Source organism: Methylocystis suflitae, assembly GCF_024448135.1.
Lineage (GTDB): Bacteria > Pseudomonadota > Alphaproteobacteria > Rhizobiales > Beijerinckiaceae > Methylocystis > Methylocystis suflitae.
The window spans coordinates 1-44386 of record NZ_JAMRYX010000042.1 but is presented as its reverse complement, the minus strand read 5'-3'; the positions used below and the strand labels follow the sequence as shown (position 1 = coordinate 44386).

The following is a 44386-nucleotide window of genomic DNA, read 5'->3' as shown; positions in this document are numbered from 1 at the left end:
GGCGCGGCGCGGCGAAATCGACGAACGCTCTCAGTTTGGCGGAGACCAAGCGGTTCTCAGGATAGACCAAGTGCACCGGAACGGGCGGCGGCGTGAAATTGTCGAGAACAGGCGCGAGCCGGCCGTCGCGGATCTTGTCGGCGACCATGTAGGACAGGGCCACCGTGATCCCGTCTCCCATTTCCGCCGCGGCGATGGAGGCAACCGCGTCGTTGATTTCGAAACGGGGGACAAAGGAAACGCTGTTCCCTCTTTTGCCGTCGAGAAAGCGCCACTCGCGGTTGGGCATGAGGCCGGTGAACGCGATCATTGAGTGGAGGCGCAGATCGGCTGGCGTCTGCGGAACGCCTCGCCTCGCGAGATAATCCGGGCTCGCAACCAGCATCCTTCGAACTGTTCCGATCTTCTTTGCGACCAAATTTGAATCCGGCAAAGGGCCGATACGGACAGCGAGATCGATCCCTTCCTCCACGAGGTTGGCGATGCGATCGAGCAGCAGCACCGACATGGTGACGCGTGGGTGCTGGTTGAGAAACGCGCACACCACTGGCGCGAGGGCTGACCGACCGAAAGTCACTGAGGCCGTGAGCGTGAGATGGCCAATTGGAACGGCCGTTTCGCCAACGGCCTCTTTCTCGGCGGAATCGAGATCGCTCAGAATGCGCCGTGCGCTTTCCAGAAAGCGCTGACCGACGTCCGTGATGGTCAGGCTGCGGGTCGTGCGGCTAAACACGCGGGCGCCCAGACGGTGTTCGAGCGCAGAGATCGCCCGGGTCACCGCCGGAGGGGACAGGCGCAGACGTGTTCCGGCCTTGGCGAAGCTGCCGGCGTCGGCGACCGCGACGAAGACCTCGAGTTCGTGGAGACGATCCATTTTATTCCTCTAGATGGAATAATGAATTCCATCTGCCGAATATTCTTACAAGAAAAATAATGAGCCATTGTCTGGACGAGCGACGCCGAAGCGCGCCGCGCCGTCAACGAAACGAGGATTGACCTCATGGCTCGCATTGCCGTCATCGACCCCACATCCGCCACTGGCGAGGCCAAGAAATTGCTGGACGCCGTCCAGGCCAGCCTTGGCGCTGTACCCAATTTCATCCGCGCGCTCGCCAATTCCCCGGCGGCGCTGAACGCGTTCCTCGGCCTTCACACGATCGCCGGCGCGGGTCTTCTCGACCCCAAAACGCACGAGCGCATCGCCTTGGCGGTCTCCGAACAGAACGCCTGCCAGTATTGCGTCTCGGCGCACACGGCGATCGGGCGCAAGGCCGGCCTCGACAATCAGGAAATGCTGGCGAACCGCATGGGGCGTTCATCTGACGCCAAGGCGGAAGCCGCGCTCGCTTTCGCCCGCGCGCTCGTCGAGCATGCCGGACAGGTGAGCAAGGCGGAGTTCGACGCCGTGCGCGCTGCCGGGCATTCGGATGGTGAAATCATCGAGATCATCACGCATGTCGCAATGAACATCTTCACCAATTTGCTGGGCAAGGCGACGCAGATCGAGATCGACTTCCCGGAGATCAAGCTGAACAAGGCCGCCTGACTTATCGCAGCTCCGGCGCAGAGGAGTCTGCGCCGGCCCCCTAACCGGGAGAGGAGCTTTCAATGACCGACACGACACAACATGCCGGCGTCCGCCCGCCGCTGCCGCCCTTCACGCGCGAAACCGCGATACAGAAAGTTCGAATGGCCGAAGACGCCTGGAACACCCGCGACCCCGAGCGCGTGTCGCTTGCGTATACGGAGGACAGCCGCTGGCGCAATCGCGCGGAGTTCCCAGTCGGCCGCGCCGAGATCGTCGTGTTCCTGAAGCGCAAATGGGCGCGTGAGCTCGACTATCGCCTGATCAAGGAACTCTGGGCCTTCGCCGAGAACCGGATCGCGGTGCGCTTTGTTTATGAGTCGCGCGATGACGCCGGCAACTGGTTCCGCAGCCACGGCAATGAGAACTGGGAGTTCGACGAGCGCGGACTGATGCGGCTGCGCTTTGCGAGCATCAACGATCAACCAATCCGCGAAAGCGAACGGAAGTTCCGCTGGCCGCAAGGCCCGCGGCCTTCGGATCATCCGGGTCTATCCGACCTCGGACTCTAAAGGCGCGCGCTTGAGCCTGCAGGAGGGCGCCATGCCGCATCGTTACGCCGAGATCGCCTTCACCCCGACGGTGAAGAAGGCGCAGGAGCAATTTGGCAGCCGGAATGCTTATGCGCGTATGGAAAGCGTTCCGGAGACCAGGAACCATCGCCTGAGCGAGGTGGAGGCGCAATTCATTAGCGCTCGAGATTCGTTCTACATGGCGACGGTCAGCGAGACCGGCTGGCCCTACATTCAGCATCGCGGCGGGCCGACGGGATTCGTGCGCGTGCTCGACGAGACCACGATCGGTTTCGCGGATTTCCGCGGCAACCGGCAATATATCAGCCTCGGGAATCTGATGAATGAAGACCGCGTGTCGCTCTTCTTCATGGACTATCCGAACAAGACTCGGCTGAAGCTCTTCGGGCGCGGGAAGATCGTCGGTCTTGACGACGCGGCGACCTTGTCTCGACTCGAAACCTCGGATTACCGCGCCCGCGTCGAACGCGGCTTTCTGATCAGGGTCGAGGGGTTCGACTGGAATTGTCCGCAGCACATTACCGAGCGCTATACGCTCGAAGAGGTGCGCGCAATGGCGGCGCCGCTCACCGCGCGGATCACCGAACTCGAGGCGGAACTCGCCCGGCTTCGAACTGCGACGTCTGTTGCGGGAGCATCGGATCACGCCGGCGCTTGATTTGACGTAACCTTGGGCCAAGTTCGCGCGAACTGGTGGCGTGATCGGCGTTTTGTCGTCCCCCAAGTGCGAAAGGCGCCGATCATCGCGAGGATAGCGCTGTCCTCGCGTTTCGTTCCCCTACTCAAGCGACGGAATCAAATAACCACAAGCCGTCAGAAGGGACCGTCATGAGTACGAAAAGGCAGACGTCTCACAACACCTGAAGTCACAAGCTCAAACTGAGGCGCTGCGAAACAGCTTCATTTTCGCGCGCTACGCCCTCAATTTAGCGGAGATTCGACATGGTCGCCGGAGCTGATCTTCACAGGCCTGCCCTTTCTTTAGAGGGCGCGACCGAAGCGCCCACACTTGTGAGCCCCCTCAAATTTTCTCCCCAGGCAACCGACTCGCCTGCCGGACCCAATCGGCGAGTTGCGCCTCGTCGATTGCGTCGCCCTCACGGATGTCAAGGTAGCGGACGTGCTTCTGCGTGGAGGCGCCTGGAGGTAGCGGCGTGAGATCCGCGCCGCGGAAGAACGCCACCCTCACGTATTTTGTGAAGCAGTGAAAGCTCAGGCGCCAGACATTGTCCTCGATGCCATAGAAGGGTGAATTCCATTTTACGGCCTTCTTCACCCCTGGGACGGCCGCGATGATGAGTCGATCGAGACGGCGGCCGACGTCCTGTTTCCAGCCCGGCATGGCGGCGATATAGGCTTGGACGGGAGCGTCCCCATAGCCCTTCGGGATCTGCGGATTGCCGCCCGCAAGGAGGGCGGGTTTCGCGGGTTTGGCGGAGTGCGCATTCGTGTGCGTTTTATCGGTTGTGGCCATCTTTCCTGCCGACGACTTGGTCGAATTCTTCATGCCCACTCCTTTCGATTTGCCGGAGGCCCTGTCGGCCATTCCCGCCACTTGGATGTAGTTTTCGACGGACTCGAATCCGACGTCGACGCACAGGCGCTTCGATTCGGACATGGGCATTTCGCTGGCTTCGCCCAGAGCGGGCCTTTGTCAGCCGGCCGAGGCGGCGGCGAAAACCGCCAATTGAGCGGCAAAAGCACGCTTGTATGGGGGCCGCGCTTCGCCGCGGGCGACATAGCCGGAAAGATTCGGATATTCGTCCAGCATACCCGATCCTTTTAACCTGAGCAGCACCGCTATCATCAGCAGGTCACCGGCGCTGAACGCGCCGTCGAGCCAGTCGGCATCGCCAAGGCGATCGGAGAGTTCGCCGAGCCGTATATGGATGCGCTCCTCGACAACAGGCAGACGCTGCTCGTACCAGGCCTCGTCGCGCTCCAGAAGCCTGGCGATTGCAAGATCAATGATTGGCGGCTCCATCGTGCTAAGCGCTGCAAACATCCATGTGATCGCGCGCGCCCGGGCATTCGCATCGTCTGGCAGCAGGCCAGCATGGCGCTCCGCGATATGGAACACGATCGCCCCCGACTCGAACAGGGCGAGATCGCCTTCTTCAAAGGTTGGAATCTGCCCGAATGGATGAAGCGCAAGATGCGCTGGTTCCTTCATTGCTTTGAACGAAAGAAGACGGACGTCGTAAGGCTGGCCAACTTCTTCGAGCGCCCAGCGAACGCGCATGTCACGCGCCAGACCCTTGCCGCCATCGGGCGAGCGTTCAAAGGCGGTAATAGTGGGAGTCATTGAAATGCTCCGAGCGATTGCATGACGCAACGGGGCTTCACATGGTTGATTGCGAGCATTTTTCTCATGGTGATGTCTCCTCTTGGTTTGCGTTCATGACTGACGTTCAAGTTTTTTGCGCTGAAAGCGGCCTCAGATGCTGGGCGAGATGCTCGATGCCGTCACCGACAATCTCCCCCCTTTTGCTTTGGCGCGAATGAAGGCGCCCGGAAGAACGGCTAGGTGCGGCGCGGCGCGCAAGCGACATGGCGGTCCAGTCGGCCGAAATGCGCCGATCCAGCATCGCCGCTTCGATACCAGCTTCCAGCGTCTCGACATGGCGCCCAAATGCTCCGGTCACAGACGCCGCGAATAAATTCGGAGCTTGACGTCGGCTATCACGCCATGTATTTAACCTATGCATTATATAACCGTATGGCAAATAATGTCCGACTCTCTGAGCGCTACACTCGCCGCTTTGGCGGACCCGACACGACGCGCCATCCTGGCCCGGCTGGCGCAAGGCGAGGCGTCCGTCAATGAACTCTCCACGCCCTTTTCCATCAGCCAGCCGGCGATTTCCAAACATCTCAAGGTGTTGGAGCAGGCTGGCCTTATCAGCCGCGGGCGGGTTGCGCAGTCTCGGCCGTGCCGGTTGGAGGCGGCGCCGCTGCGCGATCTGGTCGGCTGGCTGGAGACCTACCGCCGCTTCTGGGATCAAAGCTTCGACCGCCTCGATGCTTATCTGAAGGAACTGCAGAAGGGGAATCCCGATGAGCCTCGCAACTGACTTGTCTTACCCGACGCTTGTCGTTTCGCGTCATTTCGCGGCTTCGCCCGAGCGACTGTTCGACGCTTGGCTCGATCCGAAGGCCCTCGGCGTATGGCTCTTCGCTACGCCTGGCGGCGTCTCGAAACATGTCGAAATTGACGCGCGCGTCGGCGGCGGTTTCGCAATTCATGAGCAACGCGGCGAGATATTGGCGACGCATTTCGGCGAATACCGCGAAATCGTCCGTCCCCGTCGAATCGTTTTCACTTTCGGAAGTAGTAAGGATGGTCCGTTCAGTGTCGTGACCGTGGACATCAAACCGGACGGCGCAGGAAGCCTCCTCACGCTCACGCATCGCCTCTTGCCGGAATGGGCGTCGATGGACGTCAGCGTGCGCGCCGGATGGGAAAGCGCGCTCGAAGGATTGGCGCGCGCCATGGGAGAGGAAGGCGACGGCCATACGTTGGTCATGCATCGAACCTTCGACGCACCGCGCATTCTCGTGTGGAAGGCTTGGACGGAAGCCAACCATCTGCTGCGCTGGATGTGCCCTGCGGAGTTCAAGGTGCTGTTTGCCGAGAATGATCTGCGCATTGGCGGCAAATGGCGTTCGGGCATGCGTTCACCGGAAGGCGCGGATTTCATTCATTGCGGAGAATATCTGGAAATCGAGAAACCTTCGCGTCTTGTCTTCACCCACACATGGGAGAGCAACCGCCTCGAACCGCGAGCGAACACGAAAATCACCGTGGTTCTCAATGAAACTGGCGGCAAGACCCAGATGATCTTCATCCATGCAGGCCTCGCGACCGAAGAGTCCGCGTGCTCGCATCGACATGGCTGGACCGGCGCGTTCGAGAATCTCGCGCAACTTGCGAGCGAACTCGTCCAGCAAACGCACTGAAGGCGTCTCGACACGCCAAAATCATGTCCGGCACTTTATTGACCTTTCCTCGACAGTACGACCAAGCGCCTAATCGCCCTTCGATCGTCAACACAGGAATCGAACACGATGAAAATTACGGTTGAAGCGACTGTCGCGTCGCCGATCGAAGAAGTCTGGCGCGCCTATACGAGCCCTGACGACATCAAACGATGGAATGCCGCCTCCGATGATTGGCGCACGACGGCTGCGACGGTTGATTTGCGCGAGGGAGGAACGTTTTCTTCGCGCATGGAAGCCAAGGATGGCAGCATGGGTTTCGACTTTGCCGGGACCTACACGAAGATCGTTGCGCCAAGACTCATAGAATATATCTTCGGCGATCGAACGGCCTCGGTCGAATTCACTGACTCCGAAGCGGGCGTCAATGTGCGGGTGACATTTGACGCGGAGGCGACGCATTCGATCGAGCAGCAGCGCGGCGGTTGGCAGGCGATCCTCAACAACTTCGCTCGCTATGTCGAAAGGTCGCAATAAGGAGATTCGTTATGCTGATATTCCTCGCCTGCTTGGTCGGCCTTCTTGGCGCAGTGCTGTTTTATGCTTCGACAAAGCCGAACGAATGCAATTTTTCACGGTCGATCCACATCTTGGCGCCACCCGAGAAGATATTTCCGCTGATCGACGATCCGCGCGCCATGAACGAATGGAACCCTTTCGTGAAGGCCGATCCAAACATCAAGCTCTCCTATAGCGGCCCGCCAAACGGAGTCGGCGCCGCCAATGATTTCGACGGCAATAACAAGGTCGGCGCCGGCCGGGCGGAAATCATCGAGTCCGTCGATCCCTCGAAAGTCGTCGTGGCGCTGCGCATGGACCGTCCGATGAAATGTCAAAACCGCGTCGAGTTCACGATTGTCCCGAACGGGAACGGCTCTGACGTCACTTGGGCGATGAGTGGCAAGCAACCATTCATGGGGAAGTTGTTCAGCGTTTTCGTCAACACCGAGAAAATGGTCTCGAGCGCTTTTGAGACCGGTCTCGCCGATTTGAAGGCGAGAGCTGAAGCTTGAATCCAGAATTATTCAATTTGCACGTGACGCAAGCGCCCATGACTTGGAGGCTTCATTGGTCACTAGACCACAAAGAACTGGAGAGATCTCGGATGCACATCGTGCTGACGAGTATAAGCGCTTATTAGCCCTCGATGTCACGTCCACGCAGAAGCCAGTTTTGAGGGGACCGGTCGCTACTGTCGCATTCCACGACACTTGCGGCGAATTCATACAGATCGCACAACGGCTCTGATCATGATTCCCGGGTCCGTTAAACAGGCCATTGCCGACCTCGCTTCTGGAAAACGCGACACCCAAGAATCGGCCTATGAGACTTTGCTCGCTGCAACGGCGGACAAGGTGGCATGGGGGGACGACGCCTGGGACGAACTAACGTCGCTTCTCTCCCACAAGGACAACCGAGCGCGCTCCATAGCGGGCCAGACGCTCTGTAATCTCGCGCGCAGCGTTCCTCCGGAACGCATCCGTCGAGATTTCGAATTGATCCTTTCCACCACCTGGGACGAACGATTTGTCACTGCCCGGCATGTCTTGCTTTCGTCGTGGAAAATCGGCTTGGAGCATGCCGCTCTCAGAAAACAGCTGCTCGCTTGGTTCGCAAAGCGGTTCGAGACGAGCAAGACCGAGAAGAACGGCGCCCTCATTCGTTACGATATTCTCTGTGCGACGCGTTCTCTCTTCGAGGCGACGAAGGATCAGGCGATAAAATCGCACGCGTCTGCGCTCATCGCCTCCGAGACCGATGACAAATACCGGAAGAAATATGCCCGCGCGTGGCGCGGTTTACTGACGTAACTCGCAAATGGGTTTGCGTAACGAAATCGATGAATCGCAAAGTCGCGCGCCATCGCCGGAGCGATCGAATTTCGAAACGCGGCGTTGTGTCTCAAACGAAAGACGGCGTGAAAAGGTCAGGATTTGCGGCGCACCCTTGGCCAAAACGCGCGCCTTCGATTTCAAGCAGGCGCGCCTTCGCGCTCGTGCCGCCATGGGCGGAAAATCCGCCGATTTTTCCGCCGGCGGCCAAGATGCGATGACAGGGTATGATGACCGCTATCGGGTTTCTCGACAGAGCGTGTCCAACCGCGCGCGCGGCGCCTGGCGATCCGACGTCACGGGCAATCTCGCCATAGGTCGCGACGGCGCCCCAGCCGATGGCGCGGGTCGCATCATAGACGGCCTTGTGAAACAGGCTGCTGCCGCGAAGGTCCAGCCGCAGGGTCGAGAAATCGATTTTCTCGCCGCGGAAATATCGCTCGAGCTCCGCGATCGCTTGCGCAATCGGCGAAGGCAGGGCGCCAGACCACCGATCCGCCTTCGCCATGCGTCGCGCCAAAGCTGCATCGTCCCGTTCCGGCAATTGGAATCGCGTTATGCCCTCTTCGCTCCATGCAATGCCGCAGGGACCGATAGCAGTTCGAAAAATCAGAAAGCGCTGCATGACCGATCCCCGGCTCTATGACGGGCTAAGCGCGGCGGCGCGAGCCTCGAAACTCGGCGCGACAGGATAGCGGAAATCATCCTCAGAGGCGCAAATTTCCAAACTCGCCGCCGTGCAGCCGCTTGGAGCGCGAGGTTAGCGGGTCGCGGCCTGAATCACGCCGCCGCCCAGGCTTGCTTCGACGCCAGCTTCTCCGCCTCGGCGCCGGCGCGCAGTCGCGCGGGGCGATTTTCCAAGCCGCTCCAATAGGCTTCGAATTCCGGGCGCTTGTCGATCACGCCGAATCGCAGCCCAAAGCCGATCATCGACCCCACATAAACGTCCGCGGCGGTGAACCTGTCGCCCGCAATATAGCGACGTCCCGCCACAGCCTTGGCCAGCGCGTCCATCACGGCGGCGTAGGAGCCGTAGCCAAAGCGGGCCTGCATCTCTGGCGTCGCGGGGTCCCAACCGGCGGCGTGGTTGCTCATCGCCGGCTCGACGCAGCCTGCGGCAAAAAACAGCCAGCGATAATAATCGCCGCGCGCCTCGGGTTCCGGCGCGAGCCCGGCCTCGGGAAAAGCGTCGGCAAGATAGGCGCAGATGGCGGCCGCCTCGGTGACCACCGTCTCCCCATGCCGGATGGCCGGCACCTTGCCCATGGGATTGATCGCGAGATATTCGGGCGCCTTCATCGTCGTTCCGTAATCCTTGACCTCGATTGAAAAGGGCGCGCCGACCTCTTCCAGCATCCAGTGCGCGATCATGCCGCGCGATTGCGGATTGGTGTAGAAAACAAGCTCCTTCGCCATGGATTTTCCCTTCGGCTTTCCTGATGCGGAGCGACTGTATGCGATGATGCTGTCAGCTTCTGTCAGCATAGTTTGACGCCATTCTCTCACCAACGTCTGGCGGCGGCGCGGCGGGCGCGCGTCCAGAATATGCGCCGCCTCGATCCGATCGGCTCGAAAGTGTCGGAAGGCGCGCCGCAACTCGCACCAGCCGACGAGAATGCGAGCGGATTCGAAAAAGCCGAGCGCTACGGGCCAAATGACGCGCTGCGTCCGCGCGCCTTTTTCATCGCGATAGGAAATGGCGAACTTGCGCTCTTCGCGCAACGCGCGGCGCAACAGCGTCAGTTCGACATGCTGTGGCCGCTCCCAGCCTGGGCCGACCAGCAACGCGTCGTCTTCCAAACGGCTCCTAAGCTCTCGCGGCAAAACCGCCGAGATTTTCGCCAAAGCGTTGCCGGCGGCCTCGGACAGCGCGTCGTCGGTGCGGCGCGCCACCCATTTCGCGCCGAGCGCCAGCGCCTCGATCTCTTCCTCCGAAAACATCAGCGGCGGCAGGAGAAAGCCGGGGCGCAGCACATAGCCGACGCCCGGCTCGCCGTCGATTTCCGCGCCCATCGCCTGCAAAGCGGCGATGTCGCGATAAAGCGTGCGCAGGGAAACGCCCGCCTCGCGCGCCAGCTCCGCCCCGCTAACGGGCCGTCGGCGGCGGCGAAGCATCTGCAGGAGATCGAACAATCGATGCGTGCGGGACATGCCGGCAGAATAGCATGTGATCCTGTCAAATTCTGGCAGCAGGAAAACCTTCCGCCTCGGACTTCTCTCGCGAGATCGGCCAGGTTCGGGATTGCGGCGGCAGCTCCAGGTTCAGGGACGCTTCAAGAGCGCCGGTTGCGCATTCCCGGAACAAGCTTCAAGTCGTCGCGCGCGGCCAATTTCCGGTACGCGTCAGTCTCGACTCCATAGACGGCGACACGTCCTCGCTCGTCATGGTGCAATCCCCAGCCGTACTGCTTCGCCAGTGGCGAGGCGCGAAGACATGCTTGCGGCTTTGAGAAAAAAGCCGCCCGCGCGATTTCTCGTTTGTGATCGTCGATTCCGTTACGCCGAGCAAAAACTTCGAAAAGCAGGTCGTCGCTGGTGAAGGAATAGGGTTCGCCTCGAAGCAGCGCGTATTGCAGGCCCGCAACTGAGTTTCCGTTCGCCGGCTCGACTCCCGCCGTTGCGGGGCAGTCGGCCGACACCGTGATGAAGGCATTGTGATAGTTCGTGCTTTTCAATTGTCGCTTGATCCCGCTCGCGTTCGCCCTCGACCAACATATGCCTTCTCCAATGTGGCGACATCGAGCCTCCTCCGTTGCGGCCTAGCCTCCGTCACGGGCTCGCTTGGGCCGTTGAGCGCTTCCGGAAGGAGCAAAGGCGGGCCTCCCGCGATTTCCGGTCACGAAGGAGCATGGCCCAGGATCGCTTCCGCCTTCTTCGCCGCATCCCGAAGCGGCGACATGAATTCTTTGCGGTCGCTGCTGCGGAAGAAGTCGTCGCCTACGGCGGCGGCATGCCGACTCCAACGCCTCGCAGAGCAGCAGGAAGCGCGAGGCGTGATCTGTGACGGTCAGCGGATAGCAGTAGCATGATCGCGAACGTCATTTCGAAGCAGTGCGTCTCGCGTTCGAGACGCTCGACGCCCGCCGCAACCCGGCTCACATCTTTGGCGGATCAGTTGGTCAGCGCCGGACTTTCGCGATAGAGCGATGGGAAGAGGCGCTTGAGATCGTCGATCTTCGGCAGGTCATTGTAGACGATGTAAGGCTGCGCGGGATGGCGAAGGAGATAGTCCTGATGATAGGCCTCCGCCGGGTAGAACGCCCTGAGTGGTTCAAGCGTCGTGACGATCGGCGCTGAAAACGTCTTTGCCTCTGAAAGCTGCGCAATGTAGTCGCGCGCAGCTTTTTCCTGCTCGGCGTTGGCGATGAAAATCGTTGAACGGTATTGCGCGCCTGCGTCAGGGCCCTGGCGGTTTAGCTGCGTCGGATCATGCGCGACGGAAAAGTAGACGCGCAGCAAGTCTCCAAGACTCACCATCTTCGGATCATAAGTGATTTCCACCGATTCAGCGTGTCCGGTGTCGCCCCTGGAAACCTTCTCGTAGCGGGCCGTCTCCTTGGCGCCGCCGGCATAGCCGGACACGGCGCGCGAGACGCCCTTGACGCGCTGAAACACGCCTTGCACGCCCCAAAAACAGCCGCCGGCGACGACGAGCTTCTGTTTGCCGCCGCTCGCGGCAGGGGGATCGTAGGCGGGCGCGGGTAAGACGAATGCGCGTTCGGCGGCGCCGGCGCGCAACGGCGCGAGAATCGTCAGTGCGGCGACGAGAACAGCGGCGAATCTCATGGCGATATCCCTTACGCTTGTCCGCGCCCGACGAAACGCAGCGCGACGCCGTTCATGCAGTAGCGCAGCCCTGTCGGCTTAGGTCCGTCGGTGAAGACATGGCCAAGATGCGCGTCGCAGCGTTTGCAGGAGACCGCGACGCGCCTCATGCCGAACGACGTGTCGGCGCTCTCAAGGACATTGGCCTTGGAAATCGGCGCAAAGAAGCTCGGCCAGCCCGTGCCAGAGTCATATTTTGTTTGAGAGTCGAACAGCGCGGTATCGCAACAGACGCATTGATAAAGACCATCAGCGTGATTGTCCCAGTATGGCCCGGTGAAGGCGCGTTCCGTGCCGTCCTTGCGAGTCACCTCGAACGCGAGCGGCGAGAGTTGCGTCCGCCATTCGGCGTCGGACTTGACGATTTTCTCAACGCGCGAAACGCCAAGGCTCTTGCCGTTCGCGTCGAACGTCTCAACTTCGACCCATTCGGCGGCATGGGCGTTTCGAGCGAAGGCCAGAAAAAAGGCGCCAGACATGAGGCTGCGACGATTCAAGATCGGCTCCTGCGTTCTCTCTCTCCCCAATTCGCCCGCGCGTCGGAAAACGTTACGTCGTCAAAGAGAATTTCTGCTTCACCGGCGTCCGAAAAGCTTTTCGATGTCCGCGAGCTTCAGCTCGATATAGGTGGGCCGCCCGTGATTGCATTGGCCTGCCCCCGGCGTCGTCTCCATCTCGCGCAGCAGCGCATTCATCTCGGGCGCCGAAAGCCGCCTGCCGGCCCGCACGGAATGATGGCAGGCGCAGGTGGCGAGCACGTGATCGAGCCTGCGCGAAAGCCCGCGCGCGTCGCCATCTTCTGCAAGAAGGTCGGCGATGTCCTCGACGAGACGCTTGCAGTCGACGTCGCCGAGCAGCGCCGGCGTCTCGCGCACGAGCATGGCGCCGGGGCCGAAACGCTCAAGCGCCAGACCGAGCGCCGCGAGTTCGTCCAGCGCCGGCGCAAGCGCGTTCATGCGCGACTCGTCGAGTTCGACGACGGCAGGGATCAGCAGCATCTGTCGCGCGACGCCCGTCTCCTCGCGCTGGCGTTTGAGCTTCTCATAGACGATGCGCTCATGCGCCGCGTGTTGGTCGACGATGACAAGACCGTCCTGCGTCTGGGCGATGATGTAGGTTTCGTGCAGCTGCGCGCGCGCGGCGCCGAGCGGCGACTCGGCCTCCTGCGCCGGCGTTTCATGCGCGCGCGCGTCAGCCATCGGCGCGCCGGCCTCAAAAGCGGCCTGCGGCTGCTCTTCGAAGCCGGCGGGCGCGTAAGGCGAGCGCGGTAGGCTCCAATTCGCGGGCGGCGGCGCGCGATATTGGGCGCCATTGCCGCGCGCCAGAATGTCGATCGCCGCGCGCGCGTTTGTGGCGGCGCTGCGATGGCTCTTCTCGGCGAGCGCCTGCTTCAACGCGCCGACGACGAGGCCGCGCACCAGCCCCGGATCGGCGAAGCGCACCTCCGCCTTGGCCGGATGCACATTGACGTCGACGCTGCGCGGATCGCATTCGATGAAGAGCGCGGCGACGGGATGGCGGTCGGAGCTCAGAAAATCGAGATAGGCGGCGCGAATGGCGCCGGCGAAGAGCTTGTCGCGCACGGGCCTTCCATTAACATAGACATATTGCATTTGGGCGTTGCCGCGACTGTAGGTCGGCAGACCGGCAAGACCCGAAAGGCGCACGTCGTCACGCGCGGCGTCCAGCCGAAACGCGTTGGCGGCGAATTCTTCGCCAAGGATCTGGAAGATGCGCCGCGCCTGATCGTCGCCGCAGGCGGGATAGTCGAAGAGCGCCCCGCTGTCGGCGGACAGCGAGAACCGAGTCTGCGGATGAGCCATGGCGAGTCGCTTGACGACATCGACGATCGCCGCGGTTTCGGTGCGCTCGGTCTTGAGGAACTTGAGCCGCGCCGGCGTCGCGGCGAACAGCGCGCGCGCTTCGATCTTGGTTCCGCGCGGCCAGGCGCAAGCGGCGAGACCGCGCTTCTCGCCCGCTTCGACCCGGATTGAAACACCGTGCGGCGCGCCCGTCGCCCGCGTTTCGATCGTCAGGTCCGCCACCGCCGCGATCGACGGCAGCGCCTCGCCGCGAAAGCCAAGCGTCGCGATGCTGGTCAGATCGCCGTCGGGGATTTTCGAGGTCGCATGGCGCTCGATCGCGAGCGCCAGGTCGCGCGCGTCCATGCCGCTTCCGTCGTCGATGACGCGAATGAGGCTTTTACCGCCGTGTTCGACCGCGACGTCGATGCGCATCGCGCCGGCGTCAAGCGCGTTCTCGACGAGCTCCTTGACGGCGGACGCCGGCCGCTCGACCACCTCGCCGGCGGCGATGCGATCGACGAGAAGGGGATCGAGGCGGCGGACGGGCATGGGTGAATCGGCTCAGCGTGCCAGGGCTTTGTGGATTATAGCGGCTTTGGCGGAACAATCGCTATGAGGGACGCGAGGAGCCAGGGCGATCGGGTGAAGGGTTTCCTCATCCTGAGGAGGCCTCAAAGAGGCCGTCTCGAAGGACGAGGAAACCCGTTTTGCGCATTGTTTTTCTCACCTTCGTCCTTCGAGACGCCGCCTACGGCGGCTCCTCAGGATGAGGGTGAGGAAAACAATTCTTCACAAGATCACTGTGCGAGGAGGCGGAGATCGAGCAAGGCGAACTCATCGAGGTGGAACATGACGACTAAGGCGAAGAAGAAATTTCGCAGCGCGATCGCGGAAGCGGCGCATGAAACCGCAAGCGGCCTGCATCGCACTGGCCTCATCGACGCCAAGACGATGCGAGAATTTGATGCGGCGTGTCTCAAAACAATCCCGCAGCCGCGTGGCTTTGTCTTTATCCTGTGCAAGATGGCTTATGAAAAGCCTGAAGGTTTTGCCGTCGGTCCAGTTTTTTGGTGGAGGAGAAGGTAGACTCGTGCCTGTAACGTCAACCTCCAAATCTTCAACCATTTTGGATATGTGCGTATCGCTTACACCGCGCAATGTGATTTTGACATAATCAGATTTGCTCTCACCGAATTAATGCGGCGTATCAATGCCATTTTCTTGCAAGTAAGTATCGATATCCATGAAACTGTATCGACGCTCCAACTCGGTGGCGATTGCAGCTACCAAATACAGCTTGTGAGAAGGGCGCATTAATTCGACCTCGAAATCGTAATTCTATCGACGTTGAACCGCCGCGCGAGATCAGCTTTCGTGGCGCTGACTTTGGCGAGCGCCGCAAGCGCTTCCTCGCGCCGCTGGCGGGTGAGCTTGGGCGGTCGCATCATGTGAACGCCCCGCGCCTTGGCGCGGCTGCGAGCGGCGGCGCCATGCGGCCCCTCCCTCGAGCCTTTCCGTGCGGCTCGTGAACGTCAGTCGAACAACGCGCTTCGAAGGACAATAAGGCTTCCCTCCAAGTCCCTCGCCGCCGAACTTCAGGACAGCGGCGCCAGCACCAGCGCCAAATTCTCCACCGCCATCACCCGCGCCCTGGCGCCGGGCGCGAGGCTCTCGACTGGCGAATCTTCGGCGAGCCGCGCCTGCCATTCGACGCCCGACCAGAAGACGACGCCGCGCGTCTTCGTCACCTCATGCGTCAGCGTCAGTTCGCGCCCGATCAGATCGCTGCTCTTATCCTCTTCGATGTCGGCGTTTTGAAATCGCTGCAGCGGCTTCCTGCCGACGATGGCGATGAGCAGGCTCGCGCCGGCGACGATCGCCGCGGTTTCGACGAGCGGCGGGCGCCAGCCGGTCGCATAGAGAACCGCGCTGGTCAGTAGCGCGCCCACCGCCACGAACATCACCGGCGAGAGGCCGATCACGACGATGTCGAGCCCGAGCAGGATAAGGCCGGCGATCAGGCTCGCATTGGCGGGATCGTAGAGAAAGGCGGGCTCCATCTTTATTCCGCTTCCCGCCAGGGCTGCGCGCGGCGCTGCTGAGAATCGTTCGACGCAGGGCTGGCGTTGACGGCCTTGAGCACCGCCATCGCCTTGGCGATCCAGCCGGCGGGGTCGGCGCCATCGCCCATCAGCACTAAGGAATTGCCGGCCTTGGCGAGGCGGCCATATTGCTCGATGGCGCTTTTGGCGACTTCGAGCTGCACCGCCTGATCGCCGCCGACCTGGGTGATTTGCGTGCGCACCAGTTCGATCGCCTTCGCCTGGCCTTCAGCGCGCAAAATCGCCGCCTGTTTCTCGCCGTCGGCGCGGTTGATCTCGGACTGTTTCACGCCTTCCGATTCGAGCACCGTCGCCCGCTTGTCGCGCTCGGCCTTCATCTGCCGCTCCATCGACTGGCGCAGCGATTCGGGCATGGCGATGTCCTTGATCTCATAGCGCGTGACATGTGCGCCCCAGAGCTGGGCGGCGTCGGAGACGGCGCGCACCACCCGCTCATTGATCTCGCTTCGGTTCTCGAAGGTCTTGTCGAGCTCCATCGAGCCGATGGCCGAGCGCATCGAGGTCTGCGCCAGATTGATGATGGCGCGGCGGATGTCCTGCGCGCCATAGGCGGCGTCCTTGGCGTTGACGATCTTGTAATAGAGAACGCCGTCGATGGTGACGGTGGCGTTGTCCTTGGTGATCGCGTCCTGCTCCGGCACGTCGATCACCTGTTCGCGCAGATCGAAGGTGTAGGCCACCCGCTCGACGATCGGCCAGACGAAATTGACGCCCGCGGTCAGCGATCGGTTGTAGCGGCCCAGCCGCTCGATGACGAGCACGGTCTGCTGGCGCACGAAGCGCACCATCGTCGACAGCGCCAGCAGCGCGACATAGGCGAACCAGAATAGCGGATTTTGGAAGAGGCCTATCGGCAGGCCGAGGTTGAAGGATCGGTCGATGATCAAGAGGCCGATTGCGGCGGCGCCGACGACAAAAAGTGCGAAACCCATGGAATGAACCCTCCGCGACAGGCGCGTTGAAAGAATGTTATCGAGCGACTGAGACACGGGCGCTCCTATTCATGGCGCATGGGGGCGGCCTTCCCGCGAAGGCGCGCCCTGGGCGCCAATCGACGTCTAGCGCGCCAGACACGCCGAAGGCGTGCGCCGCCGCATGTCTCGCGCGATGCTCAGCGCTGTCTCCACCAGCTTTCGAGCGTCGGACCGAACATCGGCGATGCATAGCGCGGCAATCTCGCCGGGCGCGCGATGTCGGTCGAATGCGCCAGCCATTGGTCGGACGCATGAAACAGCGGCACGACGTAGAAGCCGGACAGCAGCACGCGGTCATAGGCGCGAACGGCGGTGATGAAATCGTCGTGGCTTGTCGCGGCCAGCAGGGCGGCGATGAGCGCATCGATCGCCGGTGAGGCGGCGCCGGCCAAATTGAAGGAGGCTTCCTGGTTTGCGCTCGAAGACCCCCACCGCATGCGCTGCTCATTGCCCGGCGACGCCGAGGCGACCCACTGGCCGAGCATCATGTCGAAATCGAACTTCTGCCGTCGGCGTTGATATTGCACCTCGTCGACGAGACGCACGCGCGCGTCGACCCCGATGCGCTGCAGCGAGCCGGCATAGTTGAGCGCAAGCCGCTCCTGATTGCGGTCCTTGACCATGATCTCGAAGGCGACAGGCTCGCCGTCCTTGCGCAAAACGCCGTTTTCGATGCGGTAGCCGGCGCTCTCGAGCAGGTCGAGCGCGCGCTTGGCCATCTCGCGGTCGCGGCCGGAGCCGTCATTGACGGGCGGTCGCCAGCGGCCTTCCAGAATGTCTTCGCGCACGGCGTCCGGAAACGGCGCCAGCAAGGCGCGCTCGCCGGGGGACGCGGGGCGGCCGGAGGAGGACAATTCGGATTCGTCGAAGAAGCTTTTCGTGCGGGTGTAGAGGCCGGCGTAGAGATTCGTGTTGACCCATTCGAAGTCGAACATCATGCCGAGCGCTTCGCGCAGGCGGATGTCCTTGAACAGGGGACGCCGGGTATTGAAGACGAATCCTTCCATGCCTTTTGGGTTTTCGTTTTTCAGCGTCTCCTTCACCACGCGTCCATCGGTGAGCGCCGGGAAGTCGTAGCCGCTCGCCCAGCGGGTTGTGCTCGTTTCGTCGCGATAGTCGAGCAGGCCCGCCTTGAAGGCTTCAAAGAGCGAATTGCCGTCGCGGAAATATTGAATGTCGATCTCGTCGAAATTGTAGAATCCGCGCTGGCTCGGCAGGTCGGCGCCCCAGTATTCCTCATTGCGGCGCAGCAGCAGGCGCGCGCCAACTTGCGCGTCTGCAATCACATAGGGACCGGAGCCGACGGGCTTGGCGAGCGTCGCTTCGGAAAAGCGCTCGACGTCGGTCGCGTGTTTGGGCAGCACCGGCATGATCGCGAGAATGAGCGGCAGCTCCCGGTCGCCGACGCCTGAGAGGTCGTAATGGACGGTATGCGGGTCGGGCGCGTCGATCGATTTGACCAGCCCATAGGCGATGCGCTGCTGCGGCCGGCCCTTCGTCTTTAGCAAATCGAACGAGAACAGCACGTCTTCGGCGGTGATCGGCTTGCCGTCGGAAAAGCGCGCGCGCGGGTCGAGATGGAAGGTCACCTGCGAACGCGCGCGATCGACGTCGATCGACTGCGCGATCAGGCCATAGAGCGTGAAGGGTTCGTCCTGCGAGCGAGCCATCAGGCTTTGAAAAACATTGCCGACAAGCCCTTGCGCCGCAGTCCCCGACTTGAGATTGAACGGATTGAGGCTGTCGAAGGTGCCGGCGAGGCCGACGCGAAGTTTGCCGCCCCGCTTCGCGCCCGGCTCGGCGTAAGGGAAGTGATGGAAATCGCTCGGTAAAGCTGGAGCGCCGTGCATGGCGATCCCATGCGTCGGGCAGGGCGCTTCGGCCGCCCGCAAGGCTGGGGCGGCGCCCGAAGCGGGCGCGGCGATAAGGAGCGAGAGGGCGAAGCTGAGCGCGCGGCGCCCCCGCATTCGCCGTTCGCCGCCGCCGCTGGCGGGGCGTCGTGCAGGAATCGGGTGAATCTTCATCAGCGGACCATAATCCAACGTCCTGTCGCAAGAAGCGAGTCGCGCTTAAGTTTTCGGCCATTTTTTTGCGATAGTTGTGGGCAAAAAGCGCCCCCTCCAAGCATTGAGCGCTCCGTCCGGCTGGAATTTACTGCCGCGACCATGTAAGAGCGATGCCGTCGCCTCGTCGGCGTCTCGCGATCGCGCTGGAACACGGGCTGGTACAAGTTCCATGGCGCTGTGGCGCGAAGGCGGCTCCCGTTATGACGCGATCTCGAAACTATCCGGAGCCGGAGAGCGCCGGCCAGCAGGACAATCGAAAGGAACTTCCGATGTCGACCCATATCTCGCGTTCTTGCGCGATCGCCCTTGCGGGAGCGTTGCTGTTCGTCGGCGGCGGCGCATTGGCTCAGCAGGCGCCCGCGGCCGGCGCAGCGCAGCAGCCGCAACAGCAACAGCAGCCTCAGGGGCCGATTGCCGCCGAACTCGTCGCTGTCCAGCCGGACTGGACCAAGGTTTGCGGCGCTGATCCGCAGACGAAAAAGGAAATGTGCTACACGACGCGCGACTTCGGCGTGTCGGCGAAGGAGGGCGAGGCGCCCCAGCCGCTGCTGGCGCTCGCGATCTACGATCCCAAGGGCGAGGATCAGAAAATCATCCGCCTGCTGCTGCCGCCGGGCCTCATGCTGAAACCCGGCTTCCGCTTTGCGATCGATAAGGGAGCGCCGGAAAGCGGCGCGTTCGAAATCTGCTTCCCGAATGGCTGCTTCGCCGAGGCGAAGGTCAAGAAGGCGGTCGTCGACGGCATGAAGAAGGCCGAAAAGATGACCGTGGTCGTTAAGAATCAGGCGAACGGCGAGGTCACCTTCTATCTGCCGCTCGCCAATTTCGGCAAAGCCTTCGACGGCCCCGCCGTCGACCCGAAGGTTCTCGAAGAGCAGCAAAAGAAGCTGCAGGAAGAATTGCAGAAAAAGGCCGAAGAGGAGCGCAAGAAGCTCGAGGCCCAGAAGGGCGCCGCCACGTCGCCCGCGCCGGCCGCTGCGAAGAAGTAAGGTTGTAACGAACCAGGGTTTTAACGAACCCCGAAACGAAAACCCGCGCAGGACCTTGTCCGCGCGGGTTTTTTTTGCGGCCATGGCCTCGCGAATTATGCGTGGCGCCGCGTCGCCCTTCCGCCCCTCTTTTCCGGGAGATTCGCCGCGTCGCCGGCGAGTCGCGCGCAACGGCAGCGTCACTTTGACGCGCGACGATTAGCCGGTCTATATAGGATGTTGGGCCCTATCCAACGCAACCGCCGGCGAGGTCAAAGCACGCATGTCTATCGCCATCGCTATGGTCCTGGTCGTCGCGGGTTCGATCCTGTTTCACTTGTTGAGTCCCTGGCGGGCGACGCCGATCGCGTCGAACTGGGGCTTCATCGACGATACGATGGGGCTGACCTTCCTGGTGACGGGGGCCGGATTCGTCGCCGTCATCCTGTTTATGGCGTATTGCCTCTATCGCTTTCGCCATGTGCCGGGCCGGCGCGCCGCCTATGAGCCAGAGAATCAGAAGCTCGAAGCCTGGCTTGGAATCGTCACGACGATCGCCGTCATCATTCTCCTCGCGCCCGGCCTGTTCGTCTGGGGCCAGTTCATCACCGTGCCTAAGGACGCGCTGGAGATCGAAGCGGTGGGAGTCCAATGGAACTGGAGCTTTCGCCTGCCGGGCGCTGACGCCCAGCTCGGCTCGAGCGATGTGCGCTACATCGACTCAACCAATTCCATGGGTCTGAGCCCCGCCGATCCAAAGGGACAGGATGATCTGCTGATCACAAGCGGGGAACTGCACCTGCCGCTCGGCAAGCCGGTCAAGGTCCTGCTGCGATCGATCGACGTCCTACATGACTTCTATGTCCCCGAGATCAGGGCGAAGATGGACCTCGTGCCGGGCATCGTCACATATTTTTGGTTCACGCCGACCAAGATCGGCGAATATGAGATACTCTGCGCCGCTTATTGCGGCACAGGACATCCGCAGATGCGCGGCAAGATGGTCATAGAATCGGAGGCTGACTTCGAGACCTGGCGCACGGCGCAGCAGACGTTCGAGCAGTCGCGCAAGAGCGACGCCAGCCGAGACAAGCGGGCCTCCGCTCAATGACGCTCACCGATGCGAGTTGCGCCGCTTTGACATTCATCGCCGCTGATCGAGCGCGACGGGGCTCGATCGATCGCCGGAAGCGCGAGAGCGGCGAAGGGAGGATCGTTCCATGACCGACGCCAGCGTACCACAGAACGTCGCGCCGCCGCCGGCGGAGGTGCCGGAAGTCGAGCTGTATCACGCTCACAGCTGGATCACGAAATATGTGTTCAGCCAGGACGCCAAGGTCATCGCCATTCAATACGCCGGCACGGCCATCGCCGTCGGCATTTTGGCCCTGGTGCTGTCATGGGTGATTCGCCTGCAGCTCGCCTTTCCAGGGGCAATCCCTTTCATTGACGCCAATGTCTATTACCAGTCGGTGACCATGCATGGCATGATCATGGTCGTCTACATGCTCACCGCCATCTTTCTCGGCGGCTTCGGCAATTATCTCATTCCGCTGATGGTGGGCGCGAGGGACATGGTGTTCCCTTACGTCAACATGCTCAGCTACTGGGTCTATCTGATCGCGACCCTGGTTCTCGTCTCGAGCTATTTCTTCCCTGGCGGGCCGACCGGCGCCGGCTGGACCCTTTATCCGCCGCAATCGATCCTGACGGGCACGCCGGGCCACGAATACGGCATCATCCTGATGCTCGTTTCATTGATCCTCTTTATCGTCGGCTTCACGATGGGCGGATTGAATTACGTGGTGACGGTGCTGCAGGCGCGCACCCGCGGCATGACGTTGATGCGCATGCCGCTGACGGTTTGGGGGATCTTCGCCGCCGCCGTGATGGCGCTTCTCGCCTTCCCCGGCCTCTTCGTCGCCTGCCTCATGCTGCTCCTCGACCGCACGCTCGGCACGAGCTTCTTCATGCCGTCGCTCGTCGAACTCGGCGAGCGCAAGGACTATGTCGGCGGCAGCCCGATCCTGTTCCAGCACCTGTTCTGGTTCTTTGGCCATCCAGAGGTCTATATCGTCGCGCTGCCAGCCTTCGGCGTCGTTTCCGATCTGATCAGCGTGCATGCGCGCAAGAACATCTTCGGATACAGGATGATGGTCTGGGCCATCGTCGCCATTGGCGTGCTCAGCATGGTGGTCTGGGGCCACCATATGTATATCAGCGGCATGGACCCGTGGTTCGGGTTCTTCTTCGCGGTGACGACGCTTGCGATCGCGGTGCCGACGGCGCTGAAGGTCTATAATTGGGTGCTGACCCTCTGGCACGCCGACATCCATTTCACGACGCCGATGCTGTTCGCGCTGGGGTTCCTCGTCACCTTCGTTAACGGCGGCATCACCGGCCTTTACCTCGGCAATGTCATTGTCGACGTGCCACTGTCGGCGACGCTGTTTGTCGTCGCCCATTTCCATATGGTGATGGGCATCGCGCCGGTGCTCGTCATCTTCGGCGCCATCTATCATTGGTTTCCCAAGATCACCGGCCGCATGATGGACGAGCGGCTCGGCAAGATTCACTTCTGGATCACCTTCCTTGGCGCCTATGCGATCTTCTTTCCGATGCACTATCTCGGCGTGCTCGGGATGCCCCGGCGCTTCTACGAGATGGGCGAAACCGCCTTCGTTCCCGCGTCGGCCGCCACGCTCAACATTGTGATCACGGTCATCGCCTTGGCGGTCGGTTTCGCGCAGTCGATCTTCTTCTACAATCTGTTCAAGAGCCTGAAGCATGGCGCGCCGGCCGGCGGCAATCCATGGCGCGCCGCTTCGCTCGAATGGCAGACGCCCGAAACGCCGCCGGGACACGGCAATTGGGGTAAGCAGCTCCCAGTGGTTTATCGCTGGCCTTACGCCTACAGCGTGCCGGGCGCGCCGGAGGATTATCTGCCGCAGAACGCGCCGCCCGTGAGGGGAGAGCGTTCGCCATGAGCGTCATGGGGCTCTTCTTCATCTTTATCGCCACCGTCGCCGTCATGTGGTTGGTGCGCCAGGGGGTGATGGAGTCGCCTTGGCTCGAGGAAGGCGAGGTTGCGCATTATCGTCGCGTCGGCGGCGCCGAGCCGCCGACAGCTGGGAGAGTGGGGCTCGCGGTCTTTCTCGCCGTCGCCGGCTGTCTGTTCTCTCTGCTCGCCGCCGCCTTTTTCATGCGCGGCGACGCGCCCGACTGGCAGATGCCGCCGATCCCCGGCGTGCTTTGGGTCAACACTTTTCTTCTCGCCGCCAGCAGCGTCGCCCTGCAGGTCGCGGTCGTCGCGGCTCGGCGCGCCAACGCCGAGCGGCTGAAGACGGCGCTGCTTATCGGAGCCGTAACCGCGGCGCTTTTCCTGATCGGCCAGATCTGGGCGTGGCGCGAGCTTCTCGAGCTGCGATTCTTCGCCGCGAGCAACGCCGCCAACGCCTTCTTTTATCTGCTGACGGGCGTGCATGCGCTGCATCTCATTGGCGGTCTGGTTGCGCTGGCGCGAACGACCGACAAGGTGCGCGGCGCCGAGCGAGTCACCAAGGCGCTGACGACGCGCGTCGAACTTTGCGCCATCTATTGGCATTTTTTGCTGTTCGTCTGGTTGCTGATGTTCGCCATGCTGATCGGTTGGGCCGATGGTTTCGGCGCCATCTGCCGGCGTCTGCTTTCGTAAAGGGAATGCGCTATGACGGCGGAGCCTGTCACGACTGAACATGTAACGACTGAGACCACGCTGCAGAGCAGCCTGCACGGCATGGTCGCTGACTGGTCCTCGGATCAGCGCTCTTTCAAGAGCGCGTCCTGGGGCAAGGCGATGATGTGGATCTTCCTCGTCAGCGACACCTTCGTCTTCAGCTGCTTTCTGATTTCCTACATGACGGTGCGCATGTCCACGACCGTGGAATGGCCGCACCCGAGCGAAATCTTCGCTCTCGAGATCGGCGGCAAGAAAATCCCGCTCATCCTCATCGCCATCATGACGTTCGATCTCATCACGAGCTCGGGCACCATGGCGATGGCCGTCAACTTCGCCTATGCGCGCGAGCGCAGGAAGGCCGCGATTTTGATGCTGGTGACGGCATTCTTTGGCGCCGCTTTCGTCGGCATGCAGGCCTTCGAATGGACCAAGCTCATTCACGAAGGCGTGCGGCCGTGGGGCAATCCCTTCGGCGCGGCGCAGTTCGGCTCGAGCTTCTTCATGATTACCGGCTTTCACGGCTTCCACGTGTCGATCGGCGTGATTTTCCTGCTCCTCATCGCGCGCGCCGTCTGGCGCGGCGATTATGACGTCGGACGGCGCGGTTTTTTCACGAGCCGCAAGGGCAGATACGAGATCGTCGAGATCATGGGCCTATATTGGCACTTTGTGGATCTTGTGTGGGTCTTCATCTTCGCATTCTTCTATCTGTGGTGACGTGTCCGACAGGGGGAAATGATGACCGTGACGACGGACGATACGACGCACAGCCATGCGCCTGTCGCGCAAGCGGCGCAGCCCGCGGCGCAGGCGCATGGCCAACAGCATCCGATCAAGCTCTATCTTCTGGTGTGGGGGCTGCTCTTCGTTTTGAGCGCCTGCTCCTATCTCGTCGATTATTTCGACTTTCAGGGCTATTTGCGCTGGTTCCTGATCGTCCTGTTCATGCTGCTGAAGGCCGGGCTCATCGTCGCCGTCTTCATGCACATGGCGTGGGAGCGGCTGGCGCTGGTCGTCGCCATTCTGGCGCCGCCGATGGCGGTTCTCGTGCTGATGGCGATGATGGCGTGGGAAGGCGACTACACCAACTATCTGCGCGTGATCTTTTTCGGCGCGTGACGCGGGCTTGCCCGCTCCGCGTGAAGTGAATCGCGCCGATCTCGGGCCGTCGGAGAATCGCAAATGCGAGGGGACGATCAGCGCGTCGCCAATAAGGCGATTCTCATCGTCCTCTCGGCGCTCTGCCTCGTCATGATCATTTTCCTCGGCGCCTGGATGCTCGTCGCGCATCTGCAATAGCGCCGCCTCGGCTATTCCTCGAGCGCTCCCTCCTCATTGACCGCATGCGCCAGGCCGGCCGTCGTCACCAGCCCCGCGACGCTGACGACGACCATGAGGGCGACGACGCCCGTCAGTCCCCAGCCGGCCTGCAGTTGCGGCACCACGAATGTGCCGAAAGTGGCGCCGACCTTGGCGCTTGCCGCCGCGAAGCCGCTCGCCGAGGCGCGAATGGTCGTCGGGAACAGCGTCGGCGCGAGGGTGAATGTCGTGGCGTTGGGTCCGGCGTTCATGGCGAAATTGAACAGCATGAAGCCGCCGATGACGAAGGCGAGATGCGCGTTCGCGCCATTGTCCGACATCGCGGCGAAGAGCAACAGCAGCATGCCGAGCCCCATGCCGCTAAATCCCGCGACCTGCATGGTGATGCGGCCAAAGCGCGGTACGGCCCAGAGGCTCGCCACAAAGCCGATGATCAGAAAAGCGTCGACGATGGCGCTGCCTTCCGCATCGGCGAAGTCGGCCGCGAGCGAGCCAGCGTCGGCTGCGCCAAGATGCATGGCGCCGAGAATGACGGGCGTGAACAGGCCGACGCCGTAGGTCGCGACATCCATCAGCATCCACGGCAGGGAGACGAGCATCGTGCGGGCGCGATAGGCTTCACGGAACAGCGCCGAATAGCCGACGTCCTGCGCCTTGGGTGCGGAAGCCCACGTCGACGCCACAAGGGCGACCGGCTTGGCGCGAAGGTTCACAGCCGGCTCGCCGAACTCGACCAATAATGTCCTGAGCAGCGCCCTTGCCTCGCTGATCCGCCCCTTGGCCACCAGCCAGCGCACGCTTTCCGGCGCCCATATGCGCGCAGATAAGAAAAGCAACGCAATCACGCCCCCGGCGCCAAACAGCAGTCGCCAATCTTCCGTCGAGGGCCTTAGCTTCAAAATGGCAAGTCCGGCGAGAGCCGCCGCCGCCATGCCGACCGACTGCAGGGCGATCGTCGCGACCGTCATTCTGTTGCGCGTCGCGCGCGGCATGAACTCCGACACATAGGCGCCGCTTGTCGGAAAATCGATGCCGACGCCAACGCCGAGCAGGAACTGCGACAGCAGGATGACGCGGGCGTTCGGCGCCGCCGCGCCGATGAAGCACGCGAGCGCGATGATCGCCATGTCGGCGATGAACGTGCGCTTGCGGCCGAATCTGTCCGCGCCGATGCCGCCGAGCGCCGACCCCGCGACCGCGCCGAGCACCAGCGCCGATCCAATCAGGCCAACGAAAAGCGGACTGATCGGAAAGTCGCGCTTGAGCAGCGGCAGCGCGACGCCTAATCCCGACACGGAGAAGCCGTCCAAAAACGCGCCGCCGCTCGCGGCGAGCCAATAGGCGTAATGACGCCATGTCATCGGCGCTTCGTCGAGCGCGGAAAAGACCGACGTGGCGTTCAATGGCGAGGCCGTCACCCGGCCTTGCTCCTGTCCTCGTCGTTCTTTGCTTGTTGATAGAGCTTGCGGATTTCGTCGATGTCGACGGAGGGCTTCGGCAGCTTCAGATTAAGATCGTCGAGCGTATCGGCGATGATGCTGGAAACCGCGAGATTGCGAAACCATTTGTGGTTTGCCGGGATGACGAACCACGGCGCATGTTCAGTCGAGCAGCGCGTCAGGGCGGCCTCGAAGGCCTTGATGTAGTCGTCCCATTTTTCGCGCTCGGAATAGTCGCTGGCGCTGATCTTCCATTGGCTGGCCGGATCGTCGAGCCGCGCCTTGAAGCGCTTGAGCTGTTCTTCCTTGGAGATGTAGAGGAAGAATTTCAGAACCGTCGTCTTGTTTTCTACCGTGAGCAGCTTTTCCCATTCATTGATGAAATCATAGCGCGGCTTCCAGACCTCCTTGGGCGCGAGCTTATGCACGCGCACGACGAGCACGTCTTCGTAATGCGAACGATTGAAGATCGAAACGTAGCCGCGCTGCGGCGCATGCGGATGGACGCGCCACAGAAAGTCGTGCTCCTGTTCTTCGGGGGTCGGCTGCTTGAACCCCGTCACTTGCACGCCTTGCGGGTCCATGGCGCTGATGACATGCCAGCAGGTGCCGTCCTTGCCGGCGCTGTCGATGCCCTGCAAAACGATCAGCAGAGAATGCGTGCGATCGGCGTAGAGTTTGCGCTGCAGCTCGGTAATGCGCGTGAGATTGCGCTGCAATTCCTGCGCCGCTTCGGCGTCATTCGCATAGTCGCCATGAAAACCCGGATCGATCGATCCAAGATTGACGTCCGAGCCCGGTTCGACGCGGAATTTCTTGACGAATTTCATGTGCTCCGCCTCCTTCGTCTCGTCGCTCTCGTTCAACCGGCGAGAGCGACGCGGCGGGCCGTCAGGTTCTTGTCGCGCCGCCCGGCCAGACGCCAGTAGATCATCTTCACAATCTCAGCCACGACGACCCAGAGCAGGCAGTAAAGCCACACGCCGACGATCGCAGCGCCGGGAACGGCGTCGACGCCGACTCCGTAAAGGCAGAGCAGCACTGCGGCGACCTGAGTCGCCGCGATCGCCCAGAAGAGTCTGGCGCTTGGATAGGGCGGCGTAAAAATCGCGTTTTTGGTGCGCACGCTGAAGAGCAGCAGGTGGCCGCCGACGGCGAGCTGCAGAAACAGCAGGGTCTGGAGCTGGCCGGGATCGATCGGGATCATCGTCTGCAGCGCATCGTCGAGCGTCCAGCGCATCCCGATCAGCAGAAAGCCAAAAGTCTCGGCGACCGCGATCAGTCCCATCAGCGAAGCGAAAATGAAGATGCGGTGCATGTCCCATCTCACCGGCTGCGGCGCGACGGGGACATTGTCGTAGGCGATCGTCATGATCGGGATGTCATCGAGGAGCGCGAGCGCGACGATCATGATGGCGGTGAGCGGCTGAAAGTCGAAAAATACGATCGACGCGACGACGACGATCATGATGTCGAGCGTCATGGCGATCCGATAGTAAATGTAGCTCTCGATGCGCTGGAAAATCTGGCGCGACACGCGGATCGCATTGACGATGGTCGAAAGCCCGGGCGCCGTGAGGATCAATGCGGCGGCGCTTCGCGCCGCATCGGTCGCGCCGCTGACGGCGATGCCGCAATCCGCTTGTTTAAGGGCCGGCGCGTCGTTGACGCCGTCGCCGGTCATCGCGACAATATGGCCGACCGACTGAAGCGCCTTGACGATCTCATATTTGTGTTCCGGGAACACTCTGCCGAATCCGTCGGCCCGCTCCACCGCGTCGACGACGCTGCGCGGCAGAGCGCCGGCCTTGACGTCCCCTTTGAAGACATCGCTCGCGACGAGAAGATGCGAACCCATGCCGAGCTGGGCGGCGATCTCATCGCCGATGGCGACGTCATCGCCGGTCACCATCTTGACTTCCAGGCCGAGCCCGCGCGCCTCGGCGATTGTCGCCTTGGCGTCGGCGCGCGGCGGGTCCATCAGCGAGATCAATCCGACCAATTGCCACCGCGCGCCATCTTCCGACATGGCGACGCCCAGCGCGCGCTGCCCTTTGACGGCGAGCGCAGCCACCTCGTTCTGATAGCGCTGCAGAGTTTGCGAATCGGGCCGCACCAGCGCGGATATCGCCTGCGGCGCCCCCTTGGCGTAGTGGCGAACGCCGCCAGAGGCGTCGGTGACCGTCGAGATGGTGCGTTTGCTGACGGGATCGAACGGCGTGAACGCCTTCTGCTTGTAGGCGTCGAGCGCATCATGCGCCGGCAGCGCCGCCATCACGGCAAGGTCGATCGCGTCTTCGCTGCTTTTTTGGGTCGCCAGCGCAGCGAAGAGCAACACGTCGTCGCTCTTGAACGCGCCATAGGAAATGGCGCTTTGCACCGTGAGCTTGTTCATCGTCAGCGTGCCGGTTTTGTCGCTGCACAGCACGTCGACCCCGGCAAGCTCCTCGATCGCATTCAGGCGCGACACAATGGCCTTCTGCAAAGAAAGCGCATAGGCGCCGATCGCCATCGTCACGGACATGACCGCCGGCAGCGCGACAGGAATCGATGCGATCAGCAGCACCAGCACATATTGGGCGATGGCGCCGACGCGATCCCAGCTCCAGTCGTCCGGCGTGATGACTTCGCGATAGAGCTGCGCTCCGACGAGGATCAGCGCCAGAAAAAATGCGAGCACGAGGAGAAAATCGCCGACCTCCGTCACCGCGCGCTGCGAATGCGAAACGGCGCCGGCGGCGCCGACGAGCTTCGCGGTGCGCCCGAAGAAGGTGCGCTCGCCCGTCGCGGTGACCACGCCCGTCATGGCGCCTTGTTTAGCGATAGCGCCCGCATAAGCCTCGTCGCCGATTTTCTTTGAGACCGGCAGCGATTCGCCGGTGAGCGCCGCCTGATCGCAGCTCAAATAATCGCCTTCAATGAGCAGGAGATCCGCAGGGATGATCTGGCCCGCGGCGACGCTGACAATATCGCCCGGCGTTAGTTCGGCGGCGGGGATCGTCGTCCAGGCGCCATCGCGCATCACGCGCGCGCGGGGCGCGAGGTTTTTCTTTAGGGCCGCGAGGGCGTTCGCCGCCTTGTTGTCCTGCCAGAAGCCGACCACGGCGTTATAGAGAAGAAGGCCCGCAACGACGCCGAAATCCGGCCAATCCCGCCGCACGGCGGAGATGACGGCGGCGGCTTCAATAAGGAATGGCAGCGGCCCCCAGAAATAGTTGAGCAGACGGCGCCACTTGCTTTCCGTCTTGTCCTCTAGCGCGTTGGGGCCGTATTCCGCGAGCCGCCGCGCCGCTTCGGCGGCGGTGAGGCCGTTCTCTGTCGTCTTCAGCGTCTCAAGGCGCTGCGAGATTTTGACCTGCGCCGGATCGAGGGAAAGCGCTGGCGAAGATTGGCCCGCCGGCGATTTCGCGCTGACGTCCGGCATGCTTGCTCTCCCCATCAGATAATAAAAATATCCGAACCGAATCTTACGGCGTGATCCGAGTCTCGCCAAGAGATTCGCTCAAAAAGGCAAGCGTGAGTCGAAATTAACCGTGCACAGCTTATTCGGCGGCGGTGCAGGCGGCGCCGTCGTTCGACGCGCCTATGGCGTTATCCTTCACGATCTTGTCGGCGCGCGCCTTCGCATCTGCGAGATCCTTGTCATAGACGTCGGTCAGATATTCATTCGTCGTCGTCTTGACGATCGAGTGATTCGGCGATTGCAGCGGGCCGGACACATTAATCGAGGCGACCGTCGACAGGCCGGGACGCAAGGGCTGTTTCTCAAGTTCGTCCGCCCGCAAGGCGATACGCACCGGAATGCGCTGAACGATTCGAATGAAGTTGCCGGTCGCGTTATCGGGGGGCAGAGCCGCGAAAACGGCGCCGGAGCCCGGAACGAGCCCCGCCACTTCTCCGTGGTAGATGTGCTCCGATCCGTAGAGATCGACCTTGATCGTCGCCGGCTGCCCGGGACGAACCCTGGCCATCCTGTTTTCCCAGAGATTCGCTTCGACCCACAGATGGTCGAGCGGCACGATATTGAGAATGGCGTCGCCGGGGCGCACCCGCTTGCCGACCTGAACGCTGCGCTTGGCGACATAGCCGGTCGCCGGCGCCCGGATGTTCTGGCGCACGAACTCGACGTAAGCGTCGTTGTATCGCGCCTTGGCGGCCTCGATGTCGGGATGGTTCATCCGCGTCACGCCGACGACGCGCGCCTCGACCGACTGATATTCCGCCTGCGCTTCTCGCAGATCGGCTTCTTGGGCGGCGAGCTGGTCCTCGGTATTTTGCAGCACCTGTCGCGAAGCGGCGCCGCTCAGCGTCGCCTCGCGGTATCTTGCGAGATCGTGGCGCGTCCTGTCCCGAATCGCGGCGCGGGAAATGACCTTCTGGCAGACCTGGCGGCGCTGCGCGTAAAGCGCGCCGACGGCGCGAACCGCGCGGCCGAGTTCGGCCTCCGCCTGCGCGAGCGCCGCTCTTGCGCGTTGGCCGTCGAGGCGAACGAGCACGTCGCCTTTCTTGACGAGCTGCGTTTCTTCAGCGAGCACGGCGGCTACGACTCCCGTCGCGTCCGCCTGAACCGGGATGATGTTGCCGGTGACGAAGGCGTTGTCCGTCGTCACCCAGTCGCGGTCGTAAAAATACCATCGCGAAAAAGCGATCAGCGCGCCGGCAAGAACCGCGGCGACGACGATCTTGAGCAGAAACTCTCTACGGGAGCGGATGCTTTTGCGGGATAGCGCCATCGATGGGGTGCGTTCTTCTGGTAAAGGCGTGGCGCGTTCAGCCGCCGCCAAGCGACTGGATCGTTTCGACGGCCGGCGTCAAAGGGTCGGATTCGGGCGCCGGCTTCGGCGCGGCCAGCGGCGGACCATCGGCATAGCCGCCGCCCAGCGCCTGATACAAGTCGACGGCGGCGATCAGCCTGTCGCCATCAAGCGCGCGCTGCGCGAAGCCGGACTCCAGAAGATCAACGCGCTCGGCGACGATTTCGCGGCGATCTTTCATGCCGTCGCGCAGCCGTGATTGCGCGAGGTCGTATTGCACGCGCGCCACGCGCAGGTACCGGCTTTGCGCCTCATATTCGGCGCGCGCGCGCTTGAGATTGGCGATGGCGTCGGCGACCTGCTGCGCCGCTTGCAGCAGAGTCTCATTATAAGAGTCGACCGCCTGATCATAATCGGCGCGCTGAAGCTCCAGATTTCCGCTCAGGCGGCCGCCCTGGAAAATGGGCAGGCGCAGTCCGGGCGAGACCGCGTAGCCGATCGCCGAGGGCGTGAAGAGATAGCCTGCGAGTTTGCTGATCTTCGTCGAGGTCACCGAGGCTTCGAACCCGCCGGTGATCGCAAGATCGATTGAGGGAAGAAACATCGTTTTGGCGACGTGAACCCGGGCCGCCGCCGCCTCGGCGCGGCGCAGCGCGGCGGCGAGATCCGGTCGGTGCGCGAGCAGTTCAAGGGGCAGGCTTCGTGGCAGCGGCGGCGACGCCGGCGCTGGCGCGTTTCGGCCGGCGTAAAGGTCGCGCGCAGCGTCGGGTCCTTCGCCCATCAGCCGAGCGAGCGCATCCTTCTGCAGCGTCACCAGCGCCTGCGCGGCCGCTTCGCGCCGGACGGCGTTTTCAAATTCGGCGCGGGCGATCTGCACCCCGTCCAAGGAGTCGAGTCCGGTGCGAAAGCGGGTTTCAGCAAGCGCAACCAAATCGCGGCGCAGACGCGTCAAAGCTCTGGCGACCTCGAGCTGGCGCGCCGCTGCGTAGCCGCGCAGATAGGCGCGCGCGACCGAGGCGGTCAGCAGCAGGCGCGCCTGCTGCAATTCGGCCTCCTGCGCCGCCGACTCGCCGATCGCCGAGTCGAGCAGAGCCCGGTTTTTCTGCCAGAAATCCAGCTCCCAGGTCAGCGCAAGCGGATTAATGAAGGCCATGGTCTTCTGCAATCCGCCCTGCGCCGGATTGTAGGAGGCTACGACGCCATGCAGCGGATTGCGGGATTGCCGCATGCCGAAGGTCGCCTGGACTTCTGGCAGGAGCCTCGCGCCGGCGACCTGCACGATGGCGTCCGCGCCGCGCAGAGTGTCTTCCGCTTTCTTGAGGCTTTGATTATCGCGCAACGCCTTGTCGATAACGCCGTCAAGCTCAGCGCTGCAGAAAGCGCGCCACCATTCCTCGCGGGGCCAAGCCGTTTCGCCAGCGGCGGCTTTCAGGCCGGATCTGGCCAGCGTGCGCTCCATGGCCGGCGCGCCGAGAAATTCAGCGCGCTCTACCGTCGTCGTGGGCGCGCAGCCGGCGAGAAAAAGCGCAACCGGGGTGCCGCAGCACAGCCATCGCCGCCAGGTCCCGCGCCGAATCACGCCCATGCCCCAGGCGGCGATGCTCTCGCGGCCAGGGCGCAGGCGGGAAGGCGCACGACGGGGTGTGGGCTCTCTAAGCAACGTACACTCCTACCCTGCGCCGACGATCTTAAGAACGCGGCGGCGAGTTCGCAGGAGTCATCAGCCTTTCGGCGGTTATCGGGGGAACCCCATCCCCATCCGTTAATACTTAGTTTACGACAGAGCTACCGGTCAACAAGTCCAATGGCGACCTCGCGCGCTATCCCCAGAGCTCGGAAGCCGGCGGCATGAGAGTCGACCCCTCGTAGCACAGCCCAGGGACGCGGTCGCGGGCCAGAAGCAGAGGCCCGTCGAGGTCGACGAAGGAGGCCATCTGCCCCACCAGGACAGCGGGCGCCATGGCGAGAGATGTCCCCACCATGCAGCCCGCCATGATCGAAAAGCCCATTTCCTGCGCCGCGCGCGCCAGCGCCAGCGCTTCGGTCAGGCCGCCGGTCTTGTCGAGCTTGACGTTGATCGCGTCGTAGCGGCCCTTGAGCGGCGCGAGCGAGGCGCGGTCATGCACGCTTTCGTCGGCGCAGATCGGCACGGGGCGGGACATGGTCGCGAGAATGTCGTCGCGGCCCGCCGGCAAAGGCTGCTCAACGAGCGAGACACCGTGATCGGCGCAGGCGGCGAGCTGGCGGGGGAGGGTTTCCGCCGCCCATGATTCGTTGGCGTCGACGATAAGGGCCGAATCGGGGGCGCCCGCGCGCACCGCGGCGAGGCGCGCTTCGTCGCCTTCTCCGGCGAGCTTAATTTTCAAGAGCGGCCGGTCGGCCGCCCTTTCCGCCGCGGCGCGCATCTGATCGGGCGCGCCGACCGAGATCGTGAAGGCCGTCACGAGCGGCGACAGCGCATCGAAACCTGCCGCGACATGGGCCGGAACCCCCGAAAGCTTGGCCTCGAGGTCCCACAGGGCGCAATCGAGCGCGTTGCGCGCCGCGCCCGCCAGCAGCAGGCGCTGCAAGTCGGCGCGGTCGGCGCCGGCTTCGAGGGCGTCGCGCGCGCTTTCAATTGTCGCGACGACGCTTTCGGCGCTTTCGCCATAGCGGGCGTAGGGCACGCATTCGCCCCGGCCAACGGCGCCGCCCTGAACCAAGGTCGCGGTCACGACGACGGCTTCGGTCTTGGCGCCGCGCGAAATCACGAAGCTGCCGGCGATCGGGTAACTCTGTATGGCGACAGATAGTTTTCGCTTCAAGTCTCTCTCCGGCGCCCGCGTCGCGTGGCCGCTGTGGCGCAGCGATGTGCGCCGACGCGCTTGCTGACGTCAATTCACGAAGTTATGACGTTTTTGCAAGAGGCGGCTTTGGAAGAGGCGGCTTTACAAGCGGCGGCGCGCCGGCCCGCGTCAGCGGCGCGCCACAATCGTCGGATAGGATGACGCCATCAATGAGCCGATTACGTACTCCAGCGCGGAGCGAAGCCCGATGACCGTCGCGGCGATGCAGCGTCCGCCCAAAGTCGCGCGCCAGTCCTCTGCGGAGGGCGTGCGCCTGGCGCTTTCGGGCGACTGGACGCTCGTCGCCTCTCATCGCCTGGAGGAGGAGGGGCGTCGAATTGTCGAGGAGGCGCGCCTCGATCGCATGGTCGCGATCGATCTTTCGCAAGTCTCGCAACTCGACACGGCCGGCGCCTGGCTGATCAATCGCGCGCGGCATGATCTCGCGGGCCGCGACGTCGCTGTCACGCTCAAAGATGTGCGCCCTGAATATTCGACCCTGCTCGAAGAAACGCATTACCGCGACTTCGTTGCGCCCTCGCGGCCGCGGTTCAATGTCATCTTCGTTCTGCTTGCGGACTTCGGCGAGTCCATCGTGGACGCGCTTCGCGAATTTTACCGCGGCGTCGGCTTTCTCGGCGAATTCGTCTCCTCGATGATGTATGTGGCGGCCAATCCGCGGCGGTTCAGGCTCACTTCGCTCGTCGCGCAAATCGAGCTGGTCGGCTTTCGCAGCGTCCCGATCATCGTGTTGATCAACATTCTGGTCGGCGGCATCGTCGCCCAACAGGGCATCTTTCAGCTGCTCAAGTTCGGCGCGTCCAGCTACTCGGTCAGCCTGATTGGCATTCTTGTCTTGCGCGAACTCGGCGTGCTGCTGACCTCGATCATGATTGCCGGCCGCTCAGGCTCGGCGATCACCGCCGAACTCGGCTCGATGAAAATGCGCGAGGAGATCGATGCGCTGCTGGTGATGGGACTTTCGCCGATCGAGGTGCTCATCGCGCCGCGCGTGCTCGGTCTCGTGATCTCTCTGCCGATTTTGACCTTCATCGCCGACATAGCGGCGCTCTTTGGCGGCATGGTCGTGTCCTGGTGGTACGGGGGGATCAGCCCCGCGGCGTTCGCGTCATTGCTCAAAGAGGCGATTGCGCTGCATACGTTTCTTGTCGGCATCATCAAGGCGCCCTTCATGGCGCTGGTGATTGGCCTCATCGCCTCGATGGACGGACTCGCGACGCAGGGCTCCGCCGAATCGCTTGGCCGGCAGGTCACCTCCTCCGTCGTTAAATCGATCTTCATGGTCATTGTGATGGATGGGTTGTTCGCCGTATTTTTTGCGGCGATCGACTATTGAGCGCGGCGATGACCAGTTCCTCGACGCCTGCCAGCGACGCCGCGCGCCAGCGTCCGGACCGCGACGTCATTATCGGCGTGCGCGATCTCGTGGTCGGCTTCGGCGACAAGACCATCGTCAAAGGGCTTAATCTCGACGTTTACCGTGGCGAGGTGCTCGGCGTCGTCGGCGGCTCCGGCCAAGGAAAATCGGTGCTCACTCGCACAATCCTTGGACTGACGCCGGCACGGAGCGGCTCCGTTCAGGTTTTTGGACAGAATCGCGACATGCTGTCGCCGCTTGAGCGGCGTGCGCTGGAACAGCGATGGGGCGTGCTGTTTCAGAACGGCGCGCTGTTTTCGGGCCTCACGGTGAAACAGAACATTCAGATGCCGATGCGCGAAACGCGCGACCTGTCTGAACGACTGATGGACGAGCTGGCCTTGCTGAAGCTCGAGCTTGTTGGCCTCAGTCTCGACGCCGCGGACAAATTTCCGTCAGAATTGTCGGGCGGCATGGTGAAGCGCGCGGCCCTGGCGCGCGCGTTGGCGCTTGATCCCGAGCTTGTGTTCCTGGACGAGCCGACATCGGGACTCGATCCGATCAGCGCCGCCGAATTCGACGAGCTGATCGGCACGCTGCAGCAGACCCTCGGGCTGACCGTGTTCATGGTGACGCACGATCTCGACAGCCTGTACTCTATCTGCGACAGGGTGGCCGCGCTCGCTGAAGGTCGGGTCATCGCCGCAGGGCCGCTGGAAACCTTGCTCGCGTCTAACCATCCGTGGCTGAAAGCATATTTCCACGGCGTGCGCGGCGGCAGACTGACTGCGGCGCGCGTTGAGCAGAAGGACGAACAATGGAAACCCGCGCCAACTACGCCCTGATCGGCGCTTTCACGCTGGCGGTCGCCTTCGCCGCTTTTCTCTTCGTCTACTGGTTTTCCGGACCGAGCCAGCTTGGCCGGCAGGAAACTTTCCAGATTGTCTTCGCCGCGGTTTCGGGGCTGACCCGCGGCTCCTCGGTGCTGTTCAACGGCGTGAAAGTCGGCGAGGTCACGCATCTTGGCATTTCCGAACAAGATCCAAGCAAGGTCGACGTGCTCGTCAGGATCGACAGCAGAACGCCGGTCAAGACCGACACGCGCGCGCGTCTCGAGACGCGGGGCTTTACGGGCGTTTCCGACGTCCTGCTGGTCGGCGGCACGCCCGGCGCGCCGGCTCTGACGGCGCAAGTTGGTCAGAAATATCCTCAAATTCAGGCTGAGCGCTCCGAAATCCAAAATTTGCTGGTCAACGTTCAGAGCCTATCGACGAAGGCCGCCGAACTCCTCACGAAACTCGACAAGCTCATTGACGATAACGGGCCGGCCATCACCGCGACGCTCAAAAACGCTGAAACGGTCAGCAAGACTCTCGCCGACAACTCCGCCTCGATTACAAGCTTCATCCGCGACGCATCCGATGTCGCGCAGTCGCTAAAGCCGGCTGCGGCGCGGCTCGACAAGGTCCTCGCGGCCGGCGAAAAGACGATCAAGGCGATTGACCCCAAGCAGATCAAGGCGATCGCCGGCAATATCGCCGGGGCTTCGGAACGCATCAATCGTTTCGCCGGGACGGGGCTGCGGGAATATGAACAGCTTGCGGTGGATGGGCGCAAAGCCGTCGACACGTTAGATCGCACGCTGCGTTCCGTTGAGAAAAACCCTTCACAATTCATCTTCGGGCCGTCTCAGTCCGTGCCGGAGTATCAGGGCCGCTAATTCAATCCAAGGCGTGGCTTTAAGCCGATGCGCGGATCGTTTAGAAGGACGACGCGCCCGACGGGGCGCGCGGGCGAAATGGGGCGACGAGTCGGCATGAAACTGAAGGCGTCCGCTGCGACGCAACGGAAGGTCGCGCAGGCGGTGGCGGTCGCGTCGCTCGCGTTTCTCGTCACGGCCTGCGCCCAGGCGACGCGCGAGACGTTCGACCTGACGACCCAGACGGGCGTTTTGCGAAGCGTCGCCTTGCGCGGCGGCCCCGCGGTCTTCGTGGATGTACCCGCGGCGCTCGCGCCGACCTCCTCAGATCGCATCGTGGTTCGCGCTGGCGATGACAGCGTGGCCGTTCTTCCCGGCGTGCAGTGGTCGGATCCGATGCCGCTTCTTTTTCAGCGCCGCTTGATAGAAGCGTTGCAGCAGTGCGGTCTTTCAGCCTCTTCCAACTTTGGCGGGCAAACACAAGTGCAGACGGATGTGCGGCGCTTCGAGATCGACATCGCCCGCAATCTCGCCGTCATTGAAATTTCCGTCCAGCTCGTCGACTCGGGCAGCGGCAGGGCGAAGGCGGCGCGGATCTTTGTCGAAGAGGCGCCCGCCCAGGAACACATCGGCTCGCCAGCCGCGCGGGCCCTCAGCGACGCTGCGGCGCGTGTCGCGCTGCGCATTGGCCAATGGACGCGCGCCCGGCTATAGCGACGCCGGCAGCGTGCTATCGCTCAGTCCGGCGCCGAACCTTCCCACAGCATGATGTTCAGGCATGTGAGAAACGCGCCGCTTTGGGACGCAGCTTTAGACGCGCTCCACCAGTCTTCAGCCTCGTCTCGCGTCAAGACGCCCGCGGACACGCAGTTCTCCGTCAGGCGGGCGAGGTCGAAGATGATCTTAGCCGCGTCGAGGCTTCTGACGATGAGAGCATGCGCCCGGCAGTCGATGTTTTCGACGCCGCACTTTTGCAGCAGAACGCCGGTCTCTCTGCCGATGTAGGGATTGGCGAAAGACTTCTCCCATCGTCTCGCCATCTTCGCCCCGGTTTCGAGCTTCCCGTTGTAGACGAAATATGTTCCCCAATCGGGCTCGGCGATGACGATTCTGCCGCCCTTGCGCGTCACCCGGACCATTTCGCGCAGCGCCTCGATGGGGGCGCTGATGTGCTGCAAGGAGCGATCGATTCGCACGCCGTCGAACTGGCGATCGCCGAAGGGCAGGCGGCGGGAGTCGCCGCCGACGAAAAGCGCGTTGCGAAGCCCCTGCGCCCGCTCTCGCGCCAGTACGAGAAAGCCATGCGCCGAATCGAGTCCGAAGACGTCAGCGCGCGGGAAGCGCCGCGCGAGTTCGATGACGTCGAAGCCGACGCCGCAGGCCACGTCCAATATCTTGCTGTTTCCCGATATTTGCAGCGCGTCCCAGGTCTCTCGCTTGTAGCGCTTGAAAAAAGGCGTTTCGTTCATGAAATCGAGACAGCCGGTCAGCTCGGAGCGCAGCGCGCCGTCGGCGTTCCGGAAGCTTAAAGCGATGTCTGTCATATGCGCGTCTCTTTCGGGCCTTTGACGGTGAATCGATCGAATGTGGCCTACGGTCGTGTGCGCTGGGAGGGGCTAGCGCCGCAAACGGACGGGTGCTAACTGAACGGCGACAATTTGGGCAGCGCTGGCGGCGCAACCGCACGACGCGCGGAAGAACAGTGTCTCGTGACTTCCCGCTACAAGCACAGTCGGGAGCGCCGCGAAAATCGAGCATGCATGAGGAAGAGACAGGCGTCATGGCGAAGATGAGCTTTGAGGATGCTGCGACCCGCTATGGCGCGGAACCGGGGGGCGGCGCGCCGACAAAGGTCAAGATCACCTTCGTCGATTCCCAGGGTCAAGCCCGATCCGTCGAGGGCGAGGTCGGCTCGACTGTGATGGAAACAGCCCGGCGCAACGATATTCCCGAGATCGCCGCGGAATGCGGCGGCGCCTGCGCCTGCGCCACCTGTCACGTCTATGTCGATGAAAAATGGGCTGAAAAAACCGGCAAGGCGTCGCAGATGGAGGAGGATATGCTCGACTTCGCCTTTGACGTGAAGCCGAATTCGCGGCTGTGCTGCCAGATTACTGTAAGGCCGGAACTTGACGGGCTCGTCATAACGACCCCCGCCCAGCAGGGCTGACGCGCAATTTTTCCAGACTACGCCCGAGCGGGTTTGAATCTTTCGACAAATGCGATAGACGACCTGCAGGGCGAGTTTTTGAAGCCGGCCGCCGCGCAACAGGCGCGCGCAGCGCCGGCCGGCGACGCACAGGCGGCGCGAACGGCGTCTTCGATCTTCCGCGTTTGAGGATTTAGTCGGGAATTGACGATGAACCAGCTTAAAGAAGCCGCGATCGAAACCGATGTGGTCATTGTCGGCGCCGGCCCAGCGGGTCTTTTTTCGGTGTTCGAACTTGGCCTGTTGGACATCAAGGCGCATGTCATCGACATTCTTCCGCGCGCCGGCGGCCAGTGCTCGGAACTCTATCCCGAAAAGCCGATCTATGACATTCCCGGCCTGCCGGTCTGCACCGGCCAGGAGCTGACGGACAATCTCCTGAAGCAGATCGAGCCGTTTCATCCGACCTTTCACTTCAACGAAATGGTCGAGACGCTCGTGTCGCTGGGAACGGCCGAAAAGCCGGAATTCCGCCTCAGCACCGACGCGGGAAAAATTTTCCACGCCAAGGTCGTCTTCATCGCCGCTGGCGGGGGATCGTTCCAACCCAAGAAGCCGCCGATCCCGAAGATCGAGTCCTATGAGGGGAAGTCGGTGTTTTACGCCGTGCGCCGCATGGAGGACTTCCGCGACAAGAACGTCGTTATCGTCGGCGGCGGCGACTCGGCGCTCGATTGGACGCTCAACCTGCAGCCGGTGGCGAAAAGCATCACGCTGGTTCATCGTCGCGACCAGTTCCGCGCCGCGCCGCATTCCGTCTCGGCGATGCAGGAGCTCGTCGCTGCGGGAAAGATCGATTTCAGGCTCGGTCAGATCACCGCGGTCGAAGGCGAGGATGGCGAACTGACGAGCGCGGTCCTCAAGGGCAATGACGGCGTCGAAGAGAAGCTCGCCTGCGAGCGCCTGATGCCCTTCTTCGGCCTCACGATGAAGCTTGGTCCGGTCGCCGATTGGGGGCTTCAGCTCAATGAAAACCTCATTCCCGTCGACACCGAGAAATTCGAAACGAGCCATCCCGGCATTTTTGCCGTCGGCGACATCAACTCTTATCCCGGCAAATTGAAGCTCATCCTTTCGGGCTTCCACGAGGTCGCGCTCGCCGCGCAGAAGGCCCATCGTTACGTCTATCCCGACAAGAAGCTTCTGTTCCAATACACGACATCCTCGACCAATCTGCAAAAGAAGCTTGGGGTCTCCTGACGTCGGCCGACGCTGAGACGTCCGCCGCCTTCGTCGATGTGTTCTTCATCGACGTCGCGCGGATCGCCGCCGACGAATGGCCGAAGCTCGCTGCGCTTCTCGACCAAGCCGAAACAGCGCGGGCGGCGCGTTTCGCTTTCGAAGCCGATCGCCGCGCCTATGTCGCCGCGCATGTGCTGTTGCGCGCAAGCCTTTCCGAGCGCGCGAAATGGGTTGCGCCCGCCGCGTGGCGATTTGGCGCGTCGCCGCACGGCAAGCCCTTCCTGCTGTCGCCGCGCACCGGCTTTGACGTCAGCCTGTCGCATACCCGGGGCATGGCCGCCGTGGCGATCGCGTCGGGACGCGACGTCGGCGTCGACGTCGAGTCGTTTCTCAAGCCGCGAGACGCGTTGAAGGTGGCCGAGCGCTTCTTTGCGCCCGAAGAGGCGGCGATCGTGCGCGCCCAATCCGATCCGGAGTCGCAGAGCGAGGTTTTCTTTGCGATCTGGACTCTCAAGGAGGCTGTCTTGAAGGCCGACGGACGGGGCCTCGCAGGCGGGCTCGACAGCTTTGTCGTCAGCCTGTCGCCGCTCGCCGTTAGCAGCGGTCCCGACGAGAGCTACGCCGTTGCGCAATGGCGGCGCGCGGGTTTCTTCGTCGCTGCGGCGGCGCGCGGCGGCGATGTCAATTTCCGCATCGAGGAGGTGCGCGCGACGGCGCTGATCCGGGCGGGTCAAATCGTTTGAAGCCTGAGCCCGGCGCGCTAGTTGCGTCCCGGGCTCTTGTCGCGCAGGCATTGGAGGAGATTCATGACCAGCTTGCTATTTATCGTCATTTGCTATGGCGCCGCTTTGCTTGCGTTGGCCGTTTATCTTCAGCCGGATCGTTTCGTCGTGCGGCGCGAGGCGGTCATCAATGCGCCGCCGCGTAAGGTTTTCGCGGCGATCAACAATCTGCGCAATTGGGAAGCTTGGTCGCCCTGGGCGAAACTCGATCCAAGCGCTGAAACGCGTTACGAGGGGCCCGCCGCCGGCCCCGGCGCCGCCTTCGAATGGGCTGGCGACAAGAATGTCGGCGCAGGGCGCATGACCATCGTCGACAGTCGGCCGAGCGAGCGCGTGGATATCAGACTCGATATGCGTAAGCCCTTTGCAGCGGCCAATGACGTGACCTTTTTTCTCGCTCCTGACGGCGAACTGACGAAAGGTCGCTGGCTCGCGCGCACGCTGGGTTTGGGCGGCGATTCCGAGGCGCGCAAGACTCATGTCGTTTGGAGCATGTCCGGCAACGCCAGTCTCGCGAGCAAGGCGATGAACATCTTCGTCAGCCGCGACAAGATGATCGGCGATTTGTTCGAGAAAGGCCTCGAAAATCTCGGCGCGCATCTCAGCACATAGCGACAGACCTCTGACCCCGCGCGGCTCTTGCGTCGCGCGCTGCGAAACGCCATCTGGATGGCGGCCGCAACGCGCTCTCCGATTCTGCGGCGCGACTCGCCGTGCAGGAAATTGACTCGCATGACCGAAATGTTCGAGGCCGCTTTGGCGGCGCTGCGCCAGATCGTGACGCCGCCGTTCCGCGCGGTCCTCGTCAAGAGTCTGGGCATGACGTTCCTGTTGCTGGCGCTCGCCTGGGTGGGTCTCGATAAGCTCGCCATGTCCTTCGTGATGGTCGAGCATCCTTGGCTGCGGACGGCTCTGACCTATGCGACGGGCGCCGGACTGTTCTTCCTGATGGCGTTTCTCATCGCCCCCGTCTCGGTGCTGGTTTCGGGATTATTCCTCGACGATCTCGCCGATCACGTGGAAGCGGACCTCTATCCGGCGGGACAACAGGGTCGCGCCATTCCGGCGACCCAGGCGATTTTGATGGGCCTGCGCTTCGCTGGGATTTCGGCGATCGTCAATTTTTTCGCGCTACTGCTGCTCTTCGTGCCGGGAATAAACGCAGCGGCCTTCCTCCTGGCCAACGCCTATCTCTTCGGGCGCGAATATTTTCTCTTCGCCGCGACGCGCTTTCGTTCGTTGCAAGAATCGGAGGCGTTGCGCCGTCGCCATGCGCTATGGCTCTTCGTCGCCGGACTGTTCATCGCCGTCTTCGTCGCGACGCCAGGACTGAACGTGCTGACGCCGCTCTTTGCCGTCGCTTTCATGACCCGCATCCATCGGATGCTGCCGCCAAACCCGCGTGGAGAAACGGCGCAGTCCGCCCGCCGGCGCTAGCTCAAAAAGCGACCTCGTCAGCGCGAGGCGGATTCGCCCAGCCGCTGCGTCTGATACTGCCCGACCTTGCGATAGCGATAGAGATAGCTGGGAACGATCGCCTCGATCGATTGCGGATCGGCGATTCCGAGCCCTTGCAGCGTGCGCGCTTCCGCCTTCGCGGCGTCGCTGACGACATTGTCGTGCTTGAGTAGTTCGACCTGATCTCGCGTCATGCGCAAGAGCTTCGGGAAAAGGCCCAGCGACAGCTTGGTCAGCATCTGCGTCACGCTGGCCATAAGCTTGCCGATTCCGAAGGAGAGTTTCAGGATTCGGCGCTGGCGCTGCGTCACCTTCAGAACATAGTCGACGATCTCCGCGAAGCTTTTGACCTCCGGACCGCCGAGTTCATAAGCGACGCCCGGCTTGGCGCGGCCGGCGAGCGCGATCGCCACCGCGTCGGCGACGTCGCCGACATAGACCGGCTGGAATTTCGTCTCGCCGCCGACGATGGGCACGAACGGAAAGTAGCGCGCCATGGTGGCGAAGCGGTTGAAGAAATCATCTTCCGGCCCGAAAATCACTGAAGGGCGCAGGATAACCGCGGAAGGAACCGCCGCAAGCATTGCGGCTTCGCCCTCCGCCTTGCTTCGGCCATAGGCGGAACGCGACTGCGGATCGGCGCCGATGGCGGAAATATGCACGACATTGTCGATGCCGGCCGTCTTTGCCGCTTCGGCGATCACGCGCGCGCCGCCCGCCTGGACGCTCCAGAATTTCTGCGCGCCGGTTTCAGCAAGGATGCCGACAAGATTAACCACCGCCGAGGCGCCGCGCAGGGCCGCCGCGATCGACTCCGGATTGCGCACATTGGCCTGCACCGCCATCACCTGGCCGACGCGGCCGAGCGGCTGAAGAAAGAAGGCAAGGTCGGGCCGCCGGCAAGCGACGCGCACGCGCCAGCCGTCGCGCGCCAGCGCCCGGACGACGTAGCGGCCGACAAAGCCGGAGCCGCCGAACACCGTCACCACCCGTCCTTCGCCAATGGTCTGGTTATTGTCGCCGATCATCGCGATTTGCTCCGCTTGCGCCGCGCCCGGCTCCCGCCGGAAAAATGGTCGCTAAGGCTCTAGCGAAATTTGACGACGAAGGAAATGCGCGAGGCTGGCGCCTCCGCGACCTGGGCGGCCATGCGGTTTTTGCGGAAAGCGCGCATTGACACGAGGCGTCCGCTGCCCCTATGAGACGCGCTCTAAGCCCAGGTGGCGGAATTGGTAGACGCGCTGGTTTCAGGTACCAGTGGTGAAAGCCGTGGAGGTTCGAGTCCTCTCCTGGGCACCAGCGTTCCTCTCGAAAGTCTGAAGACGTCTCGTCAGCCGTTTTCAGTCTACGAAGGCGTCGCCGTGGACCCCTGGCGCCGGGGCTCGGAAGCCCGGCGACGGTTATAGGGACCGTCCGATATTTCATCAGGCGAGGGCGGCTGCGGAAGCCGCACGCCCATCGTCGGTTCAGCCAGTCTGCTCGGCGAGCTGACACGGGCGCTCCGTCATACGGCCGGTCAAGAAAAACCGAGCGGCTGTCGCTGATGACGGCAAAATGCGAATTTTTTCAGCGCTTGCTGCCGCCTCGCAAGCAAAGCGCGCCATGCGAAAACTTCCTCGCGAAGGTTTCGTAGCGCGCGCGTGCAAGGGCGAACTCCAGCGAAAGCCTGCCGTCCGCAGCGACTAAGCGACTCGCGCCATACAGCTTGGCTGTAGGTGGCGCCTTCATTGCATCCATTTAGCGCGAAGGCGTCGCTTGCGACGTCACCCGGTCCACAGAAGGGCCCCCAGCATCGCCGCTGTCCTGAACGTCTGCTTCGCAGGCGTTCAGGCAGCGGCTTTTTTCGTTTCTGGGGCGCGCGTAGGCGAGATGCAGATGAGGTTCGCTATGAAGAGAGCACAGTCCCAGCGAT

At 62.6% G+C, this 44386-nt stretch carries 46 protein-coding genes, 1 tRNA gene and 1 riboswitch; of the genes, 25 read left to right on the top strand and 22 right to left on the bottom strand.

Annotated elements, in window-relative coordinates:
* On the bottom strand, positions 1 to 874 hold an 874-nt coding region (locus NEI07_RS03725; RefSeq protein ID WP_256032793.1), incomplete at its 3' end, for a LysR family transcriptional regulator.
* A gap of 126 nt (positions 875 to 1000) precedes the next feature.
* On the opposite strand from NEI07_RS03725, the gene NEI07_RS03720 reads away from it, so the two are divergent.
* The 3 genes from NEI07_RS03720 (at position 1001) to NEI07_RS03710 (ending at position 2776) form a co-directional block, all read left to right on the top strand.
* Positions 1001 to 1546, top strand: a complete 546-nt coding sequence (locus NEI07_RS03720; RefSeq protein WP_256032792.1) for a carboxymuconolactone decarboxylase family protein — start codon at positions 1001 to 1003, stop codon at positions 1544 to 1546.
* Between the two features lie 62 nt (positions 1547 to 1608).
* The gene (locus NEI07_RS03715; RefSeq protein ID WP_256032791.1) at positions 1609 to 2097 is read left to right on the top strand and encodes a nuclear transport factor 2 family protein; all 489 of its coding nucleotides are present in this window, start codon (positions 1609 to 1611) and stop codon (positions 2095 to 2097) included.
* Positions 2098 to 2128: 31 nt separating this feature from the next.
* Positions 2129 to 2776, top strand: a complete 648-nt coding sequence (locus tag NEI07_RS03710; RefSeq protein WP_256032803.1) for a pyridoxamine 5'-phosphate oxidase family protein — start codon at positions 2129 to 2131, stop codon at positions 2774 to 2776.
* 363 nt (positions 2777 to 3139) lie between these two features.
* Here the strand turns inward: NEI07_RS03710 and NEI07_RS03705 are convergent, their stop codons facing one another.
* The 3 genes from NEI07_RS03705 to NEI07_RS03695 all read right to left on the bottom strand — a co-directional run bounded on the left by NEI07_RS03705 (position 3140) and on the right by NEI07_RS03695 (position 4763).
* The gene (locus NEI07_RS03705) at positions 3140 to 3592 is read right to left on the bottom strand and encodes a DUF1801 domain-containing protein (RefSeq protein ID WP_256032802.1); all 453 of its coding nucleotides are present in this window, start codon (positions 3590 to 3592) and stop codon (positions 3140 to 3142) included.
* 180 nt (positions 3593 to 3772) lie between these two features.
* The gene (locus NEI07_RS03700) at positions 3773 to 4423 is read right to left on the bottom strand and encodes a glutathione S-transferase family protein (RefSeq protein ID WP_256032790.1); all 651 of its coding nucleotides are present in this window, start codon (positions 4421 to 4423) and stop codon (positions 3773 to 3775) included.
* A 106-nt stretch (positions 4424 to 4529) separates the two neighbouring features.
* The gene (locus NEI07_RS03695) at positions 4530 to 4763 is read right to left on the bottom strand and encodes a hypothetical protein (RefSeq protein ID WP_256032789.1); all 234 of its coding nucleotides are present in this window, start codon (positions 4761 to 4763) and stop codon (positions 4530 to 4532) included.
* Positions 4764 to 4847: 84 nt separating this feature from the next.
* On the opposite strand from NEI07_RS03695, the gene NEI07_RS03690 reads away from it, so the two are divergent.
* The 5 genes from NEI07_RS03690 to NEI07_RS03670 all read left to right on the top strand — a co-directional run bounded on the left by NEI07_RS03690 (position 4848) and on the right by NEI07_RS03670 (position 7928).
* On the top strand, positions 4848 to 5192 hold the full coding sequence (locus NEI07_RS03690; protein ID WP_256032788.1) for an ArsR/SmtB family transcription factor: 345 nt from the start codon (positions 4848 to 4850) through the stop codon (positions 5190 to 5192).
* The gene (locus NEI07_RS03685) at positions 5176 to 6078 is read left to right on the top strand and encodes an SRPBCC family protein (protein ID WP_256032787.1); all 903 of its coding nucleotides are present in this window, start codon (positions 5176 to 5178) and stop codon (positions 6076 to 6078) included. The genes NEI07_RS03690 and NEI07_RS03685 overlap by 17 nt, the downstream gene beginning before the upstream one ends.
* Positions 6079 to 6186: 108 nt before the next feature.
* Positions 6187 to 6594 (top strand): SRPBCC family protein, encoded by a 408-nt coding sequence (locus NEI07_RS03680; RefSeq protein ID WP_256032785.1) that lies wholly within the window; start codon positions 6187 to 6189, stop codon positions 6592 to 6594.
* 11 nt (positions 6595 to 6605) lie between these two features.
* Positions 6606 to 7130, top strand: a complete 525-nt coding sequence (locus NEI07_RS03675; protein WP_256032782.1) for an SRPBCC family protein — start codon at positions 6606 to 6608, stop codon at positions 7128 to 7130.
* Positions 7131 to 7367: 237 nt separating this feature from the next.
* A complete protein-coding gene (locus tag NEI07_RS03670) occupies positions 7368 to 7928 on the top strand; it encodes a hypothetical protein (RefSeq protein ID WP_256032780.1) in 561 nt (186 codons plus the stop codon).
* Between the two features lie 91 nt (positions 7929 to 8019).
* Here the strand turns inward: NEI07_RS03670 and NEI07_RS03665 are convergent, their stop codons facing one another.
* The 6 genes from NEI07_RS03665 to mutL form a co-directional block, all read right to left on the bottom strand.
* Positions 8020 to 8574, bottom strand: coding sequence for a methylated-DNA--[protein]-cysteine S-methyltransferase (locus tag NEI07_RS03665; RefSeq protein ID WP_256032778.1), 555 nt, complete (start codon positions 8572 to 8574; stop codon positions 8020 to 8022).
* Positions 8575 to 8729: 155 nt separating this feature from the next.
* The gene (locus NEI07_RS03660; protein ID WP_256032777.1) at positions 8730 to 10100 is read right to left on the bottom strand and encodes an HTH domain-containing protein; all 1371 of its coding nucleotides are present in this window, start codon (positions 10098 to 10100) and stop codon (positions 8730 to 8732) included.
* 122 nt (positions 10101 to 10222) lie between these two features.
* Complete coding sequence (locus tag NEI07_RS03655; protein WP_256032776.1) at positions 10223 to 10624, bottom strand: DUF6157 family protein; 402 nt, start codon at positions 10622 to 10624, stop codon at positions 10223 to 10225.
* Positions 10625 to 11060: 436 nt separating this feature from the next.
* Entirely contained in the window at positions 11061 to 11735 is a 675-nt protein-coding gene (gene msrA, locus NEI07_RS03650) for a peptide-methionine (S)-S-oxide reductase MsrA (protein WP_256032774.1), read from the bottom strand.
* Between the two features lie 11 nt (positions 11736 to 11746).
* Complete coding sequence (msrB, locus tag NEI07_RS03645) at positions 11747 to 12253, bottom strand: peptide-methionine (R)-S-oxide reductase MsrB (RefSeq protein ID WP_256032801.1); 507 nt, start codon at positions 12251 to 12253, stop codon at positions 11747 to 11749.
* Between the two features lie 96 nt (positions 12254 to 12349).
* A complete protein-coding gene (mutL, locus tag NEI07_RS03640; RefSeq protein WP_256032773.1) occupies positions 12350 to 14128 on the bottom strand; it encodes a DNA mismatch repair endonuclease MutL in 1779 nt (592 codons plus the stop codon).
* A gap of 165 nt (positions 14129 to 14293) precedes the next feature.
* On the opposite strand from mutL, the gene NEI07_RS03635 reads away from it, so the two are divergent.
* On the top strand, positions 14294 to 14665 hold the full coding sequence (locus NEI07_RS03635) for a hypothetical protein (RefSeq protein WP_256032772.1): 372 nt from the start codon (positions 14294 to 14296) through the stop codon (positions 14663 to 14665).
* A gap of 227 nt (positions 14666 to 14892) precedes the next feature.
* Here the strand turns inward: NEI07_RS03635 and NEI07_RS03630 are convergent, their stop codons facing one another.
* The 4 genes from NEI07_RS03630 to NEI07_RS03615 all read right to left on the bottom strand — a co-directional run bounded on the left by NEI07_RS03630 (position 14893) and on the right by NEI07_RS03615 (position 18643).
* A complete protein-coding gene (locus NEI07_RS03630) occupies positions 14893 to 15027 on the bottom strand; it encodes a helix-turn-helix domain-containing protein (protein WP_256032770.1) in 135 nt (44 codons plus the stop codon).
* A 147-nt stretch (positions 15028 to 15174) separates the two neighbouring features.
* The gene (locus tag NEI07_RS03625) at positions 15175 to 15639 is read right to left on the bottom strand and encodes an NfeD family protein (protein ID WP_256032766.1); all 465 of its coding nucleotides are present in this window, start codon (positions 15637 to 15639) and stop codon (positions 15175 to 15177) included.
* A 2-nt stretch (positions 15640 to 15641) separates the two neighbouring features.
* Positions 15642 to 16634, bottom strand: coding sequence for an SPFH domain-containing protein (locus NEI07_RS03620; protein WP_256032765.1), 993 nt, complete (start codon positions 16632 to 16634; stop codon positions 15642 to 15644).
* 179 nt (positions 16635 to 16813) lie between these two features.
* A complete protein-coding gene (locus tag NEI07_RS03615) occupies positions 16814 to 18643 on the bottom strand; it encodes an extracellular solute-binding protein (protein WP_256032800.1) in 1830 nt (609 codons plus the stop codon).
* 368 nt (positions 18644 to 19011) lie between these two features.
* Between NEI07_RS03615 and NEI07_RS03610 the strand changes: the two genes are divergently transcribed.
* The 6 genes from NEI07_RS03610 to NEI07_RS03585 all read left to right on the top strand — a co-directional run bounded on the left by NEI07_RS03610 (position 19012) and on the right by NEI07_RS03585 (position 24547).
* Positions 19012 to 19731 carry an invasion associated locus B family protein gene (locus NEI07_RS03610; RefSeq protein WP_256032799.1) on the top strand — a complete coding sequence of 240 codons (720 nt, stop codon included), beginning with the start codon at positions 19012 to 19014 and terminating at the stop codon, positions 19729 to 19731.
* A 262-nt stretch (positions 19732 to 19993) separates the two neighbouring features.
* Positions 19994 to 20821, top strand: a complete 828-nt coding sequence (locus NEI07_RS03605) for a cytochrome c oxidase subunit II (protein WP_256032764.1) — start codon at positions 19994 to 19996, stop codon at positions 20819 to 20821.
* Between the two features lie 109 nt (positions 20822 to 20930).
* Positions 20931 to 22697 (top strand): cytochrome c oxidase subunit I, encoded by a 1767-nt coding sequence (locus NEI07_RS03600; RefSeq protein WP_256032762.1) that lies wholly within the window; start codon positions 20931 to 20933, stop codon positions 22695 to 22697.
* Entirely contained in the window at positions 22694 to 23404 is a 711-nt protein-coding gene (locus NEI07_RS03595; RefSeq protein ID WP_256032761.1) for a cytochrome c oxidase subunit 3, read from the top strand. Before NEI07_RS03600 ends, NEI07_RS03595 begins: the two co-directional genes overlap by 4 nt.
* An 81-nt stretch (positions 23405 to 23485) precedes the next feature.
* Complete coding sequence (locus tag NEI07_RS03590) at positions 23486 to 24145, top strand: heme-copper oxidase subunit III family protein (RefSeq protein WP_245433791.1); 660 nt, start codon at positions 23486 to 23488, stop codon at positions 24143 to 24145.
* A gap of 18 nt (positions 24146 to 24163) precedes the next feature.
* Positions 24164 to 24547 (top strand): cytochrome C oxidase subunit IV family protein, encoded by a 384-nt coding sequence (locus NEI07_RS03585; protein WP_256032759.1) that lies wholly within the window; start codon positions 24164 to 24166, stop codon positions 24545 to 24547.
* Between the two features lie 191 nt (positions 24548 to 24738).
* Here the strand turns inward: NEI07_RS03585 and NEI07_RS03580 are convergent, their stop codons facing one another.
* From NEI07_RS03580 to dgcA, 6 genes are all read right to left on the bottom strand, one after another.
* Entirely contained in the window at positions 24739 to 26166 is a 1428-nt protein-coding gene (locus tag NEI07_RS03580) for an MFS transporter (RefSeq protein ID WP_256032758.1), read from the bottom strand.
* Positions 26163 to 27017, bottom strand: a complete 855-nt coding sequence (locus NEI07_RS03575; protein WP_256032757.1) for a polyphosphate kinase 2 family protein — start codon at positions 27015 to 27017, stop codon at positions 26163 to 26165. Before NEI07_RS03575 ends, NEI07_RS03580 begins: the two co-directional genes overlap by 4 nt.
* A 32-nt stretch (positions 27018 to 27049) precedes the next feature.
* The gene (locus NEI07_RS03570) at positions 27050 to 29611 is read right to left on the bottom strand and encodes a plasma-membrane proton-efflux P-type ATPase (protein WP_256032756.1); all 2562 of its coding nucleotides are present in this window, start codon (positions 29609 to 29611) and stop codon (positions 27050 to 27052) included.
* A 118-nt stretch (positions 29612 to 29729) separates the two neighbouring features.
* On the bottom strand, positions 29730 to 30920 hold the full coding sequence (locus NEI07_RS03565) for an HlyD family efflux transporter periplasmic adaptor subunit (protein ID WP_256032754.1): 1191 nt from the start codon (positions 30918 to 30920) through the stop codon (positions 29730 to 29732).
* 37 nt (positions 30921 to 30957) lie between these two features.
* The gene (locus tag NEI07_RS03560) at positions 30958 to 32601 is read right to left on the bottom strand and encodes an efflux transporter outer membrane subunit (RefSeq protein ID WP_256032753.1); all 1644 of its coding nucleotides are present in this window, start codon (positions 32599 to 32601) and stop codon (positions 30958 to 30960) included.
* A gap of 44 nt (positions 32602 to 32645) precedes the next feature.
* Positions 32646 to 32707: riboswitch (Fluoride riboswitch) on the bottom strand.
* Between the two features lie 54 nt (positions 32708 to 32761).
* The gene (dgcA, locus tag NEI07_RS03555) at positions 32762 to 33745 is read right to left on the bottom strand and encodes an N-acetyl-D-Glu racemase DgcA (protein ID WP_256032752.1); all 984 of its coding nucleotides are present in this window, start codon (positions 33743 to 33745) and stop codon (positions 32762 to 32764) included.
* Between the two features lie 229 nt (positions 33746 to 33974).
* Between dgcA and NEI07_RS03550 the strand changes: the two genes are divergently transcribed.
* The 4 genes from NEI07_RS03550 to NEI07_RS03535 all read left to right on the top strand — a co-directional run bounded on the left by NEI07_RS03550 (position 33975) and on the right by NEI07_RS03535 (position 37557).
* Positions 33975 to 35123: an ABC transporter permease gene (locus NEI07_RS03550; RefSeq protein WP_256032750.1), complete on the top strand. Its 1149-nt coding sequence runs from the start codon at positions 33975 to 33977 to the stop codon at positions 35121 to 35123.
* Positions 35124 to 35131: 8 nt separating this feature from the next.
* On the top strand, positions 35132 to 35989 hold the full coding sequence (locus NEI07_RS03545; RefSeq protein WP_256032748.1) for an ABC transporter ATP-binding protein: 858 nt from the start codon (positions 35132 to 35134) through the stop codon (positions 35987 to 35989).
* The gene (locus NEI07_RS03540; protein ID WP_256032746.1) at positions 35962 to 36864 is read left to right on the top strand and encodes an MlaD family protein; all 903 of its coding nucleotides are present in this window, start codon (positions 35962 to 35964) and stop codon (positions 36862 to 36864) included. The genes NEI07_RS03545 and NEI07_RS03540 overlap by 28 nt, the downstream gene beginning before the upstream one ends.
* Positions 36865 to 36960: 96 nt before the next feature.
* Entirely contained in the window at positions 36961 to 37557 is a 597-nt protein-coding gene (locus tag NEI07_RS03535) for an ABC-type transport auxiliary lipoprotein family protein (protein WP_256032744.1), read from the top strand.
* 23 nt (positions 37558 to 37580) lie between these two features.
* Here the strand turns inward: NEI07_RS03535 and NEI07_RS03530 are convergent, their stop codons facing one another.
* Positions 37581 to 38387: a methyltransferase domain-containing protein gene (locus NEI07_RS03530; RefSeq protein ID WP_256032742.1), complete on the bottom strand. Its 807-nt coding sequence runs from the start codon at positions 38385 to 38387 to the stop codon at positions 37581 to 37583.
* A gap of 236 nt (positions 38388 to 38623) precedes the next feature.
* On the opposite strand from NEI07_RS03530, the gene NEI07_RS03525 reads away from it, so the two are divergent.
* The 5 genes from NEI07_RS03525 (at position 38624) to NEI07_RS03505 (ending at position 42453) form a co-directional block, all read left to right on the top strand.
* Complete coding sequence (locus tag NEI07_RS03525; protein WP_256032797.1) at positions 38624 to 39013, top strand: 2Fe-2S iron-sulfur cluster-binding protein; 390 nt, start codon at positions 38624 to 38626, stop codon at positions 39011 to 39013.
* 189 nt (positions 39014 to 39202) lie between these two features.
* Positions 39203 to 40252 (top strand): NAD(P)/FAD-dependent oxidoreductase, encoded by a 1050-nt coding sequence (locus NEI07_RS03520; RefSeq protein ID WP_256032740.1) that lies wholly within the window; start codon positions 39203 to 39205, stop codon positions 40250 to 40252.
* A gap of 38 nt (positions 40253 to 40290) precedes the next feature.
* A complete protein-coding gene (locus tag NEI07_RS19565; RefSeq protein ID WP_256032737.1) occupies positions 40291 to 40977 on the top strand; it encodes a 4'-phosphopantetheinyl transferase family protein in 687 nt (228 codons plus the stop codon).
* Positions 40978 to 41040: 63 nt separating this feature from the next.
* Positions 41041 to 41628 (top strand): SRPBCC family protein, encoded by a 588-nt coding sequence (locus NEI07_RS03510; protein WP_256032735.1) that lies wholly within the window; start codon positions 41041 to 41043, stop codon positions 41626 to 41628.
* Positions 41629 to 41748: 120 nt separating this feature from the next.
* On the top strand, positions 41749 to 42453 hold the full coding sequence (locus tag NEI07_RS03505; protein WP_256032734.1) for a sulfate transporter family protein: 705 nt from the start codon (positions 41749 to 41751) through the stop codon (positions 42451 to 42453).
* A 17-nt stretch (positions 42454 to 42470) separates the two neighbouring features.
* Here the strand turns inward: NEI07_RS03505 and NEI07_RS03500 are convergent, their stop codons facing one another.
* A complete protein-coding gene (locus NEI07_RS03500) occupies positions 42471 to 43502 on the bottom strand; it encodes a complex I NDUFA9 subunit family protein (RefSeq protein WP_256032733.1) in 1032 nt (343 codons plus the stop codon).
* A gap of 186 nt (positions 43503 to 43688) precedes the next feature.
* On the opposite strand from NEI07_RS03500, the gene NEI07_RS03495 reads away from it, so the two are divergent.
* Positions 43689 to 43773, top strand: a tRNA-Leu gene (locus NEI07_RS03495).
* The last annotated feature ends 613 nt before the right edge of the window (positions 43774 to 44386 follow it).

Coding starts and splice junctions, on each gene's coding strand:
- NEI07_RS03570 (WP_256032756.1), bottom strand. CDS start 29,611: ATGCCGGACGTCAGCGCGAAATCGCCGGCGGGCCAATCTTCGCCAGCG.
- NEI07_RS03620 (WP_256032765.1), bottom strand. CDS start 16,634: ATGGGTTTCGCACTTTTTGTCGTCGGCGCCGCCGCAATCGGCCTCTTG.
- NEI07_RS03540 (WP_256032746.1), top strand. CDS start 35,962: ATGGAAACCCGCGCCAACTACGCCCTGATCGGCGCTTTCACGCTGGCG.
- NEI07_RS03595 (WP_256032761.1), top strand. CDS start 22,694: ATGAGCGTCATGGGGCTCTTCTTCATCTTTATCGCCACCGTCGCCGTC.
- NEI07_RS03705 (WP_256032802.1), bottom strand. CDS start 3,592: ATGGCCACAACCGATAAAACGCACACGAATGCGCACTCCGCCAAACCC.
- NEI07_RS03585 (WP_256032759.1), top strand. CDS start 24,164: ATGATGACCGTGACGACGGACGATACGACGCACAGCCATGCGCCTGTC.
- NEI07_RS03605 (WP_256032764.1), top strand. CDS start 19,994: ATGTCTATCGCCATCGCTATGGTCCTGGTCGTCGCGGGTTCGATCCTG.
- NEI07_RS03700 (WP_256032790.1), bottom strand. CDS start 4,423: ATGACTCCCACTATTACCGCCTTTGAACGCTCGCCCGATGGCGGCAAG.
- NEI07_RS03675 (WP_256032782.1), top strand. CDS start 6,606: ATGCTGATATTCCTCGCCTGCTTGGTCGGCCTTCTTGGCGCAGTGCTG.
- NEI07_RS03680 (WP_256032785.1), top strand. CDS start 6,187: ATGAAAATTACGGTTGAAGCGACTGTCGCGTCGCCGATCGAAGAAGTC.
- NEI07_RS03520 (WP_256032740.1), top strand. CDS start 39,203: ATGAACCAGCTTAAAGAAGCCGCGATCGAAACCGATGTGGTCATTGTC.
- NEI07_RS03720 (WP_256032792.1), top strand. CDS start 1,001: ATGGCTCGCATTGCCGTCATCGACCCCACATCCGCCACTGGCGAGGCC.
- NEI07_RS03660 (WP_256032777.1), bottom strand. CDS start 10,100: ATGTCCCGCACGCATCGATTGTTCGATCTCCTGCAGATGCTTCGCCGC.
- NEI07_RS03690 (WP_256032788.1), top strand. CDS start 4,848: ATGTCCGACTCTCTGAGCGCTACACTCGCCGCTTTGGCGGACCCGACA.
- NEI07_RS03550 (WP_256032750.1), top strand. CDS start 33,975: ATGACCGTCGCGGCGATGCAGCGTCCGCCCAAAGTCGCGCGCCAGTCC.
- msrB (WP_256032801.1), bottom strand. CDS start 12,253: ATGTCTGGCGCCTTTTTTCTGGCCTTCGCTCGAAACGCCCATGCCGCC.
- NEI07_RS03625 (WP_256032766.1), bottom strand. CDS start 15,639: ATGGAGCCCGCCTTTCTCTACGATCCCGCCAATGCGAGCCTGATCGCC.
- NEI07_RS03530 (WP_256032742.1), bottom strand. CDS start 38,387: ATGACAGACATCGCTTTAAGCTTCCGGAACGCCGACGGCGCGCTGCGC.
- NEI07_RS03510 (WP_256032735.1), top strand. CDS start 41,041: ATGACCAGCTTGCTATTTATCGTCATTTGCTATGGCGCCGCTTTGCTT.
- NEI07_RS03710 (WP_256032803.1), top strand. CDS start 2,129: ATGCCGCATCGTTACGCCGAGATCGCCTTCACCCCGACGGTGAAGAAG.
- NEI07_RS03610 (WP_256032799.1), top strand. CDS start 19,012: ATGTCGACCCATATCTCGCGTTCTTGCGCGATCGCCCTTGCGGGAGCG.
- NEI07_RS03575 (WP_256032757.1), bottom strand. CDS start 27,017: ATGAAATTCGTCAAGAAATTCCGCGTCGAACCGGGCTCGGACGTCAAT.
- NEI07_RS03630 (WP_256032770.1), bottom strand. CDS start 15,027: ATGATGCGACCGCCCAAGCTCACCCGCCAGCGGCGCGAGGAAGCGCTT.
- NEI07_RS03715 (WP_256032791.1), top strand. CDS start 1,609: ATGACCGACACGACACAACATGCCGGCGTCCGCCCGCCGCTGCCGCCC.
- NEI07_RS03545 (WP_256032748.1), top strand. CDS start 35,132: ATGACCAGTTCCTCGACGCCTGCCAGCGACGCCGCGCGCCAGCGTCCG.
- NEI07_RS03615 (WP_256032800.1), bottom strand. CDS start 18,643: ATGCGGGGGCGCCGCGCGCTCAGCTTCGCCCTCTCGCTCCTTATCGCC.
- mutL (WP_256032773.1), bottom strand. CDS start 14,128: ATGCCCGTCCGCCGCCTCGATCCCCTTCTCGTCGATCGCATCGCCGCC.
- NEI07_RS03525 (WP_256032797.1), top strand. CDS start 38,624: ATGGCGAAGATGAGCTTTGAGGATGCTGCGACCCGCTATGGCGCGGAA.
- NEI07_RS03535 (WP_256032744.1), top strand. CDS start 36,961: ATGAAACTGAAGGCGTCCGCTGCGACGCAACGGAAGGTCGCGCAGGCG.
- NEI07_RS03600 (WP_256032762.1), top strand. CDS start 20,931: ATGACCGACGCCAGCGTACCACAGAACGTCGCGCCGCCGCCGGCGGAG.
- NEI07_RS03685 (WP_256032787.1), top strand. CDS start 5,176: ATGAGCCTCGCAACTGACTTGTCTTACCCGACGCTTGTCGTTTCGCGT.
- NEI07_RS03590 (WP_245433791.1), top strand. CDS start 23,486: ATGGTCGCTGACTGGTCCTCGGATCAGCGCTCTTTCAAGAGCGCGTCC.
- NEI07_RS03665 (WP_256032778.1), bottom strand. CDS start 8,574: ATGCAGCGCTTTCTGATTTTTCGAACTGCTATCGGTCCCTGCGGCATT.
- NEI07_RS03505 (WP_256032734.1), top strand. CDS start 41,749: ATGACCGAAATGTTCGAGGCCGCTTTGGCGGCGCTGCGCCAGATCGTG.
- msrA (WP_256032774.1), bottom strand. CDS start 11,735: ATGAGATTCGCCGCTGTTCTCGTCGCCGCACTGACGATTCTCGCGCCG.
- NEI07_RS03500 (WP_256032733.1), bottom strand. CDS start 43,502: ATGATCGGCGACAATAACCAGACCATTGGCGAAGGACGGGTGGTGACG.
- NEI07_RS03565 (WP_256032754.1), bottom strand. CDS start 30,920: ATGGCGCTATCCCGCAAAAGCATCCGCTCCCGTAGAGAGTTTCTGCTC.
- NEI07_RS03670 (WP_256032780.1), top strand. CDS start 7,368: ATGATTCCCGGGTCCGTTAAACAGGCCATTGCCGACCTCGCTTCTGGA.